Source organism: Planctomycetota bacterium, assembly GCA_039182125.1.
GTDB lineage: Bacteria > Planctomycetota > Phycisphaerae > Tepidisphaerales > Tepidisphaeraceae > JBCDCH01.
On the sequence record JBCDCH010000013.1, the window covers coordinates 1 to 57,281 of the forward strand.

Consider the following 57,281-nt stretch of genomic DNA (forward strand, 5'->3'; position numbering starts at 1 on the left):
CCGGGTCGTTTTTGGCTTCCGGTGTTTTTGCGGTGCGTGGCCCCGCACCGCGGTTCTGCGATACGGTCACGCGTATGCCACGCGTGCTCATGGTTTGTCTCGGGAACATTTGCCGATCGCCCGCGGCGGAGGCGGTACTGCGATCGACATTGGAGCAGGAGGGGTTGGCGGACGGCGTGCATGTCGACTCGGCGGGCACCATCGGCTACCACGCCGGCGACCCTGCCGACGCACGCATGCGCGCTGCGGGAAGTGCCCGCGGCTACGCGTTGACCAGCATCGCCCGCCGCGTCACCGATGAGGACTTCCACGACTTCGATCTGATCATCGCGATGGACCGTGCGAACCTGCGCGACCTGCAAGCCCGCGCCGATGGTCCGGCGGAGATCGTCATGCTCGGCGAGTTCGTGCCGGGAGAAGGTGTGCCCGAAGTGCCTGACCCGTACTACGGCGGCGATGACGGCTTCGAGCGCGTGTTGGATCTGATCGAGTCGGCGATGCCGGCGCTGGTGGCGAAGCTTCAGGAGATGGCGTGAGCGTTACGGTGGATGTTGCGGCGGCGCTGGGCGTGGCGGTGAAGCGGAGCACGCCGGTCGGCGGCGGGTGCATCGCGGAGGCGAGTCGGGTGGAGTTGGCGGACGGCCGCACCGTCTTTGCCAAGGGCGGCGCGGGGGCGGGCGGATTCGCGGCGGAGGCGGCGGGGTTGCGGGCACTGGCGCAGTTTGCTGGGCCGCGCGTGCCGGCGGTGTTGCATGTTGATGAATGCGTGCTCGTGTTGGAGTGGCTCGACCTCGAACCGGTGCACGACGCGGCGGCGTGGGGGACGGCACTCGCGGGACTGCATCGCAACTCCGCGGGTGCGGTCGATCGTTTTGGTTTCGACGTCGACGGCGCGCTCGGCAGTACGCCGCAGTCCCACTCGTGGTGTGAGGATTGGGTCACGTTCTGGCGCGAGCGCCGCCTGCGGCCGATGCTCGAACTCATCCACGACGCCGAGGTCCGCCGGCTCGGCGACCAACTCGACGCGAAGCTCGACCAACTCCTCGCCGGCGGCGACCACACGCCCTGCCTCATCCACGGCGACCTCTGGTCCGGCAACCTCGCCGAGTCTCATGGTCGCCCCACAACCTTCGACCCCGCCGCCTGTTACGCCGGCCGCGAAGCCGACCTCGGCATGCTCCGCTGGATGGGCAACCTCGGCCCGAACTTCGAATCCGCCTACGCCGACGCATTCCCCCTACCACCCGGCAGCAATCGCCGCGTGCAGGTCTACGAACTCCACCACCACCTCAACCACCTGCACCTCTTCGGAAGCGGCTACCGCGGCGGGTGTCTGCGGTTGATGAGCGACATCCTCAGATAAGTTGCGGCGATTCGCGCGTGTTGTCGCTGCCCCAAGCTAACCCGCGACGAATTTCCACGTTGGCCAATTCTGGCGCACCTAACGCGGAATTCCGATATGATTTGAACTTGACCGCGCGTAGGACGTACCTATCTTACACGCGTCGTTAATTGACCGCGGCGTGCCCGTCTGGGAACGTCGCGAGACTATTCCCGGGTCGGCTGTCGCTACGACAGCCGACCTTTTTTTGCGAGATTTTCGATGCGCGTCGCAATCTTCTTTGATGGAAAGAACTTTTACCGCGGTTGGAAGAAAGCGACAGAGCTTCAAGTCGATTTTCAGAGGCTGAGTGAGTGGTTGGTCAAAGCCGTCAATGGGCAGCGACTAGCCGGCGCGTATTACTACACCGGAACAGAAACGGGTAAAGCGGGCGAAACAGAATCTCAGAAAGGTCTGAACCGCTTTTTAGGCCAACTGGACTCTACTCCAGGGTTTTACGTCCGGCGATACGCGAGGCGATCGTACACCTCGCCACCCTGTGAGAACTGCGGGCACAGGAATCGTTACACGCAGGAGAAGCAAGTTGATACCACGATGGTTGCTGACATGCTTCGACTGGCTGCAGTCGATGCGTTTGATTCGTTGATATTGGCGTCAGGTGACCTCGATCATTTGCCTGGAATAGAACGGAGTCCGCTTGCTCGGAAAGCAGGTCTACATCGCGAGTTGGAAGGGAATCGGACTCTCGAAGGCGCTGAGACTAGCCGCTTTCGATCACGTCGATTTTACCGATGGTTTGGATTCCTTCGCTCACGAACCCAAGCCTGCGAAGCCAATTAAGGGTGGAACAGAGTCCCTTTTCCCGGAGGACAACAGTCTTGAAACGGCTGTCTTATCCGAACTGAGTCGGGCGGAGGAGAAATTCGCGGATGGTTACGTTGGATTCAACTATTTCACTTCTAAATGGGACGGCAAGGATCTTCCGAAGCAACCCGATGTACTTGCTCGCATTCTTGATCGCCTCGCAAAGAAAGAAAAAATCGAGAAGTACGTTATCGACGGAGTGAAAGCGATACGTCTTAAATCATAGCCCACGCCCTAACGGTCCAACTCCGCCGCGATGACGTTGATGCTACCGATCACCGCCACCACGTCGGCGATGCTGTGGCCTTCGATCTGCTTGGCGAAGGTTTGGTAGTTCACGAAGCACGGCGGACGGGTTCGTACGCGGAACGGGACGTTGCCGCCGTCGGAGATGATGTAGTAGCCGAGTTCGCCGTTGGCGGACTCGATGCGGCCGTAGGCCTCGCCGACCGGGGCGGTGAAGCCGCGGTTGGTCATGATCATCTCGAAGTGCTGGATCAGGCCCTCGATGGAGCTGTAGACCTGATCCTTGGGCGGGAGGACTTCCTTGCCCTCGGGGCTGACGTTGACCGGACCGCCGGGGAGGTTGTCGAGCAGCTGGTTGATGATCTTGACCGACTGCTTGATCTCCTCGACACGGCAGAAGAAGCGGGCAAACGCATCGCCCTCCTCCATCACCGGCACTTGGAAGTCGACGCCGGACGTGCCCTTGCCGTCCCAGTTGTCCTCGAAACACAGGTACGGCTCGGCCTTGCGCAAGTCCCGCTTCACGCCCGACGCCCGTGCCATCGGTCCGGTCAGACTCCAGGCGATCGCTTCATCCCGACTGAGCGTGCCGATGTTGCGGGTGCGTTCGCGGAAAATCTTGTTGCGGTTGAGCAGCTTCTCCATGTCACCGATCGCACCGGGCAGCTCTTCATTGATGAACCGGCGGACGAGGTTCTTGAACACCTCCTCGTCGGGCAGGTCTTGGTTGAGGCCGCCGACGCGGGTCCAGGACGTGTGGTAGCGGCTGCCGGACATGTACTCGACGATGTCGTAGATGTTCTCGCGCTGGTTGAAGCCGTAGAGGAAGGACGTGAACGCCCCGAGGTCGAGGCCGGCCGCGCCGACGCAGAGCAGGTGCGACTGGATGCGGCCGAGCTCGCCGGCAATCGTGCGCAGTGCCTTACAGCGCGGCGTGAGTTCGATGCCCATCAAACGCTCGGCCGCGTTGTGCCAGGCCAGCTCGTTGTAGATCGGCGCCGAGTAGTCCATGCGGTCGACGATCGTGACGTACTGGTTGTAGTTGAGGTGCTCGCCGAGCTTCTCGAAGCCCGAGTGCAGGTAGCCGATGTGCGGGGTCGCCTTGACGATGCGTTCGCCGTCGAGCTCGAGGACTAGGCGCAGGGTCGTGTGGGTGGCCGGGTGCTGGGGGCCGAAGTTGAGCGTCCAGCGGTTGGAGCCGCCTTCACTGCTGACCGTCCCGCCGCTTTCGGCGTCGAGGAGAATGGCTTCATCGGCGGTGGTTTCTAAGAGCGAGTAAGGCATGAGATGGGCTCAGTGAGGGGCACGCGGTCCCGTGGCTTCGTTCCTTCGAGGCGACAACACCCTGCGGCGAACTGCTGAGGCACGCCATCGGGCAACGCATGTTAGTAAGTGCAACGCCCCACCGCGACTTTCAGAATCCGGCGGGAATCACATGTGATCAATGATCATAAAACAATTTATGCCGACGCATGACTCGAAGTTGGTTGACCTGAGGGTGACTGGCGATTCTCGTCGGCCGCCCTACACTGCGGGCGTCTCATCGAAAGGTACACGGATGTCGGCGAAGAAAGCAGCCAAACCTCGGCTTGGGCGTGGACTCAGCAGCCTGCTGAGCATGGACAAGAACGAGGCCGAGTCGGCCCCCGCCTCAAAGCCCACCGCCTCGAAGCCGTCGCCCTCAAAGCCCGCCGCCCCATCGGCTGCTCCGGAGAATGCCACGCCGGACTCGACCGCGCCCGCCCCCGTTCGCCGCGAGGTCGGTTCGCCGGCGGAACTGCCGGATGACGCTCGCGTCTTCGAGCTATCCCTTGGCCAGATCAAGGTGAACCCCCGTCAGCCGCGGCAGTCTTTTGATGACGCCGCCCTCTCGGAGCTGGCCGACAGCATCAAGGCGAACGGGTTGATCCAGCCGATCGTCGTGCGGCGCAAGGCGGACGGCTTTGAGCTGATCGCCGGCGAGCGGCGGTATCGAGCAACGGAGCTCGCGGGCCTGGACACGATTCGTTCCCTGGTCCGCGAGGCCGACCCGACGACGCAGGCTCGATTGGCGCTGGTCGAGAACATCCACCGGGCCGATCTGAACCCGATCGAGCGTGCCGAAGCCTACCAGGCCTTGATGGACGAGGCCGACCTGACGCAAGCGGCGCTGGCCGAGGAACTTGGCGAAGACCGCTCGTCGATCGCGAATCACCTGCGGCTGCTGAAGCTCACCGAGTCGGTTCGGACGCTGGTCGTGGAGGAGCGGATCACGCTGGGCCATGCGAAAGTGCTGGCAGGCGTGGACGACGGGATGGAGCAGGACCGGCTTGCGAAGGCCGTGGTGGCGCAGAACCTGAGCGTGCGGAACCTCGAACGACTCGTGGCCGAGGATCCGAAGCAGGCGACCCGCAAACCGACTGGCCGCGAGGCGCACCTGTCCGACCTCGAAGAGAAGATCCGCCAAAGCACTGGTCTGCGGGCCCAGGTCGCGAGCCGAAAGGGTGGCAAGGGCCGATTGACGTTGCACTACGGCAGCCTCGACGAGTTCGACGACCTGCTTGCCAAGCTCGGCGTTCGCTTGGAAGACTGACGTGTTCCACGTGGAACACGCCCCGCCTGTTGTCTCGATTCACCCATGTTCCACGTGGAACTTTGGAGGCCTGACCCATGCCCGACTTGACCCCCGCCACGCTTGCCGCCCAGATCGATCACACGATTCTCAATCCGGAGGCATCCACGGATGCGGTGATGGCCGTGGCGGATGAAGCCGTCCAGCACGGCTTCGCGTCCGTCTGTGTCGCACCCGCATGGGTCAAAGCGGTCGCCGACCGTGTCGCGGGGCGGACGAAGGTCTGCTCGGTCGTTGGCTTCCCGCACGGCACGTCCAAGCCCACCGTCAAAGCCATCGAGGCCACCGCAGCCGCCAAGGACGGGGCGAGAGAGATCGACATGGTCTTGCATCTGCCATTGCTCATCGAAAGTCACGTCGATCGAGCCACTGCGGAGGTCCGCGAGGTCGTCGCCGGCTGCCGGGCGGTCAGGTCCGATATCGTCGTGAAAGTCATCGTTGAGTCCGCGGCCCTCCACGCCGCCGACCCGACCGGCGACATCATCCGCCACGCCTGCGACGTGGTCCGCACCGGCGGGGCGGACTTTATCAAGACCTCCACCGGCTTCCATCCCGCCGGCGGGGCGTCCGAGCAGGCCGTTAAGCTCATGGTCGAACACGCCACCGGGCTCCACGTCAAAGCCTCCGGCGGCATCCGCACCCTCGCCGACTGCCGCACCTATCTCGACTTCGGCGCGACCCGACTTGGCATGAGCAAGGGCATCGCCGCGATCGCGGAACTCACCGGTGGGGCGTCGGCTCAGGACGACGGGACCTACTGACTCGCCGCTCGGCGAACCCGCAAGCCCCGAGAATCAGCCCGAGGACGCCATGCATCAGCGCGGTCGTTACCCAACGATCAGACAATGCGTACGGCACTTCGGTCCCGAGCGCGGTGAGCTCGTACGGCAGTGGTTGCTCGAGCCAAGGTCCGAATCCGCTGATGGCATTGGCTGTGAGTAACGGATGGACGTCAATCCAGTTGCCGCCGACGCTCGTCCAGAGCGGCATGCTCAGCCACGCGATGCCGAACATCAACGTCAGCGTCGGCGAGAGCCGGGCTCCCATCCAAGCGCAGAGGCTGAAGAGGGCGAGCAAAATATAGACAATCAACCAGCCGCTCCATGTGAGTGGCAGGAACATCCAGCACAGCGCAACGGCGTCAATCACCACGGCCAGCGCCAACCCGCGCCGCCAGCCGGTCGTCCATGCCACCACGACCGGCACGCCCAACGCCACGGCCGCGAAGCCGAGCACGATCCAGTCGAAGCTCGCAATCATTCGCCGCCCGGCTGGGTGGTCGGCCCGGGCCGGGGGGTAACCAGATCTTGGTACTTGCGGTCGAGCTCGTCGATGACCCGCTGCAATCGGTCGGCCTCGGCGATGAGACGGTCCTGTTCGGCCCGGAGGGCGGCGATCACGTCGTAATGCGTCTGGGCGGCGAGGCGGACCGAGTCCGCGCCCGGCAGCACCGCTGCCTCCCATTGCCGCGTCAACGCATCGACCCGGGCCTGGTCGACCCCGATTGGCTCGTCCAACGAGACCGCTTTCTGTTTTGTGTTCGGTAAACTCGCTTCGTCACCGATCGGCTCGATGATGAGCGTCACCGCCGTGCCGCCGGGCGGGGCGGTGACGGGGTTCAGCTCCCACTCCAGCAGCTCGTTGGAGTCGCTCGCCAACTGCGGCACGTCGAAGACGGTGTGCTCGAAGTTGACCAGCGAGACGATCTGGCCGGTGACGTCGGCAACGTAGGTGCCGTCGGGCGCGGTGCGGGAGCCGACGAAAGCGAAGGTCCGCGGCGGCATCGGCTCGCCGTTGTCGATGCGGCGGATGAGCTGCTCGACCGGCTTGGTCACGTCGCCGGCGGGCGTGGCCCATTCGACGCTGATCCGCACGGGCGGGCCGGCGGGGGGGAGGAACTCCTGCTTGGCCGGGCTCCAGCGGATCGGCTGGCCCGGCTCGAGCCCGAGCACCAGGGCGGCGGCGTGGATGTCGCTGGGCCGGGCGAGGGTGCGGACGACGGTCTCGTGATCCGCCGTCCCGGCCACGACGCAGACGAACTCCAGCGGCACGTCTAATGCCAACGACTCCGCGGCGATGCGCAACTGCCGCGCGTCCAGATCAGCCCGGACGTGCGGCAGTTCGAAAATCGCAGGTGCCTCTGCCGGCTTCGTTGCCGGCTGTAGCAGGGCGGCAAACAACAGGAATGCGAGCATCCCGTGATCGTCGCCGAATCAGCCCCCCTAGTCCATATCGGAATCGCACAGCCGCATGGGCACGACCAAGTCGGGGCGTCGGTTGTGGAAGAACAGAGCTCCTTCGTACCAACCTTCGCCGCAGGATCGCGAGCGGTGGACGGTACAGGCCGCGGAAAACGGCTGGTCGTCGGGGCCCATCATCTCGACGATGCCTTTGAACCCCAACGGCAGGGGTTCGCGGGAGACGAAGCCGATGCCTTGGTGATCGATGTCGCGGGTGTAGACGACCCATGCGTCGGTGCCCTCGGCGTCGGCGAAGAGTCGGATGTGTGCGACGGCGCGGTGTTGCAGCCGGGCGACGTCCCGGCGATCGCCCTTGGGCCGGTTGTAGCTGAACGTCTGGCCTCGACCCGCTTCGAGCGCGGTGATCACCATGTCCACCTCCGGGGTCCACCCGGATCCGACTTTGCATGTATCCATCTCAAGTAACGCCGACATCGTTCATCTCCGTCCCGAGGCGTCCGCCTCTTAGAGTGGTTCCCCGAAGCTGTAATCCCCCACCGCTGAGATGTACGATTCGAATGCGATGCCACGCAAGGCCGATGGCGCATTTTTCGTCGTGACGTGTCGGAGTTCGGGTCCGATACGTTTTGAACCGTGCCGAAACGTGCTCCGTAGCATGGGGTATGAACGCATTGCTTTTGAGCGTGGCGCTGATGACGACGTCCGCCGACACATCACAGCCAGTTTCCTGGGATCAGGACTCGACGTGGTACGACGGGCTGGTCGAGAAGGCGACCTATGACGCGACCCGTGTGATCTACGGCAAGGCCCGTTCGTACGAAGCGATTTTCCTGACCAACAAGGAACAGCACGAAACCGCGACCTGGACCAAAGCCACCGGCGGTTCGGTCAAGACCGTCGAAGTCTGGAAGCACAACCAGATCGAAGTCGTGCCCACGCCGAACTACGACTACAAGTTCACCACGACCTCACACCTCACGGTCGATGGCCTTGAACTGACCCGCATGGACATGAGCGAGAGCGAGTGGTGCGGTACGACGTTCGCGCAGTACATCAAGACCGGCGACGGGTACGACTACTTCAGCTTCGGCTACATGCCCGGCGAAGGGCGCCAGACCGGTACGGTGAGCGGGGATGTCGTACCCGTGAATGCGTTGCCGTTGTACCTGCGCGACTTCGACTTCGCGGCGGGCGAGGATGTGACCCTGTCGCTTTTGCCCGACCAGAAGAGCAACCGCCTCCAACCGTTCACGCCCGTCGAAGGCACGATCAAGTACCTCGGCGAAGTCGACGGCGGTTACGAACTCGAAGTGCACATCGGCGGCAATCTCTTCGGCACCTACACCATGGCCGACCGTGATCGGCTGCACGTCATGCTGAGCTTCGAGAGCGCCGACGGCACGCAGACCTACAAACTCAAGTCGCAAGACCGTGTGAACTACTGGTCGATCAAGGAATGAGCGCGGTTTACGACGTCAACGGATGAAGGTCATCGCTCGGGCGAGTTTCGCGTTGAACCTGTTGACCGATCTCGTGCTTGGGTCGATGGGTGTCGGCGATGGTCGGCGTGGGTTCGCCCGCTTGCTCCATGCGGCGAATCAGACGTTGCTTCATGTCCGCGCGAACCTCGGCGTAGTCGGGTTGGCCCGCGAGGTTGACCAGTTCGTACGGGTCGGCGACGAGGTCGTAAAGGTGGCTTTCGACAAGGTCGTTCGCATGGCGATCGCTTGCCTTGGCGTTGGGAGCGATCGCCGCGTACTTCCAACGGTTGGTCCGCACCGCGCGGCCGAAGTGTGATTCACTGATCTGCACGAACGCCTCGTCGGGCAAGTCGCCCAGCGCGCTCTTGCCGTGTGCGCCTTCGGGCGCGTTGACACCGGCGGCGTCGCAGAGGGTGGGCACAAGGTCGGTCAGTTGGAACGGTCGTTCATCGCGGCCGCCTCCGGTGAAGGGGCCGCCGTGGATCATGCAAGGCACGCGAATGCTCACGTCGTGGCAGCTGCGTTTGTATTCGTCGTTGCGGGTTCGGAAGTGACAGCCGTGGTCGGAGGTGTAGACGACGATGGTGTTGTCGGCGATGCCGTAGGAAATCAATGCGTCCATCACACGGCCGAACGCCTCGTCGAGACGCTTGATCGAGCCGAGGTAGCCGGGCAGGGCTTGCTGGGCGTTGCCGCCGGTGAGGTGTTCGTAGAAGCCCGGCACGCCCGGCAAGGTCTGCAAGTCCGGCGGCGTCCATCGACCTCGGTAGCGCTCTTCATACCCGGCGGGTGCGGGGTGAGCGTCGCGGTGGTTTTGCATGTGCGGTTCGATCTCGCTGATCATCATGCAGAACGGCTCGCCCGTCGGCGCTTGCTCGCCGATGAACCGGATCCCCGCGTCGGCGACGGCGTCGACGCGGTAGCCGGGCAGTTTGGTTTCGCGATTGTCCTTGTCGTAGAGGATCGTGTGATAACCGTCGCTGCAGGCTTCGAGCGCCTGGGCGGCGAGCCAATGATCCCACCCGCCGCGATCTTCAGCGATCACGGCTTGGTTCTCGTCGTGCTCGTTGCGGCCCAAGTGCCACTTGCCGAAATAGCCGGTCGTGTAACCCGCATCGGCGAAGCGTTTGGCGAAAGAGTCGTGATCGGCCGGGAGCAGGCGGCCGTTGGTGTGGCAGCCGTCCCCGACCGCGGTCGCGTACTTGCCGGTTTGCAGACACGCCCGCGCCGGCCCGCACACCGGTTGCGGCGTCGTCGCATACGGAAACACCGTCCCGCGCGACCCCCAGTAATCAAAGTTCGGCGTCAACTCCAGCGGACAACCGTTCAGGCCCGTCGTGTCCCAACGTTGCTGATCGGAGAAAAACACAACGACATTCGGACGATCGGCCATGGTGTAAGCGTAGCGGATGCAAACCCCGTCCGACTACCGCCGGGCTTCGGTCGTGAGGCCGACACCGGTCACCGTGGCGTAAGTGCATCCTTGTTCGAGGTGATGAACGGGTGTCTCGGGAAACGCGGTGCGCAGTTCGTCGGTGAGCGTGGTCATGCCCGTCTCTTCGGCAACGCCGTGATTGACCACGACCAACGGCGTGCCGGTGTCGTGACACCACTCGCCGGCCACCCAGCCACGCACGATGTCATCGACCGCGACGGCCAAGTCCGCGCCCATGTCGTACAACTCGAACGGGTCCGAAGCGCAGCCCGTTCCGACGCCCACTGTGCGGACGATGTGGTCCGGATCCCCGTAGAACTCGACCACCGGTTGGCCGAGCAGTGCCGTGCGTTTGGCGATCGCCGCAGCGACCTCCGACGCCGGTCGCGGCTCGATCCGATGCACGCGGTAGTACGGCTTGCTCGCAAGCACGTCGCCGAGTTCCAGGTGCTCCGCCCAGGCGAACGGCACGCCGCGCACCGGCAAAGCATCCCACAGATCATGGCAGCGGATGATCGTCAGTTCGAGCTCGTCGATCAGCGCGGCTTTCTCCGCGCGTGATCGCAACAACGTCGGTTTCGGATCGGACGCGTCGTTCTTCAACTCGAAGTGATCCCAGAACGTCGGCTCGTGCGTGACGACCAGGTTGGCCCCGAGCGTCGCGGCGTTGTGCAGCGTCGTGCTGTACGGCATCCAGCACACCGCGATCGCTTTCACCGCCTGGTCGCGCGGCCCGGCGATGATTCGGTCAACACTCTTGGCCGGCGGCGTCTGATCGAAGCTCGCCCACAGGCCGGTCAGGTGTTCGAGCACGTCCTGGGGTGTGAGCGGTTCCGCGGGCATGGTGCTTACCTAAGCTGCGGACGTGAGCACGGCAAGCACGCAGGACTCGGTTTTTGATCTCGACGGCAAAGTCGCCCTGGTCACGGGCGGCACCAGCGGCATCGGGCGGGCGGCGGCGGAGATGCTCGCGGCCCACGGCTGCCGTGTCGCGATCAACTACGCCGCCAACGACAAACGCGCCGCCGAAGTCGAAGACGCGATCGAGGGCAGCAAGGCGTTCAAGGCTGACATCTCCGACCCGGAGGTCGGTCCTCGGCTCGTCGCCGACGTCGTCCAACACTTCGGCAAGCTGGACGTGCTCGTCCACTCGGCCGGCATCTCCAAACGTGATGACACCAACCCCCACGACTTCGATCGCGTCGTCAAGGTTCACCTGCACAGCACCCACGCGCTGCTCCCCGCGGCGGCCGATGCGATGGACGACAGCGGCGGCGGCAGCATCATCGTCCTGACCTCGATTGCCAACAACAAAGGCAGCGCGACCAGTTACGGTGCCGCGATGGCGGGGAAGCTTTGTTACTCGCTCGGCTTTGCCCGGCTCGTGGCCAAGCGGAACATCCGCGTCAACGCCGTCGCCGCCGGGACGATCTTCACTGAGATGGTCAACCCGTTCTTCAAATCCAACGCCGCCCGTCGCGAGCACACCGAGAAGGTCATGCCGTTGTGGGACAAGCGCGAGGGCATCCCCGAAGGCGATCAGGTCGGCAAGGTCATTCTCTTCCTCGCGTCCGATCTGGCCAGCCATCTCACCGGTGAAGAGATCCGTGTCAACGGCGGCCAGTGGATCGCGGTCTAGGCACCAGCGTGTACGCTGTCGGCATGCTCAAGGTTGCCTGCATCGGAACCGGTGGGATCATCGGGGCGCACATGCCCGGCTGGGAGAAGTCGCCCGACGCCGAGGTCGTCGCCGGCGTCGACCCCAACGCCGAGCATCTCAAAGCCTGGGGCGAGAAACACGGCATCAACCGCCTGCATGAACGGGTCGAGGACGTGCTGTCCGATCCCGAGGTCGACATCGTCGACATCTGCACGCCCAACCGGTTCCACGCGCCGCTTACGGTGCAGGCTCTCGAAGCGGGCAAGCATGTCCTGTGCGAGAAGCCGCTCGTGCCGACGGTCGCCGAAGTCCGGCAGATCATCGACGCGCGTGACAAGGCCGATCGGCTGGTGATGACCGCGCAGAACTTTCGGTTCCTCGACAAGTCGGTCGCGCTCAAGCATCTGGTCGACGCGGGCCGGCTCGGCGAGGTGTACCACAGTCGGGCATGGTGGTTGCGGCGTGGGGCGATCCCGACGCGGCCGGGCTTTTTGCTCATGGAACAAGCCGGCGGCGGGCCGTGCATCGACCTCGGCGTTCACGTCCTCGATCTCACGCTCCACCTGCTGGGCCATCCGAAACCCGTAAGCGTCACCGGCACCGCCGTGACCAAGCTCGCCAACAAGCCCGGCGCGTGGAGCGAGTGGGGCGGCAAGCTCGAAGACCCCGCCGCCGTCGACGTCGAGGAGTTCGCCGCCGGCATGGTTCGGTTCGACAACGGGTCCACGCTCGTGCTCGAAACGTCCTGGATGCTCCACCACCCGACACGCGGCAACGGCGACGTCGCCATCTGGCTCTACGGCGATAAGGCCGGCGCGTACTTCGGCGATGACAGCGACGTCAAAATCCTCGAGACCGACAACGACGCCAACCACTTCCGTGACACGATCGTCCGCCCGATGGACACCCATCTCGGTGGCCACGCGGTCGAGTGCATCGCCTTCGCCAAAGCCGTCAGGGAGGGCGCACCATCACCGGTGCCGCCGGAGGATTCGCTCGCGGTCATCGGTGTGCTCGACGGCCTTTATCAGAGCAGTCGCGCCGGCCGGGAAGTGCCGGTGGTGTTGTGAGCGTCAGTTCCAGATCGCTTCGACTTCGTCCTGCGTCGCGGGCAAGAGAAGAAGTTTGGCCTCGGGGTTGGTGCTTCCGAGATACCGGCCGGTCGCGGTGTCGAACACGTGCCGCGTCTTGCTGCCCTCGAGTCCGATGCGGTCTTCGATCACGATGCCTGTCACGGTCTGTGTGCCGAGCCGAACTTCCTGTTCTTCCAGCACGTCGATGTACCGGAGCATGATCTCGGCCCGGTCGGGCACCCACTGGGCAAACAGATAACCACGCTGCCGGTCCAACGGCAACAACCGCGGCAACAGCGTCGCATACGCCTGTGGCAGGTAGAACGGTGGCAACTCGCGCACGACCTCCGGGTCGTTCCCGTCGGCCCCGCCCCGCGTGACGGTGAGCGTGTACTCCTTGGTGAGCCGCACGCCGTCAACACCGGCCGGATCGCGGACGGCCTTGGTCCGCTCGATCGTCACGCCGACTTCTTCGAGGAAGGACGTCTCGACGCGTTCGCCTTGCGGGTTGACCGTCGTGGTGAGCGTGGTCCAACGCTCGCGACTGCGGTCGAAGGTGGCGAACATGCGTTGCTCGGCGTCGATCGTCACGGCGTTGGCGTCGTCGCTGCGCAACCGCGACCGCAGGCCGATTTGGATGCCGGTCCCGTCGCCCGAACCCGGCTCGCCTTTGGACACGGCCAGCTCGGCGAGATCGGGGATCGCCTCGCCGATGCCCGTGAACGTGGCGGTGTAGCCGATGTCCTGGCCGTTCTGGATGATCCGCACCCACTCGCTTTCGTGCAGCACCTCGCGCAGCCGCGCCTCGGTCCAATTGACCAGCAGCGTGCGTGAGCGGATGAGCCGGTCTTCCTGTTCGATCCGCAAGTCGCGTTGGTCGACAAGCCGGACCGTGTCGATGAGGTCGCTGAACGTCGCGGCTGCCGCGAGCACGTCCGGCTGCTGCTCGAGGAGCGCGTCCTGATCGGCGGGGATCGTGTAGGTGAACTGGAAATAGATGTTGTCGGAAAGCCGCAGCAGCGCGATCTGTTTGACCTGTCGGCCGGTGACGGTTTGTTGGTCGAGGACGATCACGCCGATCTCGCCGTTGGCGGTCGGGATGACCTCGTTGCGGAGCAGTTTGCCCGCGGTGTTGCGGACCTGCTCTCCGGCGATGTAGTCGGTCATGCCCGGCGAAAACGTCGGTTTATCGTCCGGCCGCGTGGTCGGCTCGACGACCGAATCCAGCGGGTACCCTTGGCCGGGCAGGTCGATGCGCCGCACGACGAACGTGCCAGCACCGCTGTAGCGCGCGATCTCGCCGGGCCGGGCGTCGACCCGGGCCAACTCCGCCGGCGGTCGGAAGCTCACGCCGCTGGTCTGGCCTTCGAACATCGGCCCGAGCCGGGCGCCGGGCGTTTGTGCCAGCGCCTGTGTCAGCGCGAGCCCGCCGAGCAGCCACACGCAGAGAATCCCGAGACCAATACGTTGAATATTCATGAAGTGCATGGGGTTTCCTATCGTTCGACGCCGCCGGGCGGGATTGGTTCGAGCACGGCCACATCGACGATGCGACGCAGCAACAGCAATCGCCGCGCGTCGGGTCGTCCCGTCGCAGCCAGCTCGATCAGCAACAACCGACCGTCGGCGGTGTCCGCCATCGCGACATGCGTGACGCGCGGCTCCTGGCCCGGCTCGACGAAGGTCGCCAGCGTCCCGGGCCGGCCGGCCATGAGGACCGGCTCCGTCGCAATCGCCTGTCCGGTGTAAAACATCTTGAGCGCGTCCTGGGCAGACACGTCGTCCCGCACCAGCACACGAACTTCCACCGTGTCCCGGTCGGCGAAGAGCACCTTGCCCGTGTCGGTGGTACGCGTGTCGACGTTGAAGCCCTCGGGCAGCCGGACGCTCAGATCGCCGATGCGCACGAGCGTGTTCAGTGGTTCCAGAGGATTGCCCCGGCCGAGAACACTGCCCACCGCGATGGTCAGCACCATCAGCCCCCAGAGCACCGCGTTGCGCACGGCGATCCGGGTGGAGGTTTGTGGGGCGGAGCGTGGCACGGCCGTGATGTTACAGCGCGATGTCCGCCCGAGCGCGACCGGGTTCCTCCGGAACGCGACCCCATAACATCGCGGCGTGCCGAGTCCCGCGCCCGACGTATCCGCCGACACGTTATCCGCGTTTGCCGTGGCTAACGACGCTGCCGCGGCGACGACGAAGAAGCTGGAGAAGCAATCCGCATTGGCCGGGTATTTCCGAACGCTCGGGGAGGACGATCTGGCAAGGGCGGTGCGGTTCGCTGGGGGGCGGGCGTTCGCCGAGACCGACGAACGCGTCGTCGGCGTGAGCGGGCGGACCTTCGGCGACGTCGCGGTGTCGGTGCTCGGGCTCGACCGATCGGCCTGGCGGCTGGCAGTCATCCGCAACGGTGAAGTCGGCGAAGCCCTCGCGTCGGTTTGGCAGCAGCGCGACGGCGACCCGCTGGTGCTCGCGGACCTGGAGCATCTGTTTGAGGACCTTGCCGCGACCGGCAACGCCGAGGAAAAACGCCACATGCTCGCGGCGGTGCTCCGCCGCTGCAACAACGACCGCGAGGCGGCGTACCTCGGCAAGATCGTCATGGGCGACCTGCGCACCGGCGTGCGCGACGGTAACCTGCTCGCCGCAATCGCCGAGGCGTTCGAGCGGGACGAGGCGGACGTCCGCCGGGCGGCGCTGCTGATCGGCGCGCTGGATGCGGTGGTGCTTCGGGCCAAGGCCGACACGCTCGCCGAGGCGGAGTTCACACTCTTCCACCCGATCCAGTTCATGCTCGCCACGCCGGTGGAGACGGCCGAACTTGCCGCCGAGAAAATGCCCGAGGCCGGCTTCCACACCGACGACAAACTCGACGGCATCCGTGGCCAAGTACACAAGGATGAAACTGGGGACGGGGAACGCCTCCACATCTACACCCGCACTCTCGACCGCACCGACGCGAGCTTCCCCGACGTCGTCGACCAACTGCAAAAGGTGTCAGGGTCCTTTTTGCTCGACGGGGAGATCCTCCCCTACAAGCGCGGCGTCGTGTTGCCGTTCTCGAGCATCCAGAAACGCCTGGGTCGCAAGCAACTCACCGCGAGTATTCTGCAGAAACATCCGTGCGTGTTCGTCGCGTTCGACATCCTCTACCGCGACGGCGTGCTGTTGATGGACGCGCCGCTGACCGAGCGGCGGGCGGTGCTGGAGGACCTGGCCAAACAGTGCGGCGCGACGACGCTCGGTGAGGAGGCGACCGGACCGTTCCTGCTCGCGCGGCAGATGCCGACACGCACCGCCGACGAGATCGAAGCCGCCTTCCTCGAAGCCCGTGCCGCCCGCAACGAGGGCTTGATCCTCAAGGACCCCAGCAGCTCTTACACCCCTGGTCGCCGCGGCGGTGCGTGGCTGAAGTTGAAGACGCACCTGCCCACGCTCGACTGCGTCGTCGTCGCCGCCGAGCACGGCCACGGCAAACGCCGCGACGTGCTCAGCGATTACACCTTCGCCGTCTGGGCCGGCGAGCCCGGCGCGAGCGAACTGCTCACGCTCGGCAAGGCCTACAGCGGCGTCACCGACGCTGAGATCGCCGAGCTGACGACGCTGTTCAAGGAGATCGCCACCGACTTCAACGGGCGGGTATATCAGGTGAAGCCGCAGGTCGTCATGGAGATCGCCATGGACCAGGTGCAGAGAAGCGACCGCCACAATAGCGGCTACGCCCTGCGCTTCCCCCGCATCAAACGCATCCGCCATGACAAGAACATCGAAGACGCCGACACGCTCGAGCGCGTGGCGAAGGTCTACGAAAGCGAAAGCAACTTCGGGCAGGTGGAGGACGAAGTCGACGGGCAGATGAGTTTGTTTGGGTGAGGATCACCAGCCAACGCCCACGGGTTCACCCGTGGGTCTGCACTCGGTCACGAAAGCCGACCCACGCCTGAAGGCGTGGGCGTTCTCGGAGTTATCATGCGTCAGCGTTTGTTCGATGACTCGATTCGTCGACACCTTCCCGATCGCGGGGCGGGGGTGCCGGACGCGGTGATCGAGGCCCACTTTCGGGAGATCGTGCGGACCCAGCGCGAGCGATCGATGTGGCCGGCGCTGCCATATTTCCTTGTCGGGATGGCGCAAGTCTGGGGCATCGTCTTGGGCTGGTTCTTGCTTCGCCCGATCATCGGAATCTACCCCACATTTCTGTTGATCTTCCTTCTGGCGGTGGGCTGGATCTACTGGGGAGCGCAGCAGAACCGAGGGCTCGCGCAAAGATTGCAGGCTCGGTTGTCGTCTGCGGTGGGCCGACCGTCGGCGTGCAGTGTTTGCGATTACGACCTGCGGCAGATCACAAGCGAGCGCTGCCCGGAGTGCGGGTCACCGGTGTACATCCCGCCGGTCGGTGCGGTGGCGACCGACGCGCTGATGCTGGCCACGAAGCTATCGCGCACGAACTACTTCCACGTCAAGCTTGAGCCGTTCCATCCCACGGTCGCCGAGGGCATTCGTTCGCACATCGAGGGACGCAACGCCATCGACATCGACGGTGGCACACGCTTGGTGTTGTTTCTCCTGGCGATTGTTTCGGTGCCAATTGTCTGCGGCTTACTGGTTTTTGCGCCGAGTTGGTCATCGGCCGTCGTGGCCGTGGCAACGCTCGTCGTGGTCATCGTGCTCCCGTGGACACATTCGCGCTGGCATCACCGACGCCTGCTACGGAAGTATCTCAACCGTGACACCCCCTTGCCCTGCTGGTTCTGCGGCGAGCACGAGGACGCCACGCCGTGCAGCAAGTGCGGAGCGCGGAACGTGACGCGGGACGAGGTGCCCAACTCCGCCGTGTAGCGGTGCGACGAAGTCGCCCAAGCCGCACGCCCCACGGGCGATTTCGTCGCACCGCTACACGGCAGCGCGTCGGCCCAGGGCGAGGCCTGTCAGTGCCGCGCCGGCTTCGACGATGATGCTCTGGGCGCGCATGAGCAGGGCGACCGCCGCCGCGAGTTCGGGGCTTACGACCGTGCTCAGGCCCAAGGCGTAGATGCCTTCGCGGACGCCGAGGCCGCCGGGGGCGAACAAGGCAAGGTAGCCGATGGTTTGGGCCAGCGCGGCCGTCGCGATGCAGCGGGGTAGTGCCTCGACGCCGACGTTGGTCAGGGCGTTGAGCATCAGCAGCGTGCTCAGTCCGTAGAAGACCCATTGCGCGATCGCCGAGAGCGCGGGGGCGAAGTAATCCTTGAACCGCAGCGGCCGTTCGAGCGGCGGCTTCTTCGTGAGCCGAAGGCCCAGCGCGATGAGTTGGCCGAAGACCGCCGGGTGCAGCACGACGATCGCCGCGATGACGACGACGACCGCGACGATCTGTTGTTCCGGCAGAAGCCAGCCGCCAAAGAGCAGGCCGAACATCACCGCCAGTCCGTCGAGGATCAGATAGCACGAGAGCGCCACCGCAACGGGTACGCCGTGGCTACGCAGCAGCGTCGCGGCCGTCCCGATCGCCCAGACCTTGCCGGGGACGTACTTGCCCAGGATCGGCACCCACACGCACTGCGCCGTCGCCCGCCAAGAGAGTTCGTGCCCGAGCCCGTGGAGCAGCGCGCGGTATGCGACAAGTTGTGCCAGGAATACACACGCCGCCGCGGCGGTGCTTGCCGGGACCCACCGCCAGTCCACGCTCGGCGGGTCGGCCAGCAGCGTCTTGATCGGACCGGCGAGCGCCCAGCCGACCAGCCCGAGCGTGAGCGCCAGCAGCAACCACTTCACGATGGGCCAGGCGGCTTTCAAGACGCACAGCGTAGCCAACCGCGTTGCGGAGCAACGCAGCTGTGCGCTTTCGTGAGTGCAAAACACCAAACACGAAACACCAAGCACAAATCCGTTTAAGAACTGCAACTGTGACGCGTCTTCGTCGTCGTTAGGATTGAGACCGACCCAACCAAGGACGCCCCATGAAACCGATCGCCACCGCATTGACCTTCGCCGCCGCTGCCGCTTTGTCGGCCGTGACGTTCGCCCAGAACGCCGAGCAGGCCGCCATCGCGGAAGCCGCCGCCGAGACCAACGTCGAGGTCCAGGCGGTGACGTTGTTCTCCTCGGGCGTGGGCATGTTCCGCCACGCCGGCACCGTTGACGGCGACGCCGAAGCGACGCTGCGTTTTCGCTCCGAGCAGATCAACGACATTCTCAAGTCGCTCGTGCTTCAGGATCTCGACGGCGGCAGCATCGGCACCGTCTCCTACCCGTCGCGCGATCCGCTAAGCAAGACGCTCGCGTCGTTTCAGGTGGACCTCTCCGGCAGCCCGGACATGTCCGACCTGCTCGAGCAGCTGCGCGGGGCACAGGTCGTCGTGCTGGTGGGCGATCGCACCGCCGAGGGAACCATCATCGGCATCGAGACCAAGGACAAACCCGTCGAGGGCGGGGAGTCGGTTGAGGTCGACGTGCTGAATCTCTTCACGGGGACCGGGCTGATGGCCGTTCCGCTCGATCAGGTACGCGGGATCGAACTGAGCGACGCGAAGCTCCAGGAAGAACTCGGCCGCGCGCTGGCCGCACTGGCCGGTGCGCGTGACACGAACAAGAAGCCGGTGACGATCTCATTCACCGGCGACGGCGAGCGGCGCGTGCAGTTCGGGTACGTCGTCGAGACGCCGGTATGGAAGACGAGCTACCGCCTGGTCATGGGTCAGGACAAGGACGCGGATCTGCAGGGCTGGGCGATCGTGGAGAACCAGACCGACTTTGATTGGGAGAACGTGCAGCTGTCGCTGGTGAGCGGTCGGCCGATCTCGTTCGTGCAGGATTTGTACGAGCCGTTGTACGTGCCGCGTCCGGTGGTGGTGCCGGAGTTGTACGCGTCTCTGCGGCCCCAGCGATACGAGGGTGGGCTGGCGGTGGGCAACGCGGTCGCCGGCGATGGGAGTCGGCTGTTGCTGTCGCAGCGTGAGGCGAACGAAGCACTCGGACGCCAACTCGCTCGGAGACGCGGAGAGCTTGCCGAGGACCTGGGCGTGCCGCAAGCCGCCGAGGCCGAGGCATACTTCGGTGGCGGCTTCAACCCAACTCAAGGCGTCGCGACGATCGCCTCCGGCTCCGACATCGGTGAGCTCTTCCAGTACACCGTCGGCAGCGTCAGCCTCGCGCGCCAGTCCAGCGCGATGATCCCCGTCGTGACCGACCCGGTCGAGGCCGAGGCGGTGAGCATTTACAACAGCACCGTCATGCCGCGCCATCCGCTCAACGGCGCGTGGCTGACCAACACGACCGACAAGCACCTGCTCGCCGGGCCGATGACCGTCTACACCGGCAGCGGCGCGTACCAGGGCGACGCGCAGGTCGACAATCTCCCGCCCGGTCAGTCGCGTCTGATCTCCTACGGCATCGACCTCAACGTCGTCGCCGATGTCGAGCAGTCGTCCAACCGCGACACGCTGCTTTCGGCGAAGATCGACGACGGCGTCCTCATCGTCGAGCGGCTCGGCCAGAGCAAGTGGACCTACACGTTCGACAACAAGACCGACGACGAGAAGCTCATCGTTGTCGAGCATCCGCGGAACAAGCCGTGGGAGTTGCACGAGACGGCCGAACCGTTCGAGACGACCGAGCAGCAGTACCGCTTCCGCGTCGACATCGCCGGCGACGGCACGACCGAGTTCGACGTCACGCAACGCCGCACCTACGACCAGCGCTTCGCCATCCTCGACATGGACCCGCGGCAGATTCTCGTTTACGCCAACACCGGCACGATCGACGACAACGTCCGCGAAGCGCTCAAGAAGATCGCCGAACGCAAACGCGAAGTCGTCGCCGTCGAGCGTGACATCGCCGAGGCCGAACAACAGATTCGTGACATCACCCAGGAGCAGGACCGCATCCGTCAAAACATGCGGACCGTCGACCGCAACAGCGCCTACCACCAGCGTCTGATGGACAAGCTCAACGATCAGGAGACGCAGATCGAAGAACTGCAAACGCGCCGCGCCGAGTTGGCCGAGAAGCTCGAAACCATGCGGGCCGCGCTAAGCGAGGAGTTCGGCAAGTTCAGCGTCGGGGCGAAGAAGTAAGCACGATCAGCACGCGTCGTTTTGCTCGCCCGCATGACGGACGTCGTCGCCGCGGACCATGTAGATCACGTCTTCGGCGATGTTCGTTGCGTGATCGCCGATACGTTCGAGATTTCGGCTCACCAGCACCAGCGACATCGAAGAGCTGGCCGTGGACGGGTCGGCCATGATCTGACGGAGCAGCTCGCGGAAAATTCCGTCGCGTCGTTCGTTGATCGTCTCGTCCGATGCGACCACGCGTTGGGCCAGCGCGACGTCCCGACTGATCAACGCTTCGAGCGCGTCGGTGACGGCCTGCTTGACCAAGTCGAAGAGGTCACGCATCTCGGCGGGCGGGCGAACGTCCTGCTCGAAGATGAACGGGACGGCCTGGCAGATGTTCACCGTGCAATCGCCGACGCGTTCGAGATTGCTTGCCGCCCGGCTCAGCGCGAACGTGAGCCGCACGTCCGACGCGACTGGCTGTTGCTTGATGATCGTCAGAACAGCCTCGTGGTCGACGCAGGACTGAAGTCGGTCCATGTCTTCTTCGGCCGCGAAGACGGTCGCTCGCTTTCCTTCGTCCCGATCCAGCAACGCGTCACGGGCGTTGCCGATCATCCGCTCGGCCAGCCCGCCCATCTTGAGCAGGCAGGTGAGCAGGCCCGCGAGTTGGTCATCGAGTGCATCGCGCATGGGGCGCCTTCGAATCGCGAAGCGATCCGGGGTCAAAGCCGGACGGCCAGACGGATCAGCCGAACCGGCCGGTGACGTACGCCTCGGTTTCGGCGAGGGCCGGGGTTTGGAAGAGCGTCGAGGTCGGCCCATATTCGACGAGCCGGCCAAGGTACATGAACGCCGTGTAGTCGCTGGTGCGGGTCGCCTGTTGCATGTTGTGGGTGACGATCAGCACGGTGTAGGTGCCGCGGAGTTCGGCGATGAGGTCTTCGATCTTGCCGGTGGCGATGGGGTCGAGCGCGCTGCACGGTTCGTCCATGAGCAACACCTCCGGCTCGGCGGCGATGGCGCGGGCGATGCACAGGCGTTGCTGCTGACCACCGGAAAGGCCAAGCGCCGATTCCTTGAGCCGGTCCTTCACCTCGTCCCAAAGCGCTGCCCCGCGTAGCGCCTTTTCACAGGTTTCCTCCAGCACGCCCTTGCGACGCTCGCCGTCGACACGCAGGCTGAACACGACATTCTCGAAAATGCTCATCGGGAATGGGTTGGACTTCTGGAAGACCATGCCCATGCGTTTGCGAAGCTCGATGACATCGACGCTGCGTGAGTAGATGGAGTCGCCGTTGATCGTCATGTCGCCCTCGATGCGAACCGAGTCGATCAGATCGTTCATGCGGTTGACGCAGCGGAGCAGGGTCGACTTGCCGCAGCCCGACGGGCCGATCAGCGCGGTGACCTTGCCGTGCGGGATCGACATGTTGATGTCCCACAGCGCCTGCTTGGTGCCGTAGAACAGGTTGAAGTCCTTCACGTCGACGACGGGCGTTTCCGTGGCGAGTTCGGGGTGGATGTGCGCGGGGAAGTTGCCGCCGGCGTCGACGGCCGCCTGCAATTGCCCGGCCTGCTTTTGCGGCGGACGCAACTGCACGTCGTCGCCGGTGGAGCCGTCGGTCGTTGTTTGCGTGTCGGTCAGCATGACTTGGTCCGGAAAAAGTGAATCAGAACGCCCCGCCGGCGAAGGCTCGGCGGAGTCGTGAGCGGATAAAGATCGCCGTGATGTTCAGGAACACGACGATGGCGATGAGCACGAGCACGGTCGTGAACAGCAGCGGGCGGGCGGCCTCGGAGTCGGGTGACTGGAAGCCCAGGTCGAAGACGTGAAAGCCCAGGTGCATGAACGAACGGTTGGTGCCGAAGTACGGGAAGTCCGCCGCGACGGGCAGCTCCGGCGCGAGCTTGACCGCGCCCACGAGCATGAGCGGCGCGACCTCACCGGTGCCCCGGGCTATGGCAAGGATCATCCCGGTCATGATGCCCGGCAGCGCGCGGGGCAGCACGATGCGTCGGATAGTCTGCCACTTGGAAGCGCCACAGGCGTAGGAGCCTTCGCGCATCGAGTTGGGCACGGCCGCGAGGGCTTCCTCGGTCGAGACGATGATCACCGGCAGGGTCAGCAGCGCGAGGGTGAGCGACGCCCAGATCATCGCCGACTTGCCGACGGTCGGGTCGGGGAGCTTGGCGCGGTGGAAGCCGTCGAAGAACGGGATGGTCGCCAAGAGCCAGCCGAGGGTGACGACCGCGCCCGCCCAGAGGAAGAAGGTCGCGAAGCCGAGCGCGCGGGTCTGCCATTCGCCGCCGACCTTGTCGGACTTGCCCATGCGTCCGCCGAGGATGCCGACGACGACCGCCGCGGCGACGAGGAGGATCGCCACGCCGATACCCGCCCACCAACCGCCGGCGCTCGCGTGACCGAAGCCGGCGTGCTCGGGGCCGCCGTCGATCCACTTGCCGACGGTGTAGCAGAAAAACCCGAGCCCGAAGACGCCGTAGACGATGCTCGGCACGCCGGCGAGGTTGTTCACACAGATGCGGATGACACTGACGATCAGGCCCTGCCTGGCGTACTCGCGGAGGTAGATCGCCGCGATGACGCCGATGGGCAGCACCACGAGGATCATGATGAACGTGAGCATCACGGTGCCGACGATGGCCGGCCAGATCCCGCCCTCGCTGTTGGCTTCGCGGGGCACGTCGGTGAGGTACTCCCACCACCGGCCGAAGTAGATGCCGACCTTGTCGAGCGTGCCCAACTGGTTGGCAGGGAAGGCTCGCACGACGCGGTGGAGCATCATCGGCTCGTCGGGATAGAGCGGATCGTTCGGGACGATCACGCCGGCTTCGGTCCGCATCTCCATGCGGAACTTGGCCAGTTCGTCCTCGAGTTCGCGGCGCTCGGCGTTGAGTTCGGTGAACCGCGCGGCCATCTCTTCGAGCGCCGGCTGTGCGTCGGCGACGGCCTGGCGATACTCGGTCGAGCCCTCGCCGTGTTCGAGCTCGACGCTCCTGAGTTTGAGGCGAACGACTTCTTCCTCGTCGGCGAGCCCGCCGATCTCGTATTCTTCGAGTTCCTTGAGTTTCGCGAAAATCGCGCGGGCCTGGGGGTAAAGCTCCTGGAACTTCGCCCAGGCTTCGGCCCGGCCCTCGGTGCGGACGCCGTCGTGGATGATCGCGTCGAGGTAGCCGATCGCGATGCCGTTCTCGAGCCGCTCGACGGTCAGCGCCCATTCGGGTTCGTTGGTCTCGGCGATGGCGTCTTCGCGGACGTACTTGAACCGCTCGCCGGTGACGTCGAAGTTGCCGACGCGGTAGAGGATTTCCTGCCCGGTGCCGTCGGCCTTGTCGACCGCGCGTGACGGGATGCCCAGCAGCGTGTCGCCGTCGGTCGTGGAGACCTGCACGACCGGCTGGGGCCAGAACGTGCCCAGACCCTGCAGCAGCACAAACCCGAGCAGCGTCACGGTCATCAGCAGCGCGACCGCGACACACCCGCCGGTGAGCCAGACCATCGGCTGACCACGCGAGACGAGCGAAGTACGCCGCTTGCGGCGTTGGGGCGCGACGTCGGCGGTGGCCGGGTCGGCGTAGTCGATGTCGTTTGGCTCGTTGGGTTCGGACATCGTCTCTAGAGCTGCAGGGCCCGTTTGCGGAAGTGATTGCGGACGACTTCCGCGATCGTGTTGATCACGAACGTCATGGCGAAGAGGATCAACGCGCTGGCGAAGAGATAGCGGTAGAGCGTCTCGCCTTGCGGCGCTTCGGGCATTTCGACGGCGATGTTCGCGGCCATCGTTCGGCCGCCGTTAAAGATGTTGCCGTCGAGGATCGGCGTGTTGCCGTATGCCATCAGCACGATCATCGTCTCGCCGACCGCACGTCCCAGACCGATCATGCACGCCGAGAAGATGCCGCTGATCCCCACCGGCAGCACCACGCGGATTGCCGTCTGCCACGGCGTCGCGCCCGCGCCTAGCGCGGCCGAGCGGAGGGTGTTGGGCACGCTGCTGAGCGCATCCTCGGAGATCGTGTAGATGATGGGGATCACGGCAAAGCCCATCATGATGCCGATGATCACCGAGTTGCGTGTGATGTACGTGCCGGCCGGCGACCAGTCGATGAGCCCGAGCGACCAGTCGCCGCGTAGGTCTAGGCCGACGCTCGTGAAGGCTCCGCCGATCGCGGTGGCGAGCAGGATCGCCACGCCGAGCGACACGATCAGCCGAATGCCGTCGACCCCAGCGATCTTCTTGCGATCGTCGGTGTTGTAGGCGTTGAGCCGGGGTCGGATGAAGGTGTTGAACACGAAGACCACGCCGATGAGTAGCAAGGGCGTGAGCAGGCCGATCCAGCCGGCGGTGGTGCCCCAGAAGCCCGTGCCGGTGCGTCGGTTGAGCCAGGCCTTGATGTCACCGCCGTACAGGATCGTTTCGAGCAGGGGCGCGACCAGCAGCGCCGCGCCGAACGTCACGAGCACCGCGCCGATCATCACGATGAACGGCACCCACTTGGGCAGCGGCCGGACCACGTCCGGCGGGAGCAGTTGCCAGAGCCAGCCGAACATGAACACCCCCGCCGGGACGCATACGAACGTGAGCAGCGCGCCGGGGATGATGTCCTCGAAGATCGGAGCGAGCACCAACCCACCGATGAATCCGAGCACCACCGAGGGCAGGCCCGCCATCATCTCGATCGTCGGCTTCACGACCGCCTTGGCCCGCGGGTCCATGAACTCCGACGTGTAAATCGCCCCGAGGATGGCAATCGGCACCGCGAAGAGCATCGCGTAGAGCGTGGCCTTGAGCGTGCCGAAAATGAGCGGAACGAAGCTGACTTTCGGTTCCGCGTCGTCGGTGCCGCCACCGGACTGCCACTGGAAATCCTTGCCGGGATAGCCTTCGTAATGGATCGGGGTGAAGAGGGCCGCGAGGTGGTCGCCGGGGTAGTCGTTGGCGATGTCGAAGGCGGCGAGCGCGCCGGTGTCGGTGATGGTCAGGGCGGCGTCGGCCCGCGGCGAAAGCGTGGCCAGGTCGATCGCCCCCTCGGCAGCCAGGCGGGTCGTGCCTTCGAGGCTGCTGGTGGTCATGTAGAACAAAGTGATGTTGCCCAGCGCGTCGCCGACGAGGAACTGGCGGTCGCGCTCGCTGGGGCTGAACGCCGTGACGGCGGCGTCGAGCTCGGCGAACGTGTGTGCTTGCACCATGTGCAAGTCGTCTGGGTTCATCTCGTCGTCGGGCGTGCCTTCGGGATAGTTGGTCGCGAACCAGCCCGACACGCCGCCTGCCGAGTCACCGACGATCAGCGTGACGTCGCCGATGAGCATGCGGGCGGCGGTAATGGTGCGATCGGTCTCGGGCAGCAGGTCGGCGACCTCGACGACCCGGGCGTTCTCCGGATCGGTCGTGTCGAACCGCAGCGTTTGGCCGTCCTCGTAGACGAGGTAAACGCCCCGGCCACGCGACTGCATGAACACGCCGACCGGCTCGACGCCCGTCGGCGCCTGATCCATCGGCAACTCGAACTCCGAGAGCGACTTGGTGACCTTGTTGGTCATCAGGTTCCGCTTCTGCGTGACCTTTTCGTAGAAAAGTCGACCGTCTTCGCGGAGCACGACCAACGCCTCGTCGCCGCCGGCTGCTTCGTCGTCCTCGACGAGATAGTCCAGAAGCTTGATCGGGCTGGGGTCGCCGGCGGCTTTACCGATCGCGACGGGCTCGCCAAAGGTGACGTTGGGCGTGGTGACGCGAATGCGGTTGCCGGGGATGAGCTCGGCGACGCCGCCTTCGAAGATCGCCGTGTCACCAGGGTTGAGCCCTTCGAGTGCATCGGGCACACCCGCCGGGAAACTGACGCCGAACGGCACCGAGCCGAGCAAGACCGTTCCGTCTTCTCGGCCGATCGCGACGTTGCTGCGCTTAACGCTCACGGCCGTCACCGGCACGTCGGAGATCCTTCGCGTTTCGATCAGCTCCGCTTCCTGCGTGCGGAAGGTCGAGAGCGCGCCGGCTTCGTCGATGATCCAGAACGAGACGACGTTCTCATCGACCCGCACCGCGACGGGCGCGGCTTTATCGGCGTCGATCTCGGCGACGGTCGTCGGATTGAGCTCGGCCGAACCGAAGAGCGGCACCACCACCGACGCGAGGAACAACAAGATCAGGGCCAGCGCGCCGATGACGGAGAGGCCGCCGACGGTGATGACCCACTTGGAGACGCTGTCGGCGATCTTGATCGAGGCCGGCGTGGTGTGGCGGCGCTTGCGGCCCGTGAACGAGCGCGCCGGTTGGCCACCACCGGTGTTGGTCGGCGCGTCGGGGTCGGAACCTTGGCTGCTCGGCGGTGGGTTGTCGGGCACGATGGTCGAGTTGCGGTCCGGGAGTCTGACGGCAGCAATTCCGTCGGTCAAACTTCAAGCCCCAATCCGTTGCGGCAAAACGTCGGCGACGGGTTCAACCGCCACCGACGCGTGTGGATTGCATTTCCCCCCGAGGACCTTGGCACAAGCCGACGGGATTAGCCGCCGAGCTTGGCGAGATCTTCCTGGGCGATCACGTTGGTGATCGGGTAGTAGCCGTCCTTGAGCACGACCTGCTGGCCCTGCTTGCTGAGCACCATCGTCAGGAACTCCTTGACGATCGGGGTCGGCGACTGGTTCGGCGGTACGTTGACGTAGACGTAGAGGAAGCGGGCCAGCGGGTAGTCGCCCGAGTAGGCGTTGTCGGCGTTGGCTGCGACGCCGTCGATGGCGACGGCCTTGACGTCGGCGGTCAGGTAGCCGATGCCGCTGTAGCCGATGCCGAACTTGTCGGAGGCGATGCCCTGCACGACGGCGGAGCTACCGGGTTGTTCCTTGACGGTGGCCTTGTAGTCGGCCTTGCCCAGGGCGGCGGACTTGAAGAAGCCGTAGGTGCCCGAGGCGGAGTTGCGGCCGTAGAGGCTCACGGGCTTGTCGGCCCACTCGCCGGTCGCGCCCAGGTCGCCCCAGGTCACGTTGTCCGGACCGTTGACGGAGAAGACCTGCTCGACCTGCTCGAGGGTGAGGTTGTCGATCGGGTTGTCCTTGTGGACAAAGACAGCCAAGGCGTCGACGGCGGTGCGGATCGGGGTCGGGGCGTAGCCGAACTCCTCGGTGAACTTCTCGACCTCACCAGCCTTCATCGCCCGGCTCATCGGACCCAACTGCGAGGTGCCGGAGATCAACGCCGGCGGGGCGGTCGAGGAACCCTTGCCCTCGATCTCGACGTCGGCCTGCGGGTAGAGGCTCTTGAACTCCTCGGCCCAGAGGGTCATGAGGTTGTTGAGCGTGTCGGAGCCGACGGACTTGATGTTGCCGCTGACGCCGCTGGTGGGCTCGTAGGTCGGCAGGGATTCGTCGACGGTCACCTGAGCGGTGACGACGGTGGCACCGAGGGCCACGACGGCACCGGCTGCCGCGATCGTGGTCGCCTTGCGGCGAAGGTTGCGAAGGATATTCATGGGTGGTTCTCCGAAAGTGATTGCACAAGCCGCGAAAGGGGATGCTTTCATCCCCAATTCCTCGCGGTTCGGCGGCACCTTACGCGTCGGCGACATTTCCATGTGTTAGCGTTTGGTAAAGCCTGTGCGTGACTTTCGCGAGCGCGTCAGCGATCCGCGTTTTCAGCCAAATCAACGGCCCGCATGTAACCGATGGGCTAGATTGACCCATGCCGTCCGCCACGATTTCTTCCAATGCAGGTCCGATATCGACAGGCGCGACGGCACCACCGGCGACGATCCGCGTCGCGTCGGTCAACTACTTCAACGCCAAGCCGCTCATCGCGGGGCTCGGTGAGCGTGACGATGTCGACCTCGCGCTGGACGTGCCGAGCAAACTCCTGCGTCGTTTGCAGGACGAAACCGCCGACATCGCGTTGTTGCCGGTGATCGACTACCAGCGGATCGAGGGGGCGACGCTCCTGCCCACCGGCGGCGGCATCGGCTGCGACGGGGCCACGCTGACGGTGCGGATCTTCAGCCAGACGCCGCTGGACCGGATCGACCGCCTCTGCTGTGACCCGGATAGCCACACGTCGGTCGCCCTGGCCCGGATCGTGATGAAGCGGCTGCACGGCCGGGTGCCCGAACTCGCCCCGCTCCACGCCGTCACCGGTGCCCCCGGCGAGGCTCGGTTGCTCATCGGCGACAAGGTCGTCTGTGAAGAGCCGGTCGGGTTTGAGCATCAACTCGATCTCGGAGCCGCGTGGAAGCAGCTCACCGGGCTCCCGTTCGTCTTCGCCTGCTGGACCGCTCGGGCCGGCGTTGAACTCGGCGACATCATCGAAACCCTCGCCGACTGCCGGACACGCGGTCTGGGCATGGTCGACGAGCTGATCAAGAAGCACGCCATCCCCCGCGGTTGGCCGCCCGGCATCGCCCACCGCTATCTCACGCAGCACCTCCACTACGAGGTCGGCGAAAGACAACTCGAAGCGATCGAGCTCTACCACCGCTACGCCGAGGAAGACGGCATCATCCCTCGCGCGCATCCGTTGGTTCATTGATCGGTAAAGCCCACGGGTTCACCCGTGGGTCTGCCTGCGGTAGGTTCCCCGGATGGACCAATCCAACGTCGCGCCGTTAAAGCCCTCCGAACTCCCGTCCTACTGCTCGATCGGCCCGGCCACCGGTCGGCCCGTCGACTCCGGCACGCTCGGCCCCGAGCGCGGCGACGCCTGGCGCGTGTTCAAGATCATGTCCGAGTTCGTCGAGGGCTTCGAAACCCTCGCCGAACTACCCCGGGCCACGAGCATCTTCGGCTCGGCCCGCACCAAGCCGGATCACCCCGAGTACCAGCAGGCCGTCGAGTGTGCCGCGAAGCTGGTCAGTTGCGGCCACGCCGTCATCACCGGCGGCGGCCCCGGCATCATGGAAGCCGGCAACAAAGGTGCCTTCGAAGCCGGCGGCACCTCCGTCGGCCTCAACATCAAACTCCCCCACGAGCAAAGCGGTAATCCCTACCAGACCATCTCCATCGACTTCAATTACTTCTACGCCCGCAAAGTGATGTTCGTGAAGCACAGCAGCGCCTTCATCTGCTTCCCCGGCGGCTTCGGCACCATGGACGAGTTCTTCGAAACCGCCACCCTGATGCAAACCATGAAGATCGAGCCGTTCCCGATGATCCTCTTCGACAAAGGCTACTGGAGCGGCCTGCTGGACTGGATCAAGGGAACCCTCGCCCCCGGCGGCTACATCAACGACGTCGACACGGACCTCTACCGCCTCACCGACGACATCGACGAAGCCGTCGCCTGGGCGACGGGCGAGCCTTGGTGGCAACCGGCGGAAAAGAGTCCCGCGATCAAGGCATTCGCGGAGAAAGTGGGAAAGTGAGTATGCCAATAGGCAATGCCTAACATTCGCAGATGGACTACGATAAAGACAACTCGGCTGCTCGACTTTTGAGCATTCTTGAAAGCGCCCAAAAGTCTCGTGCTCGAAACGTCTCAGACATGCTCTCGGAGGTCTTTCCACAACAAGCAACGGACGAGCTCGGGGTCTTAAAGGTCTTGGCTCAACTTTTCAGCCTTCAGATCAAGGTCCAAGAAGATGTTCGGGCGCTCGAGAACGCAAATCCTGATCGGTTGTTGAAGCGTCACGAACGAGTGACGGACCTGTTCAAGCGGTTGAATCCAGACGCCGGATGGGAGGGACTTCGCGGCAGCATTAACGAGGCGATGCTTGATGGATTAGAACATTGTGCGGATGCGATCGACCGCGAGTCGCCAATAGACAGGATTGCTGCCGATGATCTAGTTGAGCTTCGGGCTCAAATCCACACTGTGCGGGAACTAGTCATCAGATCCTCGCTAAGTAGCTCGACCAAAACAGCATTAGTAAAGATGCTTGCACAAATCGATCTTGCGATCGTCGACTACTCTATTACTGGGCTAGATGGGATGGCACAAGCGTTGGAGCAGGCGGCAGGAATTATTGCATTGGACGAGAACTCTCGAAAAGAAGCCGACGAAAATGGCGATGCTGGTTTCGAGGTATGGAAGGTTGTGTCCAGAGGATGCGAACTAGTTCGTACCGCAGCATCCGCGACCAGATTGGGCGGTTGGGTTAAGTTTCTGCCACTCGTCGCTGACGAGGGATCTCAAAAACTTCTGAGCGAGTAAGATGCTTGGTGGGCCGTGAACTTTTGGCAACGCACTATTGGAGACACACAAATCACCGATCGTCCGCGTCAGACCTTGATAGATCACCGCATGACCGCCGATCAGCAGGTACTTGACCCCACGGTTGTGGAAGAACCTCAAGAGATCGAGGTGATCGGGCAAGAATGGCGTCTCGGCCGTAGACACGTTCCTGCAGTTTCACGGCGATCGCGAGACGCTGCAAGGGCGTGAGCGCCCAGTTCTCGCGCCGGGTCGCTTCGTCGGCGACGTCGAAGTCGTCGAACACCTCCACCGTGGCCAGCAGGTCGTCGCCGTTCATCATGACATGGTATCGGCATTTGTTTAGCGGGTGCGACGAAGTTGCCCGTGGTGCGAAGGTCCCCGCGGCACGGGCGACTTCGTCGCACCGCTACACATCACTCCCACACTTCGACGCGGAGCGAGCGCTTGCCCCAGGCTTTCGCGGTTTCGTGGTCGGCGAAGAAGACGTCCAACTTCGTGCCCTTGATGGCGCCGCCGCGGTCGAGGACGGGGACGGGGTCGTCGTTGGCGTAGCCGGGGACGCGGAGCATCGTGCCCATGGGGAAGTGCTCGGTGTCGGCGGCGACGAATCGGCCGGCGTTGTGGGTGACGGGCTTGCCGCTGGCGGTGATCCCGTCGGCGTGCTCGCCGCAGCAGACGCTGCACGGGCAGTACGCCGTCACGGTCATCCGCACCACACGCACCGAGTCGGGCCGCTGGACGTTGGCCGCGATGCCGACCACGCCCAGCCCGAGCGCTGCAAGAACGATGAGGATGCGCACGAAGCAGCCCGTCACGCTGGAAAGTTTCGCCGAGCGCGACGGGCAGGGTCAACGTCCGATATCTGGCGCGACAGGCGGTTGCAGAAAGGCGGAATGCGGAAAGCGGAAAGCGGAAAGCGGAATGAAGCAGGCCTTCCGTGGCTCGCTCTTCATCCCGCCTTCCGACTTCCGCACTCCGACTTTCCGCTATGCCGCCAGCTTCTCGCGCTTCGCCGCCTGCTTGCGGACGCGGCGCATCTTGCCGACGGTTTGCTGTTCGACACTGGCCTTGCGGTGCGGGTTGGCCTCGGCGACGGTGACCGCCGCGGCGGCGCTGTCGGCCCAGAGATCGGCACCGATCTCCTCGGCAAGCCCCTCGGCCCGCTTGAACACACCGCCGCAGCACATCACCTGCATGCCCGGGCAGCTGTTCACGTCCCGCAGATAGTCGATCAGCGCCCGCACGTTGGGCAGCTGCTGGGGGAGGGTGGCGAAGTGGATGAGCAGGTCCGGGCGGTGGTTGCCGACCATTTCGAGGATCTCGTCGTTGGGCACGTCGCCGCCGACGAACATGACGTCCCAGCCGTCGGCCTCGAAGAGCTCGGCACAGATCTGCCCACCCAGCTCCTCGGGCTCGTCGTTGCCGCAGAAGATCAGGGCCTTCTTGCCGTTGGCGGGCATGTGCTCGAGTTCGCCGGCGAGGCGGTCGACCAGCGAGCGGTTGAGCCGGGTGGCCAGGCCCATCTGGACGACGGTGAGCTTGTCGTCCTTGTAGAGGCTGCGGACGTGCTCCATGGCGGCGTAGCAGATCTCGGTGAGGTAGGTGCGTGCGTCGATACCCGAGTCGAGGGCGTCGGCGACGGCGTCGCGGCCGGCCTTGCGGTCACCGGTGATCAGGGCCCGCAGGTAGGCTTCGTAGAACTTCGAGTCGGTCATGCTGGTGGCGTAGTCGTCCATGGGTGGGTCCGTGTGGGTTTGGCTTGTTTGGTGAAGATGGGTAACTTCGACACCAAGTTCATCGCCAAAGCGGGTTGAAAAGCATTATCCATTTTAACATTTCGTGGCAAAGTGGCGTTTTCGGGGCAAGAACGGCGGTCTGGCCGACCGCGCGACCGTGCGTGTCGTATGGTGCTCCCGTGCCACGCACCGTGTTTGCCCAATCCCGCTCGATCGTGATCAAGGTCGGCTCGGCCGTGCTGGGCGACGGCGGGGGGATCGACGCGCAAGTTTTGCGCTGCCTGGCGAGCCAGATCGTGGCCCTGCGGACCGCAGGCAAGACGGTGACGCTCATCAGTAGTGGCGCGGTGCTGGCGGGGCGGGCGGCGTTGGGGATCGCGCGGCCGACCGACCTGGCCCGCCTGCAGGCCGTCGCGGCGATCGGGCAGCGTCGGCTCATGGACGTTTGGGCTGCCGCCTTCGCCGAGTTCGACCTGCCTGTCGGCCAGCTCCTGCTCACCCGCGACGACGCCGACCATCGCCGCCGGTTTCTCAATCTTCGCGACTGTTTGCGGGCGTTGCACGAGATGAACGCCGTGCCGATCGTCAACGAGAACGACACGATCGGCACCGAGGAGCTGACGAGCTTCGGTGACAACGACGGCCTGGCCGCGGTGATCAGTGCCGCCCTACATGCCGACGCGTTGGTGCTGCTGAGCACCGCGCCGGGCCTGCTCGCCGGCGGGGCGGTGATCGACACGGTCGCCGACCTGCCGGCGGCGCGTCGGCATGTCGTGATGGACAAGAGCACCGACGGTCGTGGAGGGATGGCCAGCAAGCTCGACGCGGCGGGCATCGTTTGCGGGGCCGGGGCGTGGATGGCGATCGCCGACGGCCGGCGCGATCGTGTGCTGACCGACCTGTTCGCCGGCGAGGTCGTCGGCACCGTCTTCAAGCCGATCAACGTCCGCCGCACCGGCCGCAGCCTGTGGATCGGCACCGCGCGGCCGGTCGGCTCCATCACCGTCGACGCCGGCGCGGCCAAGGCACTTCAAGGCGGCGATGCCTCCCTCCTGCCCATCGGCGTCGTCTCCGCCAAGGGCGACTTCAAACGCGGCGACATCGTCGCCGTCCACGACCCCACCGGCCACGCCATCGCCCGCGGCCTCATCCGCTACGACGCCCCCGACATCCCCCGCATCGCCGGCAAACGCACCAGCGACCTGGCCCGCCTCGACCCGCCGGCGAACTACGACGAAGTTATTCACCGCGACGATCTCGTTCTCGCCTGACGCTCGTGGATCACTCGCCAACCTACGCTGTCCCCCATGCCCGCCGAGCGCATCCAAAAACTCCTCGCCAATGCCGGCATCGCTTCGCGGCGTGCCGTCGAGGCGATGGTGCTTGAAGGGCGTGTGCGCCACAACGGGCAGGTCGTGCGCGAGCTACCGGTCATGGTCGATCCCGAGACCGACACGGTCGACGTCGACGGCGAGCCGGTGAAGCTCGGCGGGACCAAACGCCGACGCGTCTACGTGCTGATGCACAAACCGACCGGCTACGTCTGCACCAACGTGGGCCAACAGACCGCGCTGGGCCCGCAGCGCCTCGCGATCGATCTGTTGCCGCCGGGCTTTCGCAAACGTGTCTACCCCGTCGGCCGGCTCGACGCCGAATCGACCGGCCTGCTCCTGCTCACCGACGACGGCCCGCTCACGCAAAAACTCACGCATCCCAAGTTCGGCGTGCCCAAGGTCTACCGAGTCGTCTGCGACGGACTCGTCGACGCCAAGATCCTTTCCGAACTCGAGCAGGGCGTGCGCCTCGCCGACCGCGACGGGAAGCACTACGTCGCGAAGGTGCACTCGGCGAAGATTCATCGACGCGGGCGTGATCGGAGCATTCTCGACCTCACGCTCAAGGGCGGCCGCAACCGACAGATCCGCCGCGCTCTGGCCAAGTTCGACCACAAGGTCCGCAAGCTCCAACGCATCCGCTTCGGCCCGATCAAACTCGACAAGCTCAAGCCTGGCGAATCTCGCCTGCTCACCCCCGCCGAGGTCAAAGCGCTCAAGCGAGCCGTCGGCATCTGGGTGTAACGCGGGGCGAGAACCGAAAGAAAAGGAAAAGAAAGAAACGGCATGCCGGTCGTGTCGTCTGTGGTGTGTGCGTGCCGCGCCACGGTCGCGTCGTTTCGTCGAGTTTGACCCGACAAAACGCACGTTGACGACCCCCATCCGTGGGGTAGCTTCGAACATTATTCGGGCTTCTACGTACACAGACCCGGACATCCACCCGTACCCCAACCCCTGAAAATGCCCACCTCCACACGCAATGCCCTCCGCCGTTCCGCCGCCGCCGTTGTCGAGAATTTGGAAACGAGGAAACTGCTGGCGGTGACCGCCGGTTTCGATCAAGGCGTACTCACGGTCAACACGACCGACGCCGACGAAACCGTCACGGTTACCTCGAGCCCCAGCAACGGCGAGCTGTTCGTTTTCGTTGGCGACTTCAGTTTCCGCTCGGGGCCGGTCGCCGATCTGCAGCGGATCGAGTTGAACCTTGGCGGCGGTGTCGATCGCGTGGGGCTTGGGTCGCTCGTGTCCAGCGGCTACGACCTGGTCATCGACGCCGGGCCGGGCGATGACAACATCAATCTCAAGGACCTGCGTGGCCACGACGCCGCAACTGTCCGCGGCGGCGCGGGCGATGACTTTCTCCAAACCAGCTCCGACGGTAACGACGAACTCTTCGGCGACGCAGGCAACGACGCCCTCGTTTCATTCAACAACGGACCCAAGGACATCCTCCGCGGCGGCGAGGGCGACGACAGTCTCAACGGCCTGGGTAACCACGAAGCGTTCGGCGATGGTGGTGTCGACACGTTCTCTGACAACTCCGACACGCGCGCCGAGGGCGAGTACCTCACTACCCTTCGTGGCGGCGACGGTGACGACATCATTGGCCGGCCCTTCGCGTACACCATCCGACGCACCGTCCTCGCCTTCGGCGATGCCGGCGACGACACCATCGGCCTGTTCTACGGAACGCCCACCGTCTTCGGCGGCGAAGGCGACGACAACATCATCATCGGCCGGGGTCAAGCCCACGGTGAGGATGGGGACGATTCACTGACCAACAACACAGGCTTCAGCGGTGGCACGGTCGAGTTCTTTGGCGGCCTCGGCAACGACAACCTGCAAATCGTCGCCGGCAGCAGCCTCGGCGACGGCGGCGCGGGCGACGACACCGTCTCCGCAGGCGACTCACCCGACACCGGCGACAACGAACGCATGACGCTCTTGGGCGGAGCGGGTGATGACAGGGTCAGCGCCGGGCTCGGCCGCGGCGAAGACCGCCAAGTTACGCTTCGCGGTGGCGAAGGCGACGACACCCTCAGCGGTACCGGCGCGACCGTCCTCGACGGCGAAGCCGGCAACGACTCGCTTCTGGGCGGCACCGCCCCCAGCGAGTACATCGGCGGCAGCGGCGTCGACATCCTCGATTTCACGCAACTCGACCCCGCCGTCGACATCACCGTCACCCGCGACGGCATCGCCGACGACGGGCCGACCGGCACCAACGCCAATGTCAACGCCGACATCGAGGCGGTCTTCGGTGCCGACACCAAGGACGCCGACGCCGAGGGCGCACCGCAACTGATCGCCTTCGAGTATTTCGACGAGCCGCAGTTCTCCTCCGAGGGCCAGCTGAGCAACGGCACGCCGTGGACGCTGGAGAACAGCGGGGCGGGCACGCCGTACTTCACCGTCGGCGGCACCCGACTCTTCGCCACCGACACCGACGAGCAGGTCTCGACCTTCCGCACCGAGTCCTTCGACATCAGCGGCGGGCCGGTCACCATCAACTGGGACATGGGCCGACGTGCGATCGAGGGCGAGTTCGTCTCCTTCGGCTACCGCCTCGACGGCGGCGAGTTCGTCGAGTACCGACGCTTCGACGAGCCCGGCGACGTCGGGCTGAAAGTCCAATCGCCCGCCCTCACCGGCCAAACGCTCGCGCTGGAGATCCGCCTGCTGGTCCGCGACATCCCATCGGAATTTACGACCGTGTCGTTCCGAAACCTTCAGGTGATCCAGCAGCTGCAGGGCAACCCGCCGAGCGACGGCACGCCGCTCTTCTCCGAACCCTTCGACGAGCCCAACGGCTCGACCAACGGCACGCTCGACCCGGCCGGCGCGTGGCGCGTCTTCGCGCCCAACGGCGGCATCGCCGTGCAGAACGGCCAGCTCCGCATCGCCGACACCGTCGACTTCACCTCCTGGTTCACCACGCCCCTGGACATCGCCGGCGCGGGCCCGGTGAGCATCTCGGCCGACCTGACCGGCACCGACATCGGCCCCGACGACCTGGCCCGCTTCACCTACAGTGTCGATGGCGGACCGCTCCAGCAGTTCGGCTTCACCCGCGGCACCGACGGCAGCCTCACCGCCACCGCCGGAGGCATCATCGGCGACACGCTCAAGCTCGAGTTCCAGTTCCGCACCGCCGGCGGCAGCCCCGCGGTCTACACCCTCGACAACGTCGCGGTCACCACGGAGGGCACGGCGGAAGAAGTCACCGTCGAGCGGGACGGCGACACCGTTTTCATCACGGGCACCTCCGGTGACGACGTGATCACCGTCCAGCGGATTGCTGATGGCACCAACGACGTACGCATTGTCGCCAATGGTGTGGATCGTGGCCGGTTCGATGCGAGCAATGTGCTGGCCAATCTCGGCGACGGCGACGACGACTTCCGCGAGGTGAGCGGTCTGCCCACGGGCATTCCGGTCACCGTCAATGGTGGTACGGGCAACGACACGATCGTCGGCGGTGCGTCGTCGAACAACGAGATCAACGGTGGCCTCGGCGATGACAGCCTCCGCACCGGACTCGGCGGCGGAATCGTTCGCGGCGGCGACGGCAACGACATCATCAGCGGCTCCAACGAAGCCTCGGCTCAGCTCTTCGGCGGCGGCGGGAACGATGACATCACCATCTTCAGTGGCACCGTCGACGCGGGCACCGGTGACGACACGATCACCAAAGCGGGCGCATCGTTCGGTACTGGCCCGGTGACCATCGACGCCGGTGCCGGCAACGATACCGTGATCATTCGCACCCCCAACGGGCCTGCGCTGGTCCGGGGCGGTGATGGCAACGACCGGTTCGACACGAGCCAGTTCGACGGAGTCGCCTCCGGCTTCACGCTTCTGGGTGAGGCGGGCAACGACACGCTCGTCTCGGGCGTCTCGGCCGACGACTTCACCGGCGGTGCTGGCACCGACACCGTCGACTACACCCAACGCACCGATGGGCCGTTCAATGTCACCTTCGACAACGTGGCCAACGACGGGGCCGAAGGCGAGGGCGACAACATCCGCGATGATGTCGAAGTTGCTTTGGGCGTCGAGGACGACGGGCCGAGCCAAACGCTCTTTGCCGAGCCGTTCGATGAGCCCAACGGGGCCAACAGCGGCACGCTCACGCCCACGGGCACATGGCGCACCTTCCTGGGTGCCGGCAACGCGCCCGACCTGCAGCAGCGCCTGCGCGTCGCCGACGGCAAGCTGCTCGCGACCAACACCGAAGGCTTCGTCAGCTGGTTCACCTCCGACCTCGACATCGCCGGCCAGGGGCCCGTCGACGTCAGCCTCGACCTGGTCGGGACCAACCTCGGTGCCGACGATCTGGCCCGTTTCATCTACCGGCTTGACGGTGGTGCGACCCAGCAGTTCGCGTTCGTCCGCGCCACCGACGGCAGCCTGACCGCAACCGCCGAAGGCCTCACCGGCGACACGCTCAAGATCGAGGTCCAGTTCCAGGCCCTCCAAGGTCAGTTCACCCTCGACAACTTTGCCGTGACTGCGCAAGGTACCGGCACTAATGAAGTGAGCATCACCATCGACGACCGCGTCCTGCGCGTCACCGGCACCGAAGGCGACGACGAAGTCCTCGTCAATCGCTTCGCCAACGGCAGGGATTACGACGTGTCGGTCGGCGGGGAGTTCGTGCAGTCCTTCGACCCGGACAGCTTCGACGCCATCGAAGTTCTCGGCCTCGGCGGCAACGATACCCTCGAAGTTCAGGCCGGATTCAACGACGATATCGGCGGCTTCGACGACGATGCGAAGAATGTCTTCATCGATGGCGGTCTCGGGAATGACGACGTCACCGGGTTCGGCCTGGACGGCGAAGTCCGCGGTGGCGCGGGCGATGACACGGTCCGCAGCCGGACCACCGTGATCGCCTACGGCGATGCGGGCGACGACCGCCTCTCGCCCGCAACCGGCTTCCCGTTCGGCTTCACTGGCTACGGCGGCGCGGGCAACGACACTCTCAGAGGGAGCGACTCCGAAAGCGCATTTCGGCTCTTCGGAGAAGAGGGCGATGACTTCATCAGCGCTACCGGCGGCTTCATCATCGCCGACGGCGGAGAGGGCGATGATATAATCAACCTCAGCACCACTGCCGCGTTCGGCAGAGCCTCCGCCAACGTGTCCGGCGGCGCGGGCGCTGACACGATCATCTTCTTCGAGATCGGCAACTCGTTCGACCGGCCCGAGGTCACCGTCGACGCCGGGCCCGACGACGACGTGGTCGACCTCTCCGGCCAGAACAGAGGAACCGTCAACGTCGATCTCGGTGATGGCAACGATCGCGTGATCACAGGCAACGAAGTCTTCGGCACTCAAGGCCCGCAGACCGCGGACATCACCATCAACGGCGGCGCCGGCAATGACACGCTCGTCAGCGGCAAGGTCACCGAGACCTTCAACGGCGGCAGTGGCAACGACACTGTCGACTACACCGCACGCACAGGCGAAGACATCACCGTCAGCTTCGACGGCCAGTCCAACGACGGCAGTGCCGACATCTTCCCCCAAACCGATACATTCGACGTTCCGGAAAACGACAACATTGGCACCGACGTCGAAAATGTGCTCGGCGCGACCGTCGTCGGTCAGCCGTCGGTGCCGCTCTACGAAGAGCCGTTCGACGAAGCCGACGGCTCCACAACCGGCAACCTCACCCCGGTCGGTACATGGCGGACCTTCCAGCCCGATGGCGGCATTGCGGTGCAGGACGGTGTGCTGGTCATCGAGGACACGACCGGGTTCGTCAGTTGGTTTACCAACGACCTCGACATCTCCGGCGCTGGGCCGGTGGGCATCAGCATCGACCTTACCGGCACCGGCCTCGGCCCGGACGATCTCGCCAACTTCCTCTACCGCGTCGACGGCGGGTCCAACCAGCAGTTCGCCTTCACCCGCGGCACCAGCGGCAGTCTCACCGCAACCGCGACCGGCATCATCGGCTCGACGCTGAAGCTTGAGGTCCAGTTCAAAGCGGTTGTCGGCACCTACACGCTCGACAATGTCGCTGTCACAGCTGGGCAAACCTCATCCGACGAGGTCAACATCGAAATCGTCGATCGACAGTTGCAGATCACCGGCACCTCCGGCGACGACGATGTCTTTGTCGATCGTCGCTCCAACACCGACGGCACGATCTACTTGGTGCTCATCGACAATGTGGTCGTGACGGAAATCGCCGCGGGCGACTTCGACACCATCTTCATAGATGGTGGCGCGGGCAGCGACCGGCTGGGTGCGATCGCCACCTCCGGCGGCGAGTTTGATGCCGAGTCCAAGCCCGCGACGATCATCGGTAGCGACGGCGATGACCGCCTGTTCGCGCGAACGCCCGACGCATCACTTCTCGGCAATGCGGGCAACGACTCGATCACCATCGACCGCGGCATCGCTGACGGCGGCACCGGCAACGACACGTTCGTCGTCGGCTCCGGCAGCAGCACGCTCATCGGCGGTGACGGCGACGACGAGTTCAGCACCGTTGCACCCGGCTCCGACCCTGAGCCCGACGCCACGCGTGTCGTCCAAGGCGGATCTGGCAACGACACACTGTTCTCTGGACGCGGCGCGGACGACTTCTCCGGCGGATCCGGCACAGACACCGTCAACTACAGCCGTCGAGTCGACAGTGACGGCCCGTTCTTCGTCACGCTCGACAACCTGGCCAACGACGGGGGTCCCGGCGAGGGCGACAACATCCGCGACGATGTCGAGCAAATCCTCAATGCGGGCTTCGACGACGGCAGCGGTGCCAACACACTCTACCTCGAAGACTTCACCGAACCCACCGGTAGCACCACCGGGCAAATCGTGTCTCCGAGCGGTCTGAATCCCGCGGCATGGCAGACCTTCCGTGGCGGGCTGGGTGCCGGCACCTTTGAGGTCCGCGACGGGGCGCTGCTCGTAGAGAATACCGACGGCGTCGTCTCCTGGTTCACCAACGACATTGAGATCAACGGGACAGTCGACATCACCCTGACCGTCACTGCCGAGAACCTTGCAGCCAGCGACTACGCTCGCTTCACCTATACGCCGGATTTCAACCAACCGCAGGTCCAGTTCGGCATCGTGCGTGGTGAGAACGGCACGTTCCAGATTACCGCCGAGGACGTCGATGTTCGAAGGCTCAAGCTCGAGTGGCAGTTCCGCGCCGAGCAGGGCTCGTTCCGCATCGACAACCTGCGCATCACGCAGCCCAACGGTCCGGAACAAGTCACCGCCGAGGTCGTCGACGGTGTTCTGCAAATCGATGGCACTCAGTCCGGCGAGTTGATCCGGTTGCGTGCGATCGAACTGGACGGCGGTGGCGTCGGCGTGCAAATCCTCAACGGTCCCACGGCCGGCACTTACGAAACACGCGACGTGCTGGTCAACCTGCTCGGCGGTCCGGACAACTTCGACATGTTCGAGCCGGTCGGTGACATCGGCGAAGGCCTGAACGTGACTGTTAACGCCGGGCTTGGCGACGACCGTGTGATCTTCCGCAGCGGCGTCGGCGTGATCAACGGCGGCGAGGGCGACGACTTCCTCGTGGTTCGCGACGACGCCAGCGCCACCACCAACGGTGGTGACGGTGCCGACCGCATTCGCGGCGCCGATCGCGCAACGCTTCTGGCCCGCGGCGGCGAGGGCAACGACACGCTCGAAACCGCCGAGCTCGATCTCGACGCCCCGCGTGCCACCTTGTTTGGCGACGCCGGCGATGACCTGTTCCAGAACGGCCCCAGCGCTCAGGACATTTCAGGCGGCGATGGGCAAGACACGGTCCGATTCACCGAGATCTCCAGCGGCCCGGATCGTCCCGACGGCCCGATCACCGTGAGCTTCGACGGGCAGGCTAACGACGGCGCTCCCAGCGAGAACGACAACATCGCCGACGACGTCGAGATCATCGAGGGTGCCACCATCGTCGACGATCCCGCCACGTCGCTCTACGCCGAGTCGTTCGACGAAGCCAACAGCGCAACCACCGGCACCTTCGACACCGCCACCTGGAACACCTTCCGCGGCGCACCCAACTTTAGCGTGCAGGACGACGTGTTCCGTGCGACCGATACCGACGGCTTCCGCACGTGGTACACCAACCGCTTTGACATCTCGGGCGGCCCGGTGGATCTGTCGCTGGACTTGGCGAGCATTGGTGAACTCGATGACGGTGATCGCCTCAATGTCCTGGTTCGCGTAGACGGTGGCTCGGCCCAGATCATCGCCACCTTCCGCGGAAGTGTGCCTGATGATTTCGTCGCCACGCTCACCGGTATCACTGGCAGTACGCTGCAGGTCGAGGTTCAGGCCAACGTCAGTGGCGGTGCCTACACGTGGGACAACTTCCGCGTGAGCCGGGCGTAGTCACAGGGGCTCGGTTAAGCCGCCGCGCATTTGCATCCGGTGTCGTCGAAGCCCTTGACGCGGCGCAGGACGCTGATGAGTTCGTTGACGGCGGTCTCGAGGACGTCCGGGGCGGGACGGGCTTCGGCGATGTGGCTGAGCCGTTCGGCGGCGGTGGTGATCTGCGGCAGTTGGTAGGAGCCGCCGGCCCCTTTGAGCTGGTGGGTCAGCCGGTGGAGCGTCGTGTAATCGCTGGCGACGAGCGTCAGGTGCAGGTCGGTCGCGATCTGCGGCAACCGCTCCACGAACGCCCTTAGCACCGGGGCCAGGTCCGGGTCGTGCTCCATCGGACTGGTGATGGCTTGGATCGGCTTACCCGTGGCGAGATCGTCAACGGGCGCCGGTGAGATCAGCGCGTTGGGCGCGCCCGCCGGCTGGCGGTTGCGGTACTCGGCGATGATGTCGGCAACGGAATTGACCAGCGTGTTGCGGTCGATCGGCTTGCTCAGATACAGGTCACAGCCCGCGAGCATGCACCGCGATGGCTCGTCGACCATGGCGTGAGCGGTGAGCGCGATGATGGGCCGCTCGAAGTCGTGATGTCGCAGTGTGTTGCTCGCGCCATAGCCGTCGAGCACCGGCATCTGCATGTCCATGAGGATCGCGTCGAACGGCTCGGTATCGTCGCTCGCCCGCCGACCTTCGAGTACGGCATCGACCGCGAGTTGACCGTTCTCGACGATCGTCACCGCCGCGCCGGCGGAAGTGAGGAACGCGTTGATGATCCGCTGGTTGTCGAGACCGTCTTCGGCCAAGAGAATGCGGACGCCGTTGAGCGGCTTGCCGACCGGGGCGATCGGTTGGCCATCGGGCGTGTGGTTCGAGATCGCGTTGGCGGTGGGGTTGTAGTCGGTCATGTCGAGTGCGGCGGAGGCGCCGATGTCGAGGTGTAGGGTTACGGTCGTGCCGACACCGGCGTCGGAGGTCACGTCAATATCACCATGGAGGTGTCGGGCCAGGTGCCGGCTGATGGCCAGCCCCAGCCCGGTACCGCCGAACTTGCGGGTCGTCGACCGATCCGCCTGTTGGAACGGGGTGAATAGCTTTTCGAGTTGGTCGGGCGACATGCCGATGCCGGTGTCGCTCACGGCGATCCCGAGTCGGGCATGGTCCGCGTCGGAGGCGTCGCACGAGAGCTCGATCGTGACGCCGCCATGCTCGGTGAACTTCACGGCGTTGTTGGCCAGGTTCAACACGATCTGTCGCAGGCGTAGCGGGTCGGTGTGGAACGTCTCGGGGATCGGAGTCGTGGCCCGGACATCGATCGACAGACCTTTTTCGCGTGCCTTGGGGCCGATCGTTGCAACGACGTCATCGATCAAATCTGTAACGCGGATCGGTAGTGATTCGGTTTGAAGTTGTCCCGCTTCGATCTTGGACAGGTCGAGGATGTCGTTGATCAATCCGAGCAAGTGGCCGCCGTTGCGGCGGATGTTCTCGATCGAGTTGCTTCGCTCGGCGTCGTCCAGCATTGGGTCGAGCAGCAACTCCGCGTAGCCGAGGATGGCGGTCATCGGCGTGCGGATCTCGTGGCTCATGTTGGCCAGGAAAGCGCTCTTGGCTTGGTCCGCCAACTCCGCCGCCGACTTGGCCGCCCGCAATGCGTCCTCGTAGCGCAGTCGTTTCTCATCGGCGAGTACGCGGTCGGTGATGTCCGTCGCGATTGCCAGGATTCGGTTCGGCTCCCCCGGCCCGGTCGCCACGGGGATCTTGTCCGTTTGGATGTATCGCAGCCCGTCCGCGCTCGAGTACGGCTCGATGTAGCCGAGCTTCGGCTCGCCGCTGCGCAAGATTTCCAGGTCGTCGGCGAGGTACAGGTCGGCGTGGTCGTAAAAGTCCTCGGCCGGCCGGCCCGCGACTTCTTCGGGCTTGAGCCCGAGGCTGTCCGCCGCCGCTTTGTTCGTCTGCAGGATCGTGTTCTTGTCGTCCTTGAAGAACACCAACGATGGCACGTGATCGAGGATTAGCCGCAGGTCGTGCGACGCTTTGTCGCGCTGTTGGATCGCGTCGAGCACCTGCACATGGAACAGCCGGCACAGCGAGGCGAGTACGCGTATGTACGAGCGATCCGCGTCGGTCCAGCCGGACGTACGGGGTTGCTCGGAAGCAAAGAGAACCAACCCCCAGTGCTTACCGTCGACCGTAACCGGAGCGGCGATGAGGCTGCGGACCCCGCCGGCTTCACAAATCGTGTCGAGCCCACCGGGCATTTCGCTGGTGCCGGCGACTGCGATCGGTCCGCCGGCGTTGGTGCATGCATCAAGCACCGCATCGAGCAGCCCGTCCAGGCCCGCGATGCGTGCGTTGCCATGCGCGATTACCACCTCACACCCGCGGTCTCGGGTGCCGGCCTGCCGCGCGACGATGCCCGTGGGCATGCCGAGCATCGCGCAGCCCTTGTGCACCAACATGTCGGTGGCTTCGATCGGGTTGCCGAAGTCCATCTCCAGCAGCTCGGCCGTCGTGTGAATCATCCGGGCACTCCTTGAAACATCGTCTCGACCCACGAGGCCGAACGATGCCTTCGGTTGCACAACGCGTGCTTCCGAAGTCATCGACCGTCAAAGGCCCCGACTCGGCCGACTTTTCCAAAGAGCGATGAATTTCACCCGCGAACCTCGCGTTCTCCTCCCGCCGATAACCGCCCCAAACAAATCGGCCGCAGAACCCTCACAGGTCCAACGGCCGAACAGTCAAGAAAAGGATGGGCGATACAGGGCTCGAACCTGTGACCTCTTGCGTGTCATGCATCGTGCGCTAACGCGTGCCGCACGAACAAACGCCGATTCTCGCCCGCTGCGAAGTCGGAAACGCGCACGTCCTACGCGAGTACACCGAACCCGAGACGCGCAAACGCGCCAGTCGTCGTCCCCGTTGTCGTCCCCGGTAGGTGGTGCTTCATGAGCCCGCCGACTAACCCCGGGAGCATGCCCGACTACGTCGAGGTGCCCGAGTGGCCCGACCGCCTCATGGTCATCGTGAGCCGCGTCGTGGTCGCCGTCATCATCGACCAGGGCAACAACCGTCGCACGTTGGTACACCGGTTCGCTGGCTGGCTGACCGCCGCCCAGGTCGAGCACTGCCGTCGGAAGCAGGTTGAGTGGGACGGGGGTGGCCAGTGAAGCGCACCGCCCTCCAACGCACGACACCGCTCAAGCGCGGAACGTCCCAACTCACCCGCCGCACCAAGCTCCGCCCGATGTCGGCCAAGCGTGAGGCCGAGCGGTTGATCCGCAAGGCCGTCCGCGTCCGCGTGCTCGCACGGGACAAGGGCCGGTGCCAGCTCCGCGTGGTGGGCGTATGCACAAGCCACGCGGTCGACGTCCATGAGGTCCGCCCGCGCGGTCGGGGCGGGGACTACCTCGACCCGGACAACTGCGTCGCGGCTTGCCGGGCCTGCCATGACCACGTCCACAACAACCCTGCCGAGTCGCTGGCCGCGGGACGGCTGGCGAGTGGGCACGTTGGTGCTGGAGGTGAGTACGACCTCGACGGCTGGATCACTGCCTACAGCATCACCGAAGCGTGGCCCGATTGGGCACCACGTCCCGCGGAGGTGCAGTCGTGATCACGATCACCATCGCTAGTACCAAGCGCGTCGCCCGCGGCAAGACCCGGCTCATCGAGGTGCCCGTCGCCAAACGAGAGACGGCCGAGGAGTGCGCTGATTTTCTCGGGTTCGGCAAGTGGCGCGGAGATCCGCAACTGATCCGCGAGGCGGTCCGCACCGGAGCCGAGTACCGGGGTTGTCGGTTCCACAACGGTGACCCGAAACGCCGGGCCGCTCGCAATGTTCCACCGCGCGCTAGTCATTGCCGGCCCGTGACGGTCGTTGGCATCGGTGACTTCCCCAGCCAGGCCGAAGCCGCCCGCCGACTGAAACGAACACCGGCGGCCATCCGCCAGGCACTCGTATGGGGAAACCGCGTCGCGGGCTACGAGGTTCGCTACCAAACGCCGGAGGTGTCCGATGCCTGACTTCTCCCGCGAGCGATCGTGCACCGGGAAGGTGCGTCACGCCACACGCCGCAGCGCGCGCAAACACGCCCGCGGCCTGAACCAACGTCAACGCAAAACCGGGAAGTACCGCGTCGCGGCGTACCGCTGCGACTACTGCGGCGGCTACCACGTCGGCCACCAGTTCGACGGCACCGTCCGCGAAGCCCGCCGAAAGGAGTGTGCGTGATGGCACTGTCCCAAGCCCGCACCAACCGTAAAATCCTGCGCCTGTCCAGACTGCTCAAACTGCCGCGCGCTCACGCGATCGGCCACCTCGAACTTCTGTGGATGAGCGCCCACGATGCGCTACGCGACGACGTCGGCGACGCGATCGACGTCGAGGCCGCCGCCGAGTGGGAGGGCGAGGAGGGCGAGTTCGCCGCGGCGATGATCGAGGTCGGCCTGCTCGACGAGCACGACGACACGCTGTACGTCCACGACTACTACGAGCACCTGCCGGAGATGCACCTCAAGCGCCTGCTCCGCAAGGTCGCGGGTGCCGAGTGGCTGCCGGCGAAACCGTCTACGAAACACGTCAAAGACCATTTTTGCTGCATGGCAGCCGAGCGGCAGCCGGACAGCAGCCGAAAGTCTGCCCACCAGACCAGACCAGACCCCACCTCACCAATTTCCCCCACTGGCCCCCAGGGGCCCGAGCCGCCGGGTGAAGTCGAGCCGACCGACGAGCCGGACATCGCCACGCCCGAGCAGGCCGCAGCAGCGCGCAGCGCCGCCTCCGACCGCCGCGATGCCGAGCCGCCGCCCGACAGCGTGCCCGCCGCGATCGAGGCGTTCGACCGCTGGAGCCGCGAGCCAACGCCGCGGGGCAGGGGCAAGCCGCTCGACACCGCCGCCAACGAGCACCGCGAGATCGTCCGGCTTTGCGAAACCCTCGCACACCGACCACCGATCCCACACGGCGACGCCCAGGTCCGCCCCGACCGCCTGATCCCGCAGGCCGTGGATCGGCTCATCGCCCGGGGCAAGTCCGACGGCAAACCGCCGTTCCGCCGCCCGAACTTTGCGGTCGGCTGCGTGCGGAACGAGCTCGACGACTGGAACAACGGCATTGACCTCCAGCCCCGCGCCGGGCCGGGGAGCTACGCCGACGACCGCAGGCAACGCGCCAACGCCACCAACGAAACCGTCAAGCAACGCCTCAAAGCCAAACGGGAGCAGACCCATGACCGACGAGCAAGCTGACCAACTGGTCGACAGACTCAACGACGCCGACAAGGGCCTCTGGCCCGGCAAGTTCAACGAGGCCGAGTTGGAGCAGTGGGTGACGGCACTCCGCCGCTACCGCTGGGACCGCGTCGAGCAGGAGCTGTTCGCGGCCTACCGGGGCGACGGCAACCACCGCGCCGGGTACAAGCCGTCGCTCGGTGCCGTGGTCGCTGTGGTGCGCGATGCCGTGGATGAGTCCGCCGACGACTCACGCGAGCATGAGCAAGCGGCCGACTTCCCCGAACTGCTCCGCCGCCGCCATCCCAACCTACGCGGCAAGTCCAACGTCGAGGTGGTGATGATCTACCACGCCGCGCAGGTCCGGTCGGTGGTGTGGCCGATCCGCAAGCAGGCTTCGCAACGCGGCCCCGATCGCGACCGTGCTCGCCAGGACCACGCGATCGCCGAAGAAAAGCTCACCGCTCTGGTCCGTTCCTGCCAACGCGACCTACGCGCCTACGCCGGCATGTCCGATGAGCAAGCGCTCAACGCCGCCGCGTGGATCGACGCCAACGACAGCGACTTCGAGGACGCCCTGCGCGACCTTCGCAACGCCGACGTGTTCGACGCCGCCGCCGCATAGGACCAACACACCCAGCAACCCCGCACGGACGCAGTACCATGAGCGAAGTGAATCGCCGGGCACCCCAACTCAAACCAGCTGGCTACGGCGGGGGCTCGATGCCCCTCGACGAGGACTGGATTGAGTTTTCGGAGTGGGCCAACAAACGCGATCAGCAGGCTGCCGATACCAAGGTCGCCGACGAACCGCTCGACGCCGCCGCCGAGCGTGCCGTGAAGCGTCTTCTCCGCCTGGTCGAGAAGCTACTGACCGGCGACGATCCGATCGCCACGCAGCTCGCCGCCGCCGGCTGGTACAACTTGCGCGAGCACCCCGAGGCCCGGAAATGGTGGGCCAAGCTCGACATGCAGTGCCGGCTCATGTTCATCCGCGAGGGCTGGGCCGCCGACTGCGGCGGGAGCATCGCCGAGGCCGTCCCGCTGAAAATCTGGAAAAAGTTCAACGCCAAAATCCGCGTTTCTGGCGTGGATTCAGCGATCATGGGCGAAACGCTCCGATATTCTTGACGCTCACCTGCATAGAGGTAGATGGCGTTGTCCCTTGACCACCTCAAGACCATTCACCTGATCGCGGTCGAAGGTAAATCTGACGCCGAAGCCGCCGAGGTGTTGGACGTGTCCGAGCGGACCATCGAACGCCGCTGGAGTGAGGCCAAGGTCTACGCCCCGAAGCTCCGCCGACGTCGGCCACCGCCCAAGCCCCGCACCGTCGCGTTGACTGACGGATTGCTCGCCACCACCGCCGCGTGACCGCGTCCGCATCCCCAACTGAACCGGCCGTCGACTTCGGGAAGTTCGTGTCCCGCAAGTTCATCGTGAACGGTGGCGTCACCGCCGCGATCGCGTACCTCAACGACGTGTCGGTGACCAAGTGCTGGATCATCGCCCTGATCGTGTGCGTGTTCACCATCGTCCAAGGCGCGATCGACTACGCCAAGGTCATCCGAGGCACCGTCCCCGCCGATGAGCACGCCGCCGCGGTTGCCCGCGCCGAACTGGCCGAGGCCACCGTCGAGCGGAAGCGGGCCGAGAAGGCCAAGACCGAGGCGATGTACTAGGGCGAGATCAATCAGCGTGACGCGAAGGTCGCCGCGCTGGAGGCCGAGTTGGCACCGCTTCGCCAGTGGCACCGCCAGAACGATCACCTCATGCCCGAGTTCGAACAGTGGAAACGAAGCCGATGAACCCGATCACCCACGCCCGCCGCGTTTTCGCCATTATCACCCTCGCCCTCATGGCCGCCACGTTCGCAACCGGCTGCGCCGCCAAGGCTCGCCAAGAGTCGAGCGACGCGAACCTCGCCGCCAACCGCGGGTATCTGGCCGAGTACGTCGAGCGGGACACCCCGCATCGCCCGCAGGCCGAGGGCATCATCGCCCGCATCGACGCCGGCGAGGTGGAGGACGTCGACGCCGAGATCACCGTCTACGACCAATCCCGTCCGCTGATCGAGGACTACGCCCAGATCGCCGACGACGAGGGCCAGGTCGACGCGCTGTTCACGCCCCGCAGCGTCGGCATCCTCGAATGGCTCAACGCATGGGGCCGTGAACTGGATCGCTACCGATGAGCTTCGACTTCAACACCATCGCCGACTCCGCCGCCGTCATCGCCGACCAAGCGAAGCGGGAAGCCATTGAGTCCGTCAAGGGACTCAAGCTCAACGCACTCGACGCACGCGCCGTGGACTACGCCGCAACGCGGCTCGCCGCGCTGGAGCTGGCCCGCTTCGACCCCGCGTTCCACCTCGAATCCGACCAGATCGAACAGGACCAGCGCGCCGCCATCGCCATGCTCAAGAGCGTCCGGGCGATCAAAACGGTGGAGTTTCAGGACCGGATCACCCGCATCGTCCAGTCCCTCGCGACCAACGCGTTGCGGGTCGTGCTCGCCCAGATCACCGCCGGCGGGAGCGAAGCGTTGCTCGCCGTCGTCAACGCCGCACCCGCTGCCACCACGCCGCCGGTTCGGTTTGATCCGCCGGCCGGACCGTTCGCCAACAGTGAGGCGACGGACATCGACTTCGACGACGCGCAGATTGAGCCGCAGCAGCCAGAGGGCTTCACCGAGCCCCCGAAGCTCCGCCCATCCGAGCAGCGTGTGACCCGCATGCCGGGTACTTGAGCCATGTCCGATTCCACCAAGAAAAGTGCCTGGGAGTTGCTGAAGTACGCCACCGGGATCCTCGTGCTGCTGATCGGCCAGTTCGTCGCCACGGACAAGGCGATCGACAGCGTCGAGTCTCGCCAGGACCGTGCCGAGGTTAGTGCCGAGTACACGATCAAGCAGATCGCGGAACTCAAGAGCGAACTCGCCGAAGCGTCGAAAGATCGGTGGACAAGCAAAGACCAAGAGGCGTTCTCGAAGGCGATCTACAAAGAGATCGGCCAAGTTGCCGCCACCCTCTTGCAGGTCTTGGAGGAACAGAAGGCCCGGATGCCCTGGTTCACCGCGTTGCGAACCGACGTGCTCATGCTCCAGCGTGACGTCGGCGACCTGAAACAACATCAGAGGCAGGAGGACAAGTGACCGCCAAAGACCCGCTCGTCACCGCAGCCGAACACCAGCGCCAGCAGCAGGCGAACTTCCAGCGTGGCCTTGAGGCCATCGGAACACTGCCGCCGGGCCCGACGCGTGACCAGCTCACCGAGTTCGCCCACCAGAGCAACTTCCGCGTGACCGAGATGGCGGAGGTGCTCGCGAAGGTCCTGGGCGACATCAAGATGCCGGCTTTGCGCGAGGAGTGGAAGCCGCCGACCGACGAGGGCTACAAGCCGAAGCCCGGCGAGCGGATCGAAAGGCGGCAGTTCGCCGGCGGTCGCAACGGCGTCGACCTTGGCTGGGCCCGGCGTGACATCAAGATCATCGACTGCGACTTCATCGGGCAGTCGCGGTACCCGATCTGGCTCGGGAGTGCTGCCGACGAGGCTTGGGCGGGCAAGGGCCCGGTCGACGAGTTGCTCATCCAGGGCTGCCGGTTCTGGCCGTCCCAGTGGGAGGCGCTGCTCCGCGGCTACGGCAATGGCCACCGGGTCATCGGCTGCACCGGATGGATCGCCAACCCGGACAAAGGCGGCATCCGCTTCGCCGCCGGCGACGACAAGGAAGCCCGCGACAACACGATCGTCAACCTCTGCAAGCGGACGCAGAGCGGTATCGCGTTCTGGCCCCACGCCAACCCCGAGTCGGCCGACCCCTCCGACCGCATCCGGGGTGCCAGGGCGATCGGCAACCGCCTGACCCACGCCAACATCTTCGTCGGTGACAACGTCGAAGACGCGGTCGTGACCGGCAACACCTTTGTCGACGTCCCCGACGACGAGCCGCTGCTGGTGATCAGCGGGGGCGATCGCAACACCAAGAAGTCCGGACGGTCCGGGTTCCGTGCTCCCAACGTCACCACCGATATCCCGCGTGACCGCATCCGCCTGGAGCGTGGTGCGACGTGGGACAACGTCACGCTCCTCGCCGCCTGACCCACACCCCTCACGATGAAAACCATCGCCTTGATCCTCACGTTGCTCGCCGGCCTCGGCGTCGCGGCCTCCGACCATGTGACACGCGTCGATACCGACGCCGGCCCACACGTCCTGCCCGCGCTCACCAACGTCGACGCGCTGGCCGATGCCGGCTTCGCTATCGATATCGACGTGCTCGCCGGCCACGTCACGAGTCGGTACCCGAGGCAGATCGCGGGTCCATCCGCCGACGCCGGCGTGGCCCTGGCGAACCGGCACCTGCTGCCCGGCCTGCTCATCCTCGACTACGAGCGGGACGACGCGGAGGTCAACGCGGCCCTCATCCGCCAGCTACGCCAGATCCACCCCTACGAGCCGATCGCCGCCTACGACTACCCCGGCGGACCACTGGCCCACCACGAGGAGATACAGCGGCTCAAGCCGGCCCTGGAGCGTCCCCGCAACAAGGCGACCGCCCAGCGCTGGACACGCATCAACCAGGACCGCATCGCCGCGAAGCGCGACCCGCACGAGTTGCTGCGGGACATGGTCGACTACGCCGCGCCGGTCGGTTACTCGTACTACTGGCACAAGCTCACCCCCGAGCAGTTCGGGGCGGCCAACGCGGCCAAGCTGGCCGAGGCGGCCGAGTGGGGCCTGCCGATCGTCTACTTCGTCTCGCCGTACCAGCGCGGCATCAGCAAGGGTGACCGCCGCGTCCGCATCCCGGACGCCTACCAGGCGGCCCAGCTCCGTGCCCTGCGTGACGTGGGCGGTCAGCCGATCGTGTGGTTACAGGCCAACTCCGACGCCGAGGCGGTCGAGGCCGCCGGCGACATGATCCGACTCTGGCGGCAGGTGTGCATGGAGGATCAGGGACGATGACCCTCAAGGACTACATCGCCGACGGACAAGCATCGGACGACGACGCGGCAGCGGCTTCGGCCTACAACGCCGATTTCAGCCGTGCCCGGACCCTCTGGGTGACCCCCGAGACGCTCATCAGCCGGCTCGCCGCCGACCACGGTGCCGACGGCATCGCCGCGGCGCGTCGCATCGTCGGGGGGCTCAAGGCTGCGGCCGCCGCCGATCCGCTCGTGGAGATCGCCGACCACCGTCTTCGTAATAGCGAAAAGGGCCTCAACCTTGGCGACGCATCGACACTGGGCGTGGTTCAACAGCTCGTCGAAGGCGGGGCGTTGCAGCCCAGCGACGCGGCGATGCTGACCGCGTTGGTGCTCGGTCCGCCCGTCACGGCCGAGGATGTCGACGCGGCCCGTTCGCAACTCGCCGACGAGGAAGCCCGAGCCGATCGACGGACGATCGCCGACACGTGGCTCGCCGACGCCCGGACGGTGGCCCAAGCCCATGTCGATGGCCGGCTTACCGGTCTACCCGCACTGCCGAAGGTGACCGACTGATGACCGCCCCGGCCGGCTCCAACTACATCTACACCGCCCCGGCGTCGGGTCCGATCTGCCTTGAGGTGGAGCATGCCACCCGCATCGCGAGCGGACCGGACGGCGATCTTGAGCTCACCACGGTCAACACCCCGTCCGAGAGTGCGTTGCAGGCGGTGAAGCCCAACGGGTTCGCCAGCATCTACAGCACATGGGAAGCGGCCGACGCGCCTTACGCCGAGTTCGAGCTGACCGACGTCCCCACCGGCGACTACCGCGTCTGGCTCCGCACGCACCGCGACGAGGATGAGGCCGGTCACGACACCACGTTGGTCGGGGCCACCGGAGGCACGCCCGTCGGCATCTTCGCACGCCACCGATTCAACGGCTTCGCGTCGGGCTGGGGGTGGGAGGACAGCCGCTTCTCGGGGGACAAGCTCACGCTCGCCGGGGACGTGACGCTGCGGATTCAGCTTCGCGAGCCGCTGCTCAAGCACGACCGCATCCTGTTCACGACCGACACTGGCTACGACCCGTCAACGGTGGCCGGCGGCGTCGGGCCCGCTGCACTGCTCCCGCCGTTCGGTGGTGGCGGTCGTCGCACGCCGGCCCTCGTGACCGGGGAAGGCGGATTGCTGCCGTGATTGGGTCTATCCCACCAGGAACGACCGACGGCCGCATGGTCGTCGCGTTGTACGACGATGAGGGCGTGCCCGTGACGTCGATCGACGCGTCGGACCTGACCGACAACGCGACCAAGGTGCAGTACCTGCGTGACGGCGGCACCTGGGTGGACGGAGCATCGGCCACGCTCAAAACGCTGGGGGCGACTCACGTCGATGGCGGGATCGCCAACCTTGCGGGCGGGGCAGCGTGGCTGGTGGACATGCCCGATGCGGCGTTCGCCGACGGGGCCGGGTCGGTGGCCGCTCGGTTGCATCCGCTTCCGACCGGCGTGGCCGAGTGCTCGCCGGGGGTGCGGATGATTGATGCCGCCGTATCGGGCGTCCCCGCGGCAACGTGGAGCGCTGGTAATCGCACGCTCACCGGGTTCGACTTCCCTGTCGGAACAGGTGCCGGTGACCACCTGCTCACGGTCAACGTGACCAGCACCGGTGGCAACGTGAGCGGTGCCACCATCACCGTGCAGACATCGGCAGGTGTCCGCCACGCGGTGGTGCAGACCGACGTCAACGGGCAGGCCACCGTCGGGGTGTCGGACGATATCTACGCACTGATCGTCAAAGCCACGGGCTACGACAGCATCACCGATGCCGTCGAGGTCGATGGCGACAACGCGACGAAGCTGATTACGCTGACCGCCACGGCGACGGCCGAGCCCGCACCTGCGGGATTCACCAACGTTCCGTACCTTGCGACCGATGCCGACGGCCAGCCGCTTGCCGGTGTCGAGATCACGGCCACGATCACCCGCACGGCTCACGACGACGTCGGCCACGCCTACGCCAAGACCCAGACCCGCACGACCGACGCCGCCGGCGTGGCCACGCTGATCCTGCCGCACAACTCGACCGCCGACGTCGAGGCCGGTGACGTGCGGGAGAGCGTGACGGTACAAGCCGAGGCGAGCACCGCCGTCCGATCAATCGTGATTGCCACCTGATGCCAGCTCAAGCACCCCAGCCCGCACCGCCAAGTCCGAAGCCGCGGCCATCACCGCCGCCGCCTCCCAAGTACACAAACAATGGGCAGGCGAAAACGAATCCATCACCGGAAGACAGACACGTTTTCGGCCACTTCCGCATTCCGGACGATGCACGACTGACCATGCGGGACTTTCGTACCGACTGATGCCACGTCACGCTTGCCGCCATCCCGGATGCCCTCGCCTGCTCACCGAGCGTGGCTACTGCCCGAAGCACGCAGGCAAGGCCGAGCCCGAGCATCGCAAGCACGACGCCGCCCGAGACGCGGACCATGCACGTCGCAAGGCGATCTACAACAGCAAGCAGTGGCAGGTGGTGCGTGCCGAAGTACTCGAAGCCGAGCCGATCTGTCGCGAGTGCTCGCGTGAGTTCGCCACCGACGTCGACCACATCAAGCCGCTGGCCGCTGGCGGCGACCCGTTCGACCGGGACAACCTCCAGCCGCTATGCACGGCCTGTCACCGCCGAAAGACCGCACGGGAGCGTCGTGAGGGGCTGGCGGGCCATCGGAAGCCGACCCGCAGGGGGTAGGGGGTCGGCAACTTTTCAGCCGAGTCTTCCAGACCAAACCCGCCCTGTTTTTTTCTTCGTGATCTATTTCCGCCGTCTCAAAAATCGGCGCATCGACCCGTGCCAACCGCCGTCGCCGACCTGAAACTCAAGTCGCTCCCGCTCACCGGGCTCAAATGCCCCACCGGTAAGCGGTCAGACCGGAACCACGCCGCCGTGCCGCTGGGCATCGGTGCCGACCGCAGCTTCCGCGAGAAGGGACGCCGCCACCGCACCCGGATGCTCAAGCACGCGAACCGTGCCGCCGAGCTGATCGGCACGCTGCCCGGACCCGATGAGTCCATCCAGGTGCTCATCGCCGCGACCATCGACGGTTGGGCGTGGGTCGACGCGACCATCCAGCTCGCCGGTGGCATCAAGACGCTCTACATCGCCACGCTCGGCTTCAACGACCGCAACGCCGACGCGCTCATCACCGCCATCGACAATGGCAAGATCGGCCGCGTCGAGATGATCGCCAGCACCTACTACGCCGCAACACCGGACAGCATCTATCCGCAGCTCGCCGAGGCGCTGCGGAGCCGAGGCATGCGGATCGCCGCACCCCGCAACCACGCGAAGATTCTGGCGTGCAAGCTGCCCAACGGTCGGACGGTCACCTACCACGGTTCGGCGAATCTGCGGTCATGCCGCAACGTCGAGCAGGTGGCGATCGAGGGCAGTTCCCGTGTGTTCCGTTTCTACCGCGACTACATCACCGACGCGATCGACGCCGCCGGAAACGCATGAGTACCCGAGGCCGCAAGCCTAAGCCGAAACCGGACCGCAACTCGAAGACGCCGACCGTGCCCAAGTCGCTGGGTAAGCAAGCGGCGGCGAAGTTCCGGGCGCTCACGAAGCTGCTCACACCGCACCGCATCCTCACCGATGCAGACGTCGATGCCCTTGCCGTGCTCGCCAGCGCCCTCGCGCAGTACGACCACGCCGAGGGGGAGATCGCCAAGTACGGCACCGTGATCAAGAGCGCCCAGGGCGTCCCGATACAAAGCCCGTACATGAGCGTGCAGCGGTCGGCGTGGGAGCGGATCAAGGTGCTGCTCCCCGAGTTCGGACTCACGCCCAGCGCCCGCGTGCGACTCGGCATGGTCACCGAAGACGATGACAACAGCGACGACGAGTTCAGCAACCTCTGAATCCTGCCCGGAAACGTGGCGGGATCGGTGGGAGGCTTGGCGGGAGGGATTGGTCGATGACGACCGGTACTACTTCGACGCCGAGAGGGCCGAACACCCGATCAAGTTCATCGAGACGTTCTGCCGGCACTACACCGGGGACTTCGCCGGCAAGCCGTTCCTGCTCGACGAGTGGCAGAAGACGATCATCCGCGACCTTTGGGGCTGGCGTCGCCGTAGTGACGGACGCAAGCGGTTCAGCGAGGGCTACATCGAGGGGCCGAAGGGCAGTGGCAAGACCCCGTGGGGTGCGGCGCTGGGCCTCTACGGGCTCGCCGGCGAAGGCGTCGCCGGGGCGGAGGTCTACTGCGTCGCCGGCAACACGCTCCAGTCGTCGATCGCCGTTGACGCCGCGAAGCGGATGGCGAAAGCCCACCCGCGTCTGACCAAGGCGATCGAGTCGAAACGCTACCACCTCAACCACCGCAAGACCGGTAGCGTGATGCAGGTGTTGTCCGGCAGGGCAGAGGGCAAGCACGGTTTGAAGCCGGGGCCGTTGGTCATCGGCGACGAGATTCACGAGTGGAGCGACCGCGAGCTCTACGACAGCATCAGCTCCGCCGCCGCCAAGCGGGAGTGCTTGATGCTTTGGCTCACCAACGCCGGCGTCGATCGCAACAG

Annotated in this window: 56 protein-coding genes (1 of these 56 running past the window's edge); 38 read left to right on the forward strand and 18 right to left on the reverse strand. The window is 65.4% G+C overall.

Going from position 1 to position 57,281, the window contains the following annotated elements:
* The first annotated feature begins 74 nt into the window (after positions 1–74).
* From AAGD32_05030 to AAGD32_05040, 3 genes are all read left to right on the forward strand, one after another.
* Positions 75–536 carry a low molecular weight protein-tyrosine-phosphatase gene (locus AAGD32_05030; GenBank protein ID MEM8873604.1) on the forward strand — a complete coding sequence of 154 codons (462 nt, stop codon included), beginning with the start codon at positions 75–77 and terminating at the stop codon, positions 534–536.
* On the forward strand, positions 533–1,363 hold the full coding sequence (locus AAGD32_05035; protein ID MEM8873605.1) for a fructosamine kinase family protein: 831 nt from the start codon (positions 533–535) through the stop codon (positions 1,361–1,363). The genes AAGD32_05030 and AAGD32_05035 overlap by 4 nt, the downstream gene beginning before the upstream one ends.
* A 676-nt stretch (positions 1,364–2,039) precedes the next feature.
* Complete coding sequence (locus AAGD32_05040; GenBank protein ID MEM8873606.1) at positions 2,040–2,432, forward strand: hypothetical protein; 393 nt, start codon at positions 2,040–2,042, stop codon at positions 2,430–2,432.
* 8 nt (positions 2,433–2,440) lie between these two features.
* Here AAGD32_05040 and AAGD32_05045 read toward each other — a convergent pair whose 3' ends face one another.
* Positions 2,441–3,736, reverse strand: a complete 1,296-nt coding sequence (locus AAGD32_05045) for an NADH-quinone oxidoreductase subunit D (protein MEM8873607.1) — start codon at positions 3,734–3,736, stop codon at positions 2,441–2,443.
* A gap of 274 nt (positions 3,737–4,010) precedes the next feature.
* On the opposite strand from AAGD32_05045, the gene AAGD32_05050 reads away from it, so the two are divergent.
* Positions 4,011–5,024 (forward strand): ParB/RepB/Spo0J family partition protein, encoded by a 1,014-nt coding sequence (locus AAGD32_05050; GenBank protein ID MEM8873608.1) that lies wholly within the window; start codon positions 4,011–4,013, stop codon positions 5,022–5,024.
* Between the two features lie 77 nt (positions 5,025–5,101).
* On the forward strand, positions 5,102–5,824 hold the full coding sequence (deoC, locus tag AAGD32_05055; GenBank protein ID MEM8873609.1) for a deoxyribose-phosphate aldolase: 723 nt from the start codon (positions 5,102–5,104) through the stop codon (positions 5,822–5,824).
* Here deoC and AAGD32_05060 read toward each other — a convergent pair.
* From AAGD32_05060 to AAGD32_05070, 3 genes are read right to left on the reverse strand one after another with little or no spacing between them, the layout of a single operon-like run.
* Positions 5,784–6,323: a hypothetical protein gene (locus AAGD32_05060; GenBank protein MEM8873610.1), complete on the reverse strand. Its 540-nt coding sequence runs from the start codon at positions 6,321–6,323 to the stop codon at positions 5,784–5,786. The two genes, deoC and AAGD32_05060, sit on opposite strands and share 41 nt — an antisense overlap.
* A complete protein-coding gene (locus AAGD32_05065; GenBank protein MEM8873611.1) occupies positions 6,320–7,258 on the reverse strand; it encodes a YdjY domain-containing protein in 939 nt (312 codons plus the stop codon). The genes AAGD32_05060 and AAGD32_05065 overlap by 4 nt, the downstream gene beginning before the upstream one ends.
* A 27-nt stretch (positions 7,259–7,285) precedes the next feature.
* The gene (locus tag AAGD32_05070; protein MEM8873612.1) at positions 7,286–7,675 is read right to left on the reverse strand and encodes a hypothetical protein; all 390 of its coding nucleotides are present in this window, start codon (positions 7,673–7,675) and stop codon (positions 7,286–7,288) included.
* A 251-nt stretch (positions 7,676–7,926) separates the two neighbouring features.
* Here AAGD32_05070 and AAGD32_05075 point away from each other — a divergent pair, with 251 nt between their 5' ends.
* On the forward strand, positions 7,927–8,724 hold the full coding sequence (locus tag AAGD32_05075; GenBank protein MEM8873613.1) for a hypothetical protein: 798 nt from the start codon (positions 7,927–7,929) through the stop codon (positions 8,722–8,724).
* Positions 8,725–8,731: 7 nt separating this feature from the next.
* Here the strand turns inward: AAGD32_05075 and AAGD32_05080 are convergent, their stop codons facing one another.
* Positions 8,732–10,138 (reverse strand): sulfatase-like hydrolase/transferase, encoded by a 1,407-nt coding sequence (locus AAGD32_05080; GenBank protein MEM8873614.1) that lies wholly within the window; start codon positions 10,136–10,138, stop codon positions 8,732–8,734.
* 33 nt (positions 10,139–10,171) lie between these two features.
* The gene (locus AAGD32_05085; GenBank protein MEM8873615.1) at positions 10,172–11,023 is read right to left on the reverse strand and encodes a Nif3-like dinuclear metal center hexameric protein; all 852 of its coding nucleotides are present in this window, start codon (positions 11,021–11,023) and stop codon (positions 10,172–10,174) included.
* A gap of 22 nt (positions 11,024–11,045) precedes the next feature.
* Between AAGD32_05085 and AAGD32_05090 the strand changes: the two genes are divergently transcribed.
* Positions 11,046–11,819, forward strand: coding sequence for an SDR family NAD(P)-dependent oxidoreductase (locus AAGD32_05090; protein ID MEM8873616.1), 774 nt, complete (start codon positions 11,046–11,048; stop codon positions 11,817–11,819).
* A gap of 23 nt (positions 11,820–11,842) precedes the next feature.
* The gene (locus AAGD32_05095; GenBank protein ID MEM8873617.1) at positions 11,843–12,910 is read left to right on the forward strand and encodes a Gfo/Idh/MocA family oxidoreductase; all 1,068 of its coding nucleotides are present in this window, start codon (positions 11,843–11,845) and stop codon (positions 12,908–12,910) included.
* A 3-nt stretch (positions 12,911–12,913) separates the two neighbouring features.
* Here AAGD32_05095 and AAGD32_05100 read toward each other — a convergent pair whose 3' ends face one another.
* Positions 12,914–14,392 (reverse strand): hypothetical protein, encoded by a 1,479-nt coding sequence (locus AAGD32_05100; GenBank protein ID MEM8873618.1) that lies wholly within the window; start codon positions 14,390–14,392, stop codon positions 12,914–12,916.
* A 17-nt stretch (positions 14,393–14,409) separates the two neighbouring features.
* Complete coding sequence (locus AAGD32_05105; GenBank protein ID MEM8873619.1) at positions 14,410–14,955, reverse strand: hypothetical protein; 546 nt, start codon at positions 14,953–14,955, stop codon at positions 14,410–14,412.
* A 76-nt stretch (positions 14,956–15,031) separates the two neighbouring features.
* On the opposite strand from AAGD32_05105, the gene AAGD32_05110 reads away from it, so the two are divergent.
* Positions 15,032–16,786 carry an ATP-dependent DNA ligase gene (locus AAGD32_05110; protein ID MEM8873620.1) on the forward strand — a complete coding sequence of 585 codons (1,755 nt, stop codon included), beginning with the start codon at positions 15,032–15,034 and terminating at the stop codon, positions 16,784–16,786.
* A gap of 96 nt (positions 16,787–16,882) precedes the next feature.
* Positions 16,883–17,752, forward strand: a complete 870-nt coding sequence (locus tag AAGD32_05115) for a hypothetical protein (GenBank protein ID MEM8873621.1) — start codon at positions 16,883–16,885, stop codon at positions 17,750–17,752.
* 54 nt (positions 17,753–17,806) lie between these two features.
* Here the strand turns inward: AAGD32_05115 and AAGD32_05120 are convergent, their stop codons facing one another.
* Positions 17,807–18,688 (reverse strand): lysylphosphatidylglycerol synthase domain-containing protein, encoded by an 882-nt coding sequence (locus AAGD32_05120; protein MEM8873622.1) that lies wholly within the window; start codon positions 18,686–18,688, stop codon positions 17,807–17,809.
* A 164-nt stretch (positions 18,689–18,852) separates the two neighbouring features.
* Between AAGD32_05120 and AAGD32_05125 the strand changes: the two genes are divergently transcribed.
* Positions 18,853–20,967: a hypothetical protein gene (locus tag AAGD32_05125; protein ID MEM8873623.1), complete on the forward strand. Its 2,115-nt coding sequence runs from the start codon at positions 18,853–18,855 to the stop codon at positions 20,965–20,967.
* A gap of 6 nt (positions 20,968–20,973) precedes the next feature.
* Here AAGD32_05125 and phoU read toward each other — a convergent pair whose 3' ends face one another.
* The 5 genes from phoU to AAGD32_05150 form a co-directional block, all read right to left on the reverse strand.
* Positions 20,974–21,642 (reverse strand): phosphate signaling complex protein PhoU, encoded by a 669-nt coding sequence (gene phoU / locus AAGD32_05130; GenBank protein MEM8873624.1) that lies wholly within the window; start codon positions 21,640–21,642, stop codon positions 20,974–20,976.
* A gap of 55 nt (positions 21,643–21,697) precedes the next feature.
* Complete coding sequence (pstB, locus tag AAGD32_05135) at positions 21,698–22,600, reverse strand: phosphate ABC transporter ATP-binding protein PstB (protein MEM8873625.1); 903 nt, start codon at positions 22,598–22,600, stop codon at positions 21,698–21,700.
* 22 nt (positions 22,601–22,622) lie between these two features.
* The gene (locus AAGD32_05140) at positions 22,623–24,581 is read right to left on the reverse strand and encodes an ABC transporter permease subunit (protein MEM8873626.1); all 1,959 of its coding nucleotides are present in this window, start codon (positions 24,579–24,581) and stop codon (positions 22,623–22,625) included.
* Positions 24,582–24,586: 5 nt separating this feature from the next.
* Entirely contained in the window at positions 24,587–27,364 is a 2,778-nt protein-coding gene (locus AAGD32_05145; protein ID MEM8873627.1) for a hypothetical protein, read from the reverse strand.
* Between the two features lie 107 nt (positions 27,365–27,471).
* A complete protein-coding gene (locus AAGD32_05150; GenBank protein MEM8873628.1) occupies positions 27,472–28,434 on the reverse strand; it encodes a phosphate ABC transporter substrate-binding protein in 963 nt (320 codons plus the stop codon).
* 209 nt (positions 28,435–28,643) lie between these two features.
* Here AAGD32_05150 and AAGD32_05155 point away from each other — a divergent pair, with 209 nt between their 5' ends.
* Genes AAGD32_05155 through AAGD32_05165 form a run of 3 tightly spaced genes read left to right on the forward strand, consistent with a single transcriptional unit; the run spans position 28,644 to position 31,100 of the window.
* On the forward strand, positions 28,644–29,480 hold the full coding sequence (locus AAGD32_05155) for a menaquinone biosynthesis protein (protein ID MEM8873629.1): 837 nt from the start codon (positions 28,644–28,646) through the stop codon (positions 29,478–29,480).
* Positions 29,481–29,532: 52 nt separating this feature from the next.
* On the forward strand, positions 29,533–30,312 hold the full coding sequence (locus AAGD32_05160) for a TIGR00730 family Rossman fold protein (protein MEM8873630.1): 780 nt from the start codon (positions 29,533–29,535) through the stop codon (positions 30,310–30,312).
* A gap of 32 nt (positions 30,313–30,344) precedes the next feature.
* On the forward strand, positions 30,345–31,100 hold the full coding sequence (locus AAGD32_05165) for a hypothetical protein (protein ID MEM8873631.1): 756 nt from the start codon (positions 30,345–30,347) through the stop codon (positions 31,098–31,100).
* A gap of 52 nt (positions 31,101–31,152) precedes the next feature.
* On the opposite strand, the gene AAGD32_05170 is transcribed toward AAGD32_05165, so the two are convergent.
* From AAGD32_05170 to AAGD32_05180, 3 genes are all read right to left on the reverse strand, one after another.
* On the reverse strand, positions 31,153–31,419 hold the full coding sequence (locus AAGD32_05170) for a hypothetical protein (protein ID MEM8873632.1): 267 nt from the start codon (positions 31,417–31,419) through the stop codon (positions 31,153–31,155).
* Positions 31,420–31,516: 97 nt separating this feature from the next.
* Positions 31,517–31,903, reverse strand: a complete 387-nt coding sequence (locus AAGD32_05175) for a 3D domain-containing protein (GenBank protein ID MEM8873633.1) — start codon at positions 31,901–31,903, stop codon at positions 31,517–31,519.
* Between the two features lie 186 nt (positions 31,904–32,089).
* Positions 32,090–32,839, reverse strand: a complete 750-nt coding sequence (locus tag AAGD32_05180) for a B12-binding domain-containing protein (GenBank protein MEM8873634.1) — start codon at positions 32,837–32,839, stop codon at positions 32,090–32,092.
* A 179-nt stretch (positions 32,840–33,018) separates the two neighbouring features.
* On the opposite strand from AAGD32_05180, the gene proB reads away from it, so the two are divergent.
* The 3 genes from proB to AAGD32_05195 all read left to right on the forward strand — a co-directional run bounded on the left by proB (position 33,019) and on the right by AAGD32_05195 (position 42,546).
* On the forward strand, positions 33,019–34,110 hold the full coding sequence (gene proB / locus AAGD32_05185; GenBank protein MEM8873635.1) for a glutamate 5-kinase: 1,092 nt from the start codon (positions 33,019–33,021) through the stop codon (positions 34,108–34,110).
* A gap of 36 nt (positions 34,111–34,146) precedes the next feature.
* On the forward strand, positions 34,147–34,917 hold the full coding sequence (locus AAGD32_05190; GenBank protein ID MEM8873636.1) for a pseudouridine synthase: 771 nt from the start codon (positions 34,147–34,149) through the stop codon (positions 34,915–34,917).
* A gap of 216 nt (positions 34,918–35,133) precedes the next feature.
* Entirely contained in the window at positions 35,134–42,546 is a 7,413-nt protein-coding gene (locus AAGD32_05195) for a hypothetical protein (GenBank protein ID MEM8873637.1), read from the forward strand.
* Positions 42,547–42,560: 14 nt separating this feature from the next.
* On the opposite strand, the gene AAGD32_05200 is transcribed toward AAGD32_05195, so the two are convergent.
* Positions 42,561–45,059 carry an ATP-binding protein gene (locus tag AAGD32_05200; protein ID MEM8873638.1) on the reverse strand — a complete coding sequence of 833 codons (2,499 nt, stop codon included), beginning with the start codon at positions 45,057–45,059 and terminating at the stop codon, positions 42,561–42,563.
* Positions 45,060–45,485: 426 nt separating this feature from the next.
* Here AAGD32_05200 and AAGD32_05205 point away from each other — a divergent pair, with 426 nt between their 5' ends.
* The 21 genes from AAGD32_05205 to AAGD32_05305 all read left to right on the forward strand — a co-directional run.
* A complete protein-coding gene (locus AAGD32_05205) occupies positions 45,486–45,707 on the forward strand; it encodes a hypothetical protein (GenBank protein MEM8873639.1) in 222 nt (73 codons plus the stop codon).
* On the forward strand, positions 45,704–46,153 hold the full coding sequence (locus AAGD32_05210; GenBank protein MEM8873640.1) for an HNH endonuclease signature motif containing protein: 450 nt from the start codon (positions 45,704–45,706) through the stop codon (positions 46,151–46,153). Before AAGD32_05205 ends, AAGD32_05210 begins: the two co-directional genes overlap by 4 nt.
* Positions 46,150–46,563, forward strand: a complete 414-nt coding sequence (locus AAGD32_05215) for a hypothetical protein (protein MEM8873641.1) — start codon at positions 46,150–46,152, stop codon at positions 46,561–46,563. The genes AAGD32_05210 and AAGD32_05215 overlap by 4 nt, the downstream gene beginning before the upstream one ends.
* Positions 46,556–46,771: a hypothetical protein gene (locus AAGD32_05220; GenBank protein MEM8873642.1), complete on the forward strand. Its 216-nt coding sequence runs from the start codon at positions 46,556–46,558 to the stop codon at positions 46,769–46,771. The genes AAGD32_05215 and AAGD32_05220 overlap by 8 nt, the downstream gene beginning before the upstream one ends.
* On the forward strand, positions 46,771–47,787 hold the full coding sequence (locus tag AAGD32_05225; GenBank protein MEM8873643.1) for a hypothetical protein: 1,017 nt from the start codon (positions 46,771–46,773) through the stop codon (positions 47,785–47,787). The genes AAGD32_05220 and AAGD32_05225 overlap by 1 nt, the downstream gene beginning before the upstream one ends.
* A complete protein-coding gene (locus AAGD32_05230) occupies positions 47,768–48,394 on the forward strand; it encodes a hypothetical protein (protein ID MEM8873644.1) in 627 nt (208 codons plus the stop codon). The genes AAGD32_05225 and AAGD32_05230 overlap by 20 nt, the downstream gene beginning before the upstream one ends.
* A 38-nt stretch (positions 48,395–48,432) precedes the next feature.
* Positions 48,433–48,900, forward strand: a complete 468-nt coding sequence (locus AAGD32_05235; GenBank protein ID MEM8873645.1) for a hypothetical protein — start codon at positions 48,433–48,435, stop codon at positions 48,898–48,900.
* A gap of 21 nt (positions 48,901–48,921) precedes the next feature.
* Positions 48,922–49,143: an ECF-type sigma factor gene (locus tag AAGD32_05240; GenBank protein ID MEM8873646.1), complete on the forward strand. Its 222-nt coding sequence runs from the start codon at positions 48,922–48,924 to the stop codon at positions 49,141–49,143.
* Positions 49,140–49,451 (forward strand): hypothetical protein, encoded by a 312-nt coding sequence (locus tag AAGD32_05245; protein MEM8873647.1) that lies wholly within the window; start codon positions 49,140–49,142, stop codon positions 49,449–49,451. Before AAGD32_05240 ends, AAGD32_05245 begins: the two co-directional genes overlap by 4 nt.
* Before the next feature lie 122 nt (positions 49,452–49,573).
* A complete protein-coding gene (locus tag AAGD32_05250) occupies positions 49,574–49,963 on the forward strand; it encodes a hypothetical protein (protein ID MEM8873648.1) in 390 nt (129 codons plus the stop codon).
* A complete protein-coding gene (locus AAGD32_05255; GenBank protein ID MEM8873649.1) occupies positions 49,960–50,517 on the forward strand; it encodes a hypothetical protein in 558 nt (185 codons plus the stop codon). Before AAGD32_05250 ends, AAGD32_05255 begins: the two co-directional genes overlap by 4 nt.
* 3 nt (positions 50,518–50,520) lie before the next feature.
* Positions 50,521–50,922 carry a hypothetical protein gene (locus AAGD32_05260; protein MEM8873650.1) on the forward strand — a complete coding sequence of 134 codons (402 nt, stop codon included), beginning with the start codon at positions 50,521–50,523 and terminating at the stop codon, positions 50,920–50,922.
* Positions 50,919–51,869, forward strand: a complete 951-nt coding sequence (locus AAGD32_05265; GenBank protein ID MEM8873651.1) for a hypothetical protein — start codon at positions 50,919–50,921, stop codon at positions 51,867–51,869. Before AAGD32_05260 ends, AAGD32_05265 begins: the two co-directional genes overlap by 4 nt.
* A 15-nt stretch (positions 51,870–51,884) precedes the next feature.
* A complete protein-coding gene (locus AAGD32_05270) occupies positions 51,885–52,736 on the forward strand; it encodes a hypothetical protein (GenBank protein ID MEM8873652.1) in 852 nt (283 codons plus the stop codon).
* On the forward strand, positions 52,733–53,272 hold the full coding sequence (locus AAGD32_05275) for a hypothetical protein (protein ID MEM8873653.1): 540 nt from the start codon (positions 52,733–52,735) through the stop codon (positions 53,270–53,272). Before AAGD32_05270 ends, AAGD32_05275 begins: the two co-directional genes overlap by 4 nt.
* Positions 53,272–53,895: a hypothetical protein gene (locus AAGD32_05280; protein MEM8873654.1), complete on the forward strand. Its 624-nt coding sequence runs from the start codon at positions 53,272–53,274 to the stop codon at positions 53,893–53,895. Before AAGD32_05275 ends, AAGD32_05280 begins: the two co-directional genes overlap by 1 nt.
* Positions 53,896–53,930: 35 nt before the next feature.
* Positions 53,931–54,875 (forward strand): hypothetical protein, encoded by a 945-nt coding sequence (locus AAGD32_05285; GenBank protein ID MEM8873655.1) that lies wholly within the window; start codon positions 53,931–53,933, stop codon positions 54,873–54,875.
* A 187-nt stretch (positions 54,876–55,062) separates the two neighbouring features.
* Positions 55,063–55,449, forward strand: a complete 387-nt coding sequence (locus AAGD32_05290) for an HNH endonuclease signature motif containing protein (protein ID MEM8873656.1) — start codon at positions 55,063–55,065, stop codon at positions 55,447–55,449.
* Positions 55,450–55,548: 99 nt separating this feature from the next.
* The gene (locus tag AAGD32_05295) at positions 55,549–56,217 is read left to right on the forward strand and encodes a hypothetical protein (GenBank protein MEM8873657.1); all 669 of its coding nucleotides are present in this window, start codon (positions 55,549–55,551) and stop codon (positions 56,215–56,217) included.
* A 56-nt stretch (positions 56,218–56,273) separates the two neighbouring features.
* On the forward strand, positions 56,274–56,621 hold the full coding sequence (locus tag AAGD32_05300) for a phage terminase small subunit P27 family (GenBank protein MEM8873658.1): 348 nt from the start codon (positions 56,274–56,276) through the stop codon (positions 56,619–56,621).
* 49 nt (positions 56,622–56,670) lie between these two features.
* Positions 56,671–57,281, forward strand: the 5' end (the start) of a protein-coding gene (locus AAGD32_05305; protein ID MEM8873659.1) for a terminase TerL endonuclease subunit. Its footprint extends 976 nt past the window's final position; only the first 611 of its 1,587 coding nucleotides appear in the window; the start codon lies at positions 56,671–56,673; its stop codon lies off the right edge, out of view.

What these genes read in the sequence shown, in the direction of transcription:
- AAGD32_05160 (MEM8873630.1), top strand. Translation starts at nt 29,533, where the DNA reads ATGGACCAATCCAACGTCGCGCCGTTAAAGCCCTCCGAACTCCCGTCC.
- AAGD32_05255 (MEM8873649.1), top strand. Translation starts at nt 49,960, where the DNA reads ATGAGCTTCGACTTCAACACCATCGCCGACTCCGCCGCCGTCATCGCC.
- AAGD32_05085 (MEM8873615.1), bottom strand. Translation starts at nt 11,023, where the DNA reads ATGCCCGCGGAACCGCTCACACCCCAGGACGTGCTCGAACACCTGACC.
- AAGD32_05150 (MEM8873628.1), bottom strand. Translation starts at nt 28,434, where the DNA reads ATGAATATCCTTCGCAACCTTCGCCGCAAGGCGACCACGATCGCGGCA.
- AAGD32_05290 (MEM8873656.1), top strand. Translation starts at nt 55,063, where the DNA reads ATGCCACGTCACGCTTGCCGCCATCCCGGATGCCCTCGCCTGCTCACC.
- AAGD32_05220 (MEM8873642.1), top strand. Translation starts at nt 46,556, where the DNA reads ATGCCTGACTTCTCCCGCGAGCGATCGTGCACCGGGAAGGTGCGTCAC.
- AAGD32_05195 (MEM8873637.1), top strand. Translation starts at nt 35,134, where the DNA reads ATGCCCACCTCCACACGCAATGCCCTCCGCCGTTCCGCCGCCGCCGTT.
- AAGD32_05065 (MEM8873611.1), bottom strand. Translation starts at nt 7,258, where the DNA reads ATGCTCGCATTCCTGTTGTTTGCCGCCCTGCTACAGCCGGCAACGAAG.
- AAGD32_05200 (MEM8873638.1), bottom strand. Translation starts at nt 45,059, where the DNA reads ATGATTCACACGACGGCCGAGCTGCTGGAGATGGACTTCGGCAACCCG.
- AAGD32_05170 (MEM8873632.1), bottom strand. Translation starts at nt 31,419, where the DNA reads ATGAACGGCGACGACCTGCTGGCCACGGTGGAGGTGTTCGACGACTTC.
- AAGD32_05050 (MEM8873608.1), top strand. Translation starts at nt 4,011, where the DNA reads ATGTCGGCGAAGAAAGCAGCCAAACCTCGGCTTGGGCGTGGACTCAGC.
- AAGD32_05095 (MEM8873617.1), top strand. Translation starts at nt 11,843, where the DNA reads ATGCTCAAGGTTGCCTGCATCGGAACCGGTGGGATCATCGGGGCGCAC.
- AAGD32_05115 (MEM8873621.1), top strand. Translation starts at nt 16,883, where the DNA reads ATGCGTCAGCGTTTGTTCGATGACTCGATTCGTCGACACCTTCCCGAT.
- AAGD32_05270 (MEM8873652.1), top strand. Translation starts at nt 51,885, where the DNA reads ATGAAAACCATCGCCTTGATCCTCACGTTGCTCGCCGGCCTCGGCGTC.
- AAGD32_05125 (MEM8873623.1), top strand. Translation starts at nt 18,853, where the DNA reads ATGAAACCGATCGCCACCGCATTGACCTTCGCCGCCGCTGCCGCTTTG.
- AAGD32_05190 (MEM8873636.1), top strand. Translation starts at nt 34,147, where the DNA reads ATGCCCGCCGAGCGCATCCAAAAACTCCTCGCCAATGCCGGCATCGCT.
- AAGD32_05140 (MEM8873626.1), bottom strand. Translation starts at nt 24,581, where the DNA reads ATGTCCGAACCCAACGAGCCAAACGACATCGACTACGCCGACCCGGCC.
- AAGD32_05155 (MEM8873629.1), top strand. Translation starts at nt 28,644, where the DNA reads ATGCCGTCCGCCACGATTTCTTCCAATGCAGGTCCGATATCGACAGGC.
- AAGD32_05260 (MEM8873650.1), top strand. Translation starts at nt 50,521, where the DNA reads ATGTCCGATTCCACCAAGAAAAGTGCCTGGGAGTTGCTGAAGTACGCC.
- AAGD32_05285 (MEM8873655.1), top strand. Translation starts at nt 53,931, where the DNA reads ATGGTCGTCGCGTTGTACGACGATGAGGGCGTGCCCGTGACGTCGATC.
- AAGD32_05060 (MEM8873610.1), bottom strand. Translation starts at nt 6,323, where the DNA reads ATGATTGCGAGCTTCGACTGGATCGTGCTCGGCTTCGCGGCCGTGGCG.
- AAGD32_05165 (MEM8873631.1), top strand. Translation starts at nt 30,345, where the DNA reads ATGGACTACGATAAAGACAACTCGGCTGCTCGACTTTTGAGCATTCTT.
- AAGD32_05180 (MEM8873634.1), bottom strand. Translation starts at nt 32,839, where the DNA reads ATGGACGACTACGCCACCAGCATGACCGACTCGAAGTTCTACGAAGCC.
- deoC (MEM8873609.1), top strand. Translation starts at nt 5,102, where the DNA reads ATGCCCGACTTGACCCCCGCCACGCTTGCCGCCCAGATCGATCACACG.
- AAGD32_05230 (MEM8873644.1), top strand. Translation starts at nt 47,768, where the DNA reads ATGACCGACGAGCAAGCTGACCAACTGGTCGACAGACTCAACGACGCC.
- AAGD32_05240 (MEM8873646.1), top strand. Translation starts at nt 48,922, where the DNA reads ATGGCGTTGTCCCTTGACCACCTCAAGACCATTCACCTGATCGCGGTC.
- AAGD32_05075 (MEM8873613.1), top strand. Translation starts at nt 7,927, where the DNA reads ATGAACGCATTGCTTTTGAGCGTGGCGCTGATGACGACGTCCGCCGAC.
- AAGD32_05070 (MEM8873612.1), bottom strand. Translation starts at nt 7,675, where the DNA reads ATGGTGATCACCGCGCTCGAAGCGGGTCGAGGCCAGACGTTCAGCTAC.
- AAGD32_05235 (MEM8873645.1), top strand. Translation starts at nt 48,433, where the DNA reads ATGAGCGAAGTGAATCGCCGGGCACCCCAACTCAAACCAGCTGGCTAC.
- AAGD32_05225 (MEM8873643.1), top strand. Translation starts at nt 46,771, where the DNA reads ATGGCACTGTCCCAAGCCCGCACCAACCGTAAAATCCTGCGCCTGTCC.
- AAGD32_05275 (MEM8873653.1), top strand. Translation starts at nt 52,733, where the DNA reads ATGACCCTCAAGGACTACATCGCCGACGGACAAGCATCGGACGACGAC.
- AAGD32_05030 (MEM8873604.1), top strand. Translation starts at nt 75, where the DNA reads ATGCCACGCGTGCTCATGGTTTGTCTCGGGAACATTTGCCGATCGCCC.
- pstB (MEM8873625.1), bottom strand. Translation starts at nt 22,600, where the DNA reads ATGCTGACCGACACGCAAACAACGACCGACGGCTCCACCGGCGACGAC.
- AAGD32_05100 (MEM8873618.1), bottom strand. Translation starts at nt 14,392, where the DNA reads ATGAATATTCAACGTATTGGTCTCGGGATTCTCTGCGTGTGGCTGCTC.
- AAGD32_05045 (MEM8873607.1), bottom strand. Translation starts at nt 3,736, where the DNA reads ATGCCTTACTCGCTCTTAGAAACCACCGCCGATGAAGCCATTCTCCTC.
- AAGD32_05280 (MEM8873654.1), top strand. Translation starts at nt 53,272, where the DNA reads ATGACCGCCCCGGCCGGCTCCAACTACATCTACACCGCCCCGGCGTCG.
- AAGD32_05080 (MEM8873614.1), bottom strand. Translation starts at nt 10,138, where the DNA reads ATGGCCGATCGTCCGAATGTCGTTGTGTTTTTCTCCGATCAGCAACGT.
- AAGD32_05205 (MEM8873639.1), top strand. Translation starts at nt 45,486, where the DNA reads ATGAGCCCGCCGACTAACCCCGGGAGCATGCCCGACTACGTCGAGGTG.
- AAGD32_05250 (MEM8873648.1), top strand. Translation starts at nt 49,574, where the DNA reads ATGAACCCGATCACCCACGCCCGCCGCGTTTTCGCCATTATCACCCTC.
- phoU (MEM8873624.1), bottom strand. Translation starts at nt 21,642, where the DNA reads ATGCGCGATGCACTCGATGACCAACTCGCGGGCCTGCTCACCTGCCTG.